General features: G+C 63.5%; 55 protein-coding genes (2 of these 55 only partly in view). 32 read left to right on the top strand and 23 right to left on the bottom strand.

Features of this window, described 5'->3' with window-relative positions; genetic code table 11:
• A protein-coding gene (locus FFS37_RS17485; protein ID WP_137932201.1) for an acetyl-CoA acetyltransferase crosses the window boundary here: on the top strand, positions 1–764 show its 3' portion. 403 nt of this gene lie to the left of the window's left edge; the window shows 764 of its 1,167 coding nt (coding positions 404–1,167); the start codon falls outside the window, past its left edge; the stop codon is at positions 762–764.
• Positions 765–791: 27 nt separating this feature from the next.
• Positions 792–1,796 (top strand): asparaginase, encoded by a 1,005-nt coding sequence (locus tag FFS37_RS17480; protein WP_137932200.1) that lies wholly within the window; start codon positions 792–794, stop codon positions 1,794–1,796.
• Positions 1,797–1,800: 4 nt separating this feature from the next.
• Here FFS37_RS17480 and FFS37_RS17475 read toward each other — a convergent pair whose 3' ends face one another.
• Genes FFS37_RS17475 through FFS37_RS17465 form a run of 3 tightly spaced genes read right to left on the bottom strand, consistent with a single transcriptional unit; the run spans position 1,801 to position 3,913 of the window.
• Positions 1,801–2,424 carry an HD domain-containing protein gene (locus FFS37_RS17475; protein ID WP_137932199.1) on the bottom strand — a complete coding sequence of 208 codons (624 nt, stop codon included), beginning with the start codon at positions 2,422–2,424 and terminating at the stop codon, positions 1,801–1,803.
• Positions 2,425–2,450: 26 nt separating this feature from the next.
• A complete protein-coding gene (locus tag FFS37_RS17470; protein ID WP_137932198.1) occupies positions 2,451–2,828 on the bottom strand; it encodes a Rieske (2Fe-2S) protein in 378 nt (125 codons plus the stop codon).
• Positions 2,828–3,913: an amidohydrolase family protein gene (locus FFS37_RS17465; RefSeq protein ID WP_137932197.1), complete on the bottom strand. Its 1,086-nt coding sequence runs from the start codon at positions 3,911–3,913 to the stop codon at positions 2,828–2,830. The genes FFS37_RS17470 and FFS37_RS17465 overlap by 1 nt, the downstream gene beginning before the upstream one ends.
• Before the next feature lie 171 nt (positions 3,914–4,084).
• Between FFS37_RS17465 and FFS37_RS17460 the strand changes: the two genes are divergently transcribed.
• Positions 4,085–4,930, top strand: a complete 846-nt coding sequence (locus tag FFS37_RS17460; RefSeq protein ID WP_137932196.1) for a LysR family transcriptional regulator — start codon at positions 4,085–4,087, stop codon at positions 4,928–4,930.
• 89 nt (positions 4,931–5,019) lie between these two features.
• Here FFS37_RS17460 and FFS37_RS17455 read toward each other — a convergent pair whose 3' ends face one another.
• Entirely contained in the window at positions 5,020–6,396 is a 1,377-nt protein-coding gene (locus tag FFS37_RS17455) for a TIGR03808 family TAT-translocated repetitive protein (protein ID WP_137932195.1), read from the bottom strand.
• Positions 6,397–6,494: 98 nt separating this feature from the next.
• On the opposite strand from FFS37_RS17455, the gene greA reads away from it, so the two are divergent.
• Complete coding sequence (gene greA / locus FFS37_RS17450) at positions 6,495–6,968, top strand: transcription elongation factor GreA (protein ID WP_137932194.1); 474 nt, start codon at positions 6,495–6,497, stop codon at positions 6,966–6,968.
• Here the strand turns inward: greA and FFS37_RS17445 are convergent.
• The 4 genes from FFS37_RS17445 to FFS37_RS17430 all read right to left on the bottom strand — a co-directional run bounded on the left by FFS37_RS17445 (position 6,965) and on the right by FFS37_RS17430 (position 11,203).
• Positions 6,965–7,354, bottom strand: coding sequence for a type II toxin-antitoxin system death-on-curing family toxin (locus FFS37_RS17445; protein ID WP_137932193.1), 390 nt, complete (start codon positions 7,352–7,354; stop codon positions 6,965–6,967). The genes greA and FFS37_RS17445 overlap by 4 nt on opposite strands.
• On the bottom strand, positions 7,351–7,572 hold the full coding sequence (locus tag FFS37_RS17440) for an AbrB/MazE/SpoVT family DNA-binding domain-containing protein (RefSeq protein WP_137932192.1): 222 nt from the start codon (positions 7,570–7,572) through the stop codon (positions 7,351–7,353). Before FFS37_RS17440 ends, FFS37_RS17445 begins: the two co-directional genes overlap by 4 nt.
• A 71-nt stretch (positions 7,573–7,643) precedes the next feature.
• Positions 7,644–9,764, bottom strand: coding sequence for a methylmalonyl-CoA mutase (scpA, locus tag FFS37_RS17435; RefSeq protein ID WP_137932191.1), 2,121 nt, complete (start codon positions 9,762–9,764; stop codon positions 7,644–7,646).
• Positions 9,761–11,203 carry a methylmalonyl-CoA mutase subunit beta gene (locus tag FFS37_RS17430; RefSeq protein WP_137932190.1) on the bottom strand — a complete coding sequence of 481 codons (1,443 nt, stop codon included), beginning with the start codon at positions 11,201–11,203 and terminating at the stop codon, positions 9,761–9,763. Before FFS37_RS17430 ends, scpA begins: the two co-directional genes overlap by 4 nt.
• A gap of 313 nt (positions 11,204–11,516) precedes the next feature.
• Here FFS37_RS17430 and FFS37_RS17425 point away from each other — a divergent pair, with 313 nt between their 5' ends.
• A complete protein-coding gene (locus tag FFS37_RS17425) occupies positions 11,517–13,055 on the top strand; it encodes a helicase HerA-like C-terminal domain-containing protein (protein ID WP_137932189.1) in 1,539 nt (512 codons plus the stop codon).
• A gap of 107 nt (positions 13,056–13,162) precedes the next feature.
• Here the strand turns inward: FFS37_RS17425 and FFS37_RS17420 are convergent, their stop codons facing one another.
• Positions 13,163–13,987, bottom strand: coding sequence for a L,D-transpeptidase (locus FFS37_RS17420; protein WP_137932188.1), 825 nt, complete (start codon positions 13,985–13,987; stop codon positions 13,163–13,165).
• Positions 13,988–14,161: 174 nt separating this feature from the next.
• On the bottom strand, positions 14,162–14,818 hold the full coding sequence (locus tag FFS37_RS17415; RefSeq protein WP_137932187.1) for a haloacid dehalogenase type II: 657 nt from the start codon (positions 14,816–14,818) through the stop codon (positions 14,162–14,164).
• A gap of 155 nt (positions 14,819–14,973) precedes the next feature.
• On the opposite strand from FFS37_RS17415, the gene FFS37_RS17410 reads away from it, so the two are divergent.
• From FFS37_RS17410 to FFS37_RS17395, 4 genes are all read left to right on the top strand, one after another.
• Positions 14,974–15,852 (top strand): branched-chain amino acid aminotransferase, encoded by an 879-nt coding sequence (locus tag FFS37_RS17410; protein ID WP_137932186.1) that lies wholly within the window; start codon positions 14,974–14,976, stop codon positions 15,850–15,852.
• Between the two features lie 176 nt (positions 15,853–16,028).
• Positions 16,029–16,631, top strand: a complete 603-nt coding sequence (locus FFS37_RS17405) for a superoxide dismutase (protein WP_137932185.1) — start codon at positions 16,029–16,031, stop codon at positions 16,629–16,631.
• Between the two features lie 164 nt (positions 16,632–16,795).
• On the top strand, positions 16,796–17,233 hold the full coding sequence (locus tag FFS37_RS17400) for a c-type cytochrome (RefSeq protein WP_137932184.1): 438 nt from the start codon (positions 16,796–16,798) through the stop codon (positions 17,231–17,233).
• A gap of 9 nt (positions 17,234–17,242) precedes the next feature.
• A complete protein-coding gene (locus FFS37_RS17395) occupies positions 17,243–18,190 on the top strand; it encodes a cytochrome c (protein ID WP_137932183.1) in 948 nt (315 codons plus the stop codon).
• An 8-nt stretch (positions 18,191–18,198) separates the two neighbouring features.
• Here FFS37_RS17395 and FFS37_RS17390 read toward each other — a convergent pair whose 3' ends face one another.
• The 4 genes from FFS37_RS17390 to FFS37_RS17375 all read right to left on the bottom strand — a co-directional run bounded on the left by FFS37_RS17390 (position 18,199) and on the right by FFS37_RS17375 (position 22,509).
• Positions 18,199–19,023 (bottom strand): LON peptidase substrate-binding domain-containing protein, encoded by an 825-nt coding sequence (locus FFS37_RS17390; RefSeq protein WP_137932182.1) that lies wholly within the window; start codon positions 19,021–19,023, stop codon positions 18,199–18,201.
• Positions 19,024–19,224: 201 nt separating this feature from the next.
• Entirely contained in the window at positions 19,225–19,614 is a 390-nt protein-coding gene (locus FFS37_RS17385) for an SET domain-containing protein (RefSeq protein ID WP_137932181.1), read from the bottom strand.
• Between the two features lie 151 nt (positions 19,615–19,765).
• Positions 19,766–20,392, bottom strand: a complete 627-nt coding sequence (locus FFS37_RS17380; protein ID WP_137932180.1) for a LysE family translocator — start codon at positions 20,390–20,392, stop codon at positions 19,766–19,768.
• The gene (locus tag FFS37_RS17375) at positions 20,389–22,509 is read right to left on the bottom strand and encodes a S9 family peptidase (protein WP_137932179.1); all 2,121 of its coding nucleotides are present in this window, start codon (positions 22,507–22,509) and stop codon (positions 20,389–20,391) included. The genes FFS37_RS17380 and FFS37_RS17375 overlap by 4 nt, the downstream gene beginning before the upstream one ends.
• A 483-nt stretch (positions 22,510–22,992) precedes the next feature.
• Between FFS37_RS17375 and FFS37_RS17370 the strand changes: the two genes are divergently transcribed.
• Entirely contained in the window at positions 22,993–23,418 is a 426-nt protein-coding gene (locus tag FFS37_RS17370; RefSeq protein ID WP_137932178.1) for a MucR family transcriptional regulator, read from the top strand.
• A 106-nt stretch (positions 23,419–23,524) separates the two neighbouring features.
• Here the strand turns inward: FFS37_RS17370 and FFS37_RS17365 are convergent, their stop codons facing one another.
• Together FFS37_RS17365 and FFS37_RS17360 are read right to left on the bottom strand one after the other, a co-directional pair.
• A complete protein-coding gene (locus FFS37_RS17365; RefSeq protein WP_137932177.1) occupies positions 23,525–23,953 on the bottom strand; it encodes a SufE family protein in 429 nt (142 codons plus the stop codon).
• A 100-nt stretch (positions 23,954–24,053) separates the two neighbouring features.
• Positions 24,054–24,404, bottom strand: coding sequence for a DUF5330 domain-containing protein (locus FFS37_RS17360; protein ID WP_137932176.1), 351 nt, complete (start codon positions 24,402–24,404; stop codon positions 24,054–24,056).
• Between the two features lie 532 nt (positions 24,405–24,936).
• Between FFS37_RS17360 and FFS37_RS17355 the strand changes: the two genes are divergently transcribed.
• From FFS37_RS17355 to FFS37_RS17345, 3 genes are all read left to right on the top strand, one after another.
• On the top strand, positions 24,937–26,670 hold the full coding sequence (locus tag FFS37_RS17355) for an ATP-binding protein (protein WP_137932175.1): 1,734 nt from the start codon (positions 24,937–24,939) through the stop codon (positions 26,668–26,670).
• The gene (locus FFS37_RS17350) at positions 26,645–27,460 is read left to right on the top strand and encodes a peptidoglycan-binding domain-containing protein (protein ID WP_137932174.1); all 816 of its coding nucleotides are present in this window, start codon (positions 26,645–26,647) and stop codon (positions 27,458–27,460) included. The genes FFS37_RS17355 and FFS37_RS17350 overlap by 26 nt, the downstream gene beginning before the upstream one ends.
• 64 nt (positions 27,461–27,524) lie before the next feature.
• The gene (locus FFS37_RS17345) at positions 27,525–27,872 is read left to right on the top strand and encodes a DUF1491 family protein (protein ID WP_137932173.1); all 348 of its coding nucleotides are present in this window, start codon (positions 27,525–27,527) and stop codon (positions 27,870–27,872) included.
• On the opposite strand, the gene FFS37_RS17340 is transcribed toward FFS37_RS17345, so the two are convergent.
• A complete protein-coding gene (locus tag FFS37_RS17340) occupies positions 27,850–28,884 on the bottom strand; it encodes a hypothetical protein (RefSeq protein WP_137932172.1) in 1,035 nt (344 codons plus the stop codon). The two genes, FFS37_RS17345 and FFS37_RS17340, sit on opposite strands and share 23 nt — an antisense overlap.
• Before the next feature lie 209 nt (positions 28,885–29,093).
• Between FFS37_RS17340 and FFS37_RS17335 the strand changes: the two genes are divergently transcribed.
• Entirely contained in the window at positions 29,094–29,273 is a 180-nt protein-coding gene (locus FFS37_RS17335) for a hypothetical protein (protein ID WP_137932171.1), read from the top strand.
• A gap of 26 nt (positions 29,274–29,299) precedes the next feature.
• Here FFS37_RS17335 and FFS37_RS17330 read toward each other — a convergent pair whose 3' ends face one another.
• The 5 genes from FFS37_RS17330 to FFS37_RS17310 form a co-directional block, all read right to left on the bottom strand.
• Positions 29,300–29,869 (bottom strand): DUF1254 domain-containing protein, encoded by a 570-nt coding sequence (locus FFS37_RS17330; RefSeq protein ID WP_137932170.1) that lies wholly within the window; start codon positions 29,867–29,869, stop codon positions 29,300–29,302.
• On the bottom strand, positions 29,862–30,446 hold the full coding sequence (locus tag FFS37_RS17325) for a DUF1214 domain-containing protein (RefSeq protein ID WP_137932169.1): 585 nt from the start codon (positions 30,444–30,446) through the stop codon (positions 29,862–29,864). The genes FFS37_RS17330 and FFS37_RS17325 overlap by 8 nt, the downstream gene beginning before the upstream one ends.
• 147 nt (positions 30,447–30,593) lie before the next feature.
• Positions 30,594–32,747 (bottom strand): transglycosylase domain-containing protein, encoded by a 2,154-nt coding sequence (locus FFS37_RS17320; RefSeq protein WP_137932168.1) that lies wholly within the window; start codon positions 32,745–32,747, stop codon positions 30,594–30,596.
• Positions 32,748–32,960: 213 nt separating this feature from the next.
• Complete coding sequence (locus FFS37_RS17315; RefSeq protein WP_137932167.1) at positions 32,961–33,893, bottom strand: dimethylarginine dimethylaminohydrolase family protein; 933 nt, start codon at positions 33,891–33,893, stop codon at positions 32,961–32,963.
• Between the two features lie 37 nt (positions 33,894–33,930).
• On the bottom strand, positions 33,931–35,526 hold the full coding sequence (locus FFS37_RS17310) for a zinc-binding metallopeptidase family protein (RefSeq protein ID WP_171026309.1): 1,596 nt from the start codon (positions 35,524–35,526) through the stop codon (positions 33,931–33,933).
• 75 nt (positions 35,527–35,601) lie between these two features.
• On the opposite strand from FFS37_RS17310, the gene FFS37_RS17305 reads away from it, so the two are divergent.
• From FFS37_RS17305 to FFS37_RS17285, 5 genes are all read left to right on the top strand, one after another.
• The gene (locus tag FFS37_RS17305) at positions 35,602–36,489 is read left to right on the top strand and encodes a LysR substrate-binding domain-containing protein (RefSeq protein WP_137932165.1); all 888 of its coding nucleotides are present in this window, start codon (positions 35,602–35,604) and stop codon (positions 36,487–36,489) included.
• Positions 36,490–36,911: 422 nt separating this feature from the next.
• Positions 36,912–38,006: an ABC transporter ATP-binding protein gene (locus FFS37_RS17300; protein ID WP_137932164.1), complete on the top strand. Its 1,095-nt coding sequence runs from the start codon at positions 36,912–36,914 to the stop codon at positions 38,004–38,006.
• 67 nt (positions 38,007–38,073) lie between these two features.
• The gene (locus FFS37_RS17295) at positions 38,074–39,186 is read left to right on the top strand and encodes an ABC transporter substrate-binding protein (RefSeq protein WP_137932163.1); all 1,113 of its coding nucleotides are present in this window, start codon (positions 38,074–38,076) and stop codon (positions 39,184–39,186) included.
• 21 nt (positions 39,187–39,207) lie between these two features.
• On the top strand, positions 39,208–40,041 hold the full coding sequence (locus FFS37_RS17290) for an ABC transporter permease (RefSeq protein ID WP_137932162.1): 834 nt from the start codon (positions 39,208–39,210) through the stop codon (positions 40,039–40,041).
• A gap of 4 nt (positions 40,042–40,045) precedes the next feature.
• Positions 40,046–40,852: an ABC transporter permease gene (locus FFS37_RS17285; protein WP_137932161.1), complete on the top strand. Its 807-nt coding sequence runs from the start codon at positions 40,046–40,048 to the stop codon at positions 40,850–40,852.
• Here FFS37_RS17285 and FFS37_RS17280 read toward each other — a convergent pair.
• Positions 40,849–41,637, bottom strand: a complete 789-nt coding sequence (locus tag FFS37_RS17280; RefSeq protein WP_137932160.1) for a 2-keto-4-pentenoate hydratase — start codon at positions 41,635–41,637, stop codon at positions 40,849–40,851. The two genes, FFS37_RS17285 and FFS37_RS17280, sit on opposite strands and share 4 nt — an antisense overlap.
• 193 nt (positions 41,638–41,830) lie before the next feature.
• Here FFS37_RS17280 and FFS37_RS17275 point away from each other — a divergent pair, with 193 nt between their 5' ends.
• The 13 genes from FFS37_RS17275 to FFS37_RS17215 all read left to right on the top strand — a co-directional run.
• Complete coding sequence (locus tag FFS37_RS17275) at positions 41,831–42,238, top strand: DUF3168 domain-containing protein (protein ID WP_137932159.1); 408 nt, start codon at positions 41,831–41,833, stop codon at positions 42,236–42,238.
• Between the two features lie 170 nt (positions 42,239–42,408).
• Positions 42,409–42,708, top strand: coding sequence for a hypothetical protein (locus FFS37_RS17270; RefSeq protein WP_137932158.1), 300 nt, complete (start codon positions 42,409–42,411; stop codon positions 42,706–42,708).
• A gap of 99 nt (positions 42,709–42,807) precedes the next feature.
• Positions 42,808–43,473 carry a response regulator transcription factor gene (locus FFS37_RS17265; RefSeq protein WP_137932157.1) on the top strand — a complete coding sequence of 222 codons (666 nt, stop codon included), beginning with the start codon at positions 42,808–42,810 and terminating at the stop codon, positions 43,471–43,473.
• Positions 43,457–44,884, top strand: coding sequence for an ATP-binding protein (locus tag FFS37_RS17260; RefSeq protein WP_137932156.1), 1,428 nt, complete (start codon positions 43,457–43,459; stop codon positions 44,882–44,884). The genes FFS37_RS17265 and FFS37_RS17260 overlap by 17 nt, the downstream gene beginning before the upstream one ends.
• A 181-nt stretch (positions 44,885–45,065) precedes the next feature.
• Positions 45,066–45,503, top strand: a complete 438-nt coding sequence (locus FFS37_RS17255) for a hypothetical protein (protein ID WP_137932155.1) — start codon at positions 45,066–45,068, stop codon at positions 45,501–45,503.
• Positions 45,504–45,600: 97 nt separating this feature from the next.
• Entirely contained in the window at positions 45,601–46,746 is a 1,146-nt protein-coding gene (ccmI, locus tag FFS37_RS17250; RefSeq protein WP_137932154.1) for a c-type cytochrome biogenesis protein CcmI, read from the top strand.
• A gap of 8 nt (positions 46,747–46,754) precedes the next feature.
• Positions 46,755–47,198 (top strand): cytochrome c maturation protein CcmE, encoded by a 444-nt coding sequence (ccmE, locus tag FFS37_RS17245; protein ID WP_137932153.1) that lies wholly within the window; start codon positions 46,755–46,757, stop codon positions 47,196–47,198.
• A 38-nt stretch (positions 47,199–47,236) separates the two neighbouring features.
• Positions 47,237–49,228, top strand: coding sequence for a heme lyase CcmF/NrfE family subunit (locus FFS37_RS17240; RefSeq protein WP_137932152.1), 1,992 nt, complete (start codon positions 47,237–47,239; stop codon positions 49,226–49,228).
• A complete protein-coding gene (locus tag FFS37_RS17235; RefSeq protein WP_137932151.1) occupies positions 49,225–49,692 on the top strand; it encodes a cytochrome c-type biogenesis protein in 468 nt (155 codons plus the stop codon). The genes FFS37_RS17240 and FFS37_RS17235 overlap by 4 nt, the downstream gene beginning before the upstream one ends.
• Before the next feature lie 132 nt (positions 49,693–49,824).
• Positions 49,825–51,375: a Do family serine endopeptidase gene (locus tag FFS37_RS17230; protein WP_137932150.1), complete on the top strand. Its 1,551-nt coding sequence runs from the start codon at positions 49,825–49,827 to the stop codon at positions 51,373–51,375.
• 349 nt (positions 51,376–51,724) lie between these two features.
• Complete coding sequence (locus FFS37_RS17225; protein WP_171026308.1) at positions 51,725–52,399, top strand: response regulator transcription factor; 675 nt, start codon at positions 51,725–51,727, stop codon at positions 52,397–52,399.
• A gap of 131 nt (positions 52,400–52,530) precedes the next feature.
• The gene (locus FFS37_RS17220; RefSeq protein WP_137932148.1) at positions 52,531–54,003 is read left to right on the top strand and encodes a sensor histidine kinase; all 1,473 of its coding nucleotides are present in this window, start codon (positions 52,531–52,533) and stop codon (positions 54,001–54,003) included.
• Positions 54,003–55,847, top strand: the 5' portion of a protein-coding gene (locus FFS37_RS17215) for a bifunctional [glutamine synthetase] adenylyltransferase/[glutamine synthetase]-adenylyl-L-tyrosine phosphorylase (RefSeq protein ID WP_137932147.1). It continues 1,122 nt past the right edge of the window; the window shows 1,845 of its 2,967 coding nt (coding positions 1–1,845); the start codon lies at positions 54,003–54,005; its stop codon lies beyond the right edge, outside the window. The genes FFS37_RS17220 and FFS37_RS17215 overlap by 1 nt, the downstream gene beginning before the upstream one ends.

Below are 55,847 nucleotides of genomic sequence, written 5' to 3'. Positions count from 1 at the left end.
ATGGCGAGACGCCGGCGGGTTTTGCCGGCGTCTTCGGCAAGATCGCGCAGGCTTATTTCCAGCGTTATGGCGACCAGTCGGATGCGCTCGCCATGATAGCCGCCAAGAACCACAAGAACGGCGTCGACAATCCCTACGCGCAGATGCGCAAGGATTTCGGCTATGAATTCTGCCGCCAGGAGAGCGAGAAGAACCCCTTCGTCGCCGGTCCGCTGAAGCGCACCGATTGCTCGCTGGTCTCCGATGGCGCAGCGGCGCTTGTCCTCACCGATACCGCCACCGCGCTCAGGATGCGCCGTGCCGTGACCTTCCGCGCCAACGAGCATGTCCAGGATTTCCTGCCGATGTCGAAGCGCGACATCCTCGCCTTCGAAGGCTGTGAGCAGGCCTGGACCCGCGCTTTGAAGAATGCCGGCGTGACGCTCGACGATCTCTCCTTCGTCGAGACGCATGACTGCTTCACCATCGCCGAACTGATCGAATATGAGGCGATGGGTCTGGCAAAGCCGGGCGAGGGCGCAAAGCTGGCGCTGGATGGCACGACGGCGAAGAATGGTCGGCTGCCGGTCAATCCGTCCGGTGGCTTGAAGGCAAAGGGGCACCCGATCGGAGCCACGGGTGTTTCGATGCATGTGTTGACGGCCATGCAGCTCGTCGGCGAGGCCGGCGGCATCCAGGTTCCGGGCGCGAAGCTGGGCGGCATCTTCAACATGGGCGGTGCGGCGGTCGCCAACTACGTTTCCATTCTCGACCGGATCAGGTAGAAGCGGCCCGCATTTGCGGGAGGCGACATGGCAAATCCGGTTCTGATGGAAGTCCTGCGCGGCGCGATCGTGGAGAGCGCGCATCGCGGTGCGGTCGCGGTCTTCGATGCCGACGGCAAGGCGGTGCTGGAGATAGGCGATACGTCGCGGCCGGTGTTTCCGCGTTCGGCGGTCAAGGCCATCCAGGCCTTGCCGCTCGTCGAAACGGGTGCCGCTGACGCCTATGGCTTCGGCAATCGCGAACTGGCACTCGCCTGTGCGTCCCATTCAGGCGAGCCGGCGCATGTCGAGCTGGCGCGATCGATGCTCGCCAGGGCCGGCCTGGATGGACCGGCGCTCGAATGCGGGACGCATTGGCCCTCGAACCATGATGCAGAGATTGCGCTCGCCCGCTCGGGCGGCTCGCCCTGCGCGTTGCACAACAACTGCTCCGGCAAGCATTCCGGTTTCCTCTGCACCTGCGTCCACTCCGGCATTGCGCACCACGGCTACGTCAAGGCGGGGCACGCCTTGCAGGAGATGGTGCGCGACGCCATGCAATCGGTGACCGGCGCTGTCCATGGCCCGGACGAGCGCGCGACCGACGGCTGCTCGATCCCGACCTATGCGGTGCCGCTCAGGAGTTTCGCGCTCGGTTTCGCCCGCATGGCCACGGCAAATGGCTTTGGCCCCGGGCGGGCGAAGGCCGCGAAGCGGCTGCTTTCCGCCTGCATGGCCGAACCTTTCTTTGTCGCCGGCACCGGCCGCGCTGACGTCGCACTGATGGAGGCAGCGCCTGGCCGGATCTTTGCGAAAGGCGGCGCCGAAGGCGTGCACTGCAGCGCGATATCTGAACTCGGCTTGGGTATAGCGATCAAATGCGATGATGGCGCCGGCCGCGCCGGCGATGCCATGGCTGCCGCCATCCTTGCCCGACTGTTGCGTGACGACGAGGCTGTGGCTGCGAAGCTGCTCGAACTGGCGAATGCGCCGATCGAAAGCCGGGTCGGCGCTAAGGTCGGGGCGCTGAGGCCCACCGCCGCCCTCGGCTGATAGCCTAGATCACCGAGCGTGCCGCAGCGAGCGCGGCGTTCGACATGGCTTCCCGTTGGCTGGCTCTGACTACAGCTGGATCATAGCTCCTGCGGGCGAAGACTTCCCGCACCATCGGCGCGAAGAATTCCAGCGGCCGGGTCGGATAGTCCGGATCGAAGCTCGACTGGTCCCATTTGTCACAGAACTCGGCGCAGTCGTCGAAATACGCGCTATCGCGGAAGGCATCGCGCTTGTGCGGGTTCGCGCCAACGTGCTCGCCATAATACAGCAGTTGGAAATCGCCATGTTTCTCGACGACCCAGGCGCATTGCTCGCGCACGAACGGCCGGATGATCGCGGCCGCATATTCGTCGTGATTGTAGGGCGCGTAGATGTCGCCGATATCGTGCAGCAGCGCCGAGACCACCCAGTCGATATCGGCGCCAGCATTCCAGGCGCGCGTGGCGGCCTGCAGCGAATGGCCAAGCCGCGTCACCTTGTAGCCTGACAGCGATTTGTCGAGTTCGACCATGGCCGCCAGCAAGCGGTCTGCCGTGCCTGCGGCATACTCGGTCTCATGCTCGGTCAGGAAGGCATAGTCGTCGCGGTCGCCATCCTTCATCTGGGTGAACTTCACGGTATCCATTGGCAAACTCCAGGTGCAGGTCGCGGCTAGCGGCCCATTTCGAGATAGATGTCGTCGCCGTCGACATGCACGGGGAAGGTGCGCGCCTTCAGCCTGTCGTCGACCAGGCACTTGCCGGACCGTATGTCGAACTCCCATCCGTGCCAGGCGCAGCGAATGAGTTCGCCGGCGCGCTCGTAGACGAATTCCGCTTTGTCCGTTTGGCGGGTGGTGCCTGATATCGGCCCTTCGCAAAGCTGTCCCGCCCGATGCGGGCAGATGTTCAGCAGGGCGGCATAGCCATCCTCAAGCTGGAATATGCCGACGCTGAGGCGGCCATAGGGAACGATCCTCGGCTTGCCCACCGCGACGTCCGCGGTCTTGCAGGCGAAGGTGAGCTTGGGAGCGGTGGCAGTGGCGCTCATCAGGCGACCCTCGCCGTGGCGGCCGGAGCCTCGATGCGCTTATAGACTTCCAGCGCATTCAGCCCCATCACCTTCTCGCGCCATGCCGGTGGGATGTGCAGATTGGTCGGCGCGTCGAAGTCCCAGTGCGGATAATCGGAGGCGAAAAGCAGCGTGTTCTGCCCGTCCATGTGTTCGAGCGTCTCCCAGAGATGCTTCACATTTTGCGGCTGCTCGAGCGGCTGGGTGCTGAAGCGGATGTTGCGCCGGCAATATTCGGACGGCAGCATCTTCAGCCACGGCGTCTCCTTGCGCAGGGCCTTGAAGTTGGCGTCGAGGCGCCACATCAGCGAGGGCACCCACGACACGCCGCACTCGATGACGACGAAATAGAGGTCGGGGTACTTCTCGAACACGCCGTTGGAGATCATGCTGACGACGTGGGTCATCGCCGGCTGGCTGAGCAGGGCGTGCGTTTCCCAATAGTAGGTGGTCGGCCCGCTGGCGACGGCATTGTGGTTGACGCCGCCCTGGCCGCCGAAATGGATGGCGAAGGGCAGCCCGACTTCGGCGCAGGCTTCGAAGATCGGATGGTAGAACGGGTCGCCGTAGGGACGCTGCGAACCATGGCTGGCCAGGACCTGGACGATATCCTTGTGGCCGCCGAGGCGCTGGATCTCGGCCGCCGCGCCATGCGGATCGGTCGGCGAAATGATGATCGATCCCTTGAAGCGCCTGTCCTTCGGCAACCACCAGTCGATCATGTAGTCGTTATAGGCCTTCACCAGCGCGTTCGCGTAATGGTGGTTGGCCAGCGTCGAGGCTTCCAGCGGCTCGTCGGCGGTGAGGATCGCCACATCGATGTCATAGAGATCGAGGTGCTTCTCCTTCATGATCGTATAGTTGTCCTGCTCCGTTTGCGGGCGGATGTCGTGACGCGAGAACCCCTCCGGATGCAGCCAGGGACGGTGGCCGTGCGGAAAACTTCCTGTCGGTCCGGGCTTTTCGCCACGCACCAGGAAATCCCGCCAGTAGGGTTCGAGATAGGGAAGCAGGACTTCCGCGCTGGACCAGTAGTTGTGGACGTCGGTGTCGACGATGAACATGGATGTGTTGCCTGCCATGGGGTGGGGGACGATGAAGCAACCGTGCGCTTCGGCGGCAGGTCCGGCAACGCAGCCACGAGCTGGATGTTAATCGAGGAATCCGATTACCCGTTGCCGGGCTGGCCTGAAAAGCGCTAGCCCTGCGGGAGTTTCTTGCGCTGGATGGCCGGGATGCAGATCGAACTGCTGGATACGTTCCTTGACCTGATCGAAACCCGCAACTTCAACAGGACAGCGGAGCGCCTTGGCATCACCCAGTCGACCGTTTCGAGCCGCATCCGCACGCTCGAGGCGCTGCTGGAAAAGCAACTCTTCATCCGCAACAAGAGCGGCACCGAGCCGACCGTCGCCGGCCTGCGGTTCGAGGAACATGCGCGCGCGGTCAAACTGCGATGGCTCGACGCCCGCCGCGAAATCCAGTCGGTCGGCAAGTTCGACCGCCTGATCCGCATCGGCATCCAGTTCGAACTTTACGAACGCGTCCTGGAAGGGTGGCTGGAATGGGTGCGCGCGACGATGCCCAAGCTCGCGATCTATGTCGAGATCGACTACTCCAACCAGATGATCCTCGATCTGACCACCGGCAGCCTCGATCTGGCGGTGCTCTATTCGCCGCAGCATCTTCCGGACATGCACTACGAGCAGATCGCCGAGGAGAATTTCGTCATGGTTTCGACGCGTGGCGTTGCCTTCGGCGAGGTCGTGCCGGCGAACTACATCCGCGCCAATTATTCGGCCTTCTTCAATCGCGCCCACAAGCAGATGCTGCCGGAACTGGAAAACAGCCCCGTATCGACGGGGAATGGCGGCGCGGTTGCCTATCTGCTGCGAAGCCGGGGCGGCACCGCCTTCGTCACCGAAACGGTGGCGATGAAACTGCGGCAGGAGGGCGTGGCTCAGCTCGTGGCCGATGCGCCGAAGATCTCACATCCCATCTATTCGGCCGTGCATGTCAGGCACCATCATTCCCACACCCATGTTCGCCTGCTCAAAGCGCTCAAATTGATGACCGCGTAGGATCAGAGGTCGGCCGCGACGTCTTCATTGCTGTGCGCGGCAGGCCAGGACGAAGCCACGCTGATCGCCAAAAGCGTTCAGGAATTGCTTTAGCTGACGCGGTTGCGCTCAACGGTCAGGTGGGCAAAGCCGCTGTTGCTCAACTGGGTGAGGTCTGCCGTCACCGGCTCGGCCCAACGCTGGCCGATGACGGCGCCGTTCAAGGCTCCGTCGATGACGTTGTCGGAGATGACGGCTGTGCCGGCACCCTCGACCACGCTGACGACGATGCCGGTGCCCGCCTTGCGGATGATGTTGCCGGTGGCCACGACATTGCGCAGGTATGGCCCCCAGCCGATCGACATGCCGTAGAGCGGCGCGTTCTCGATGACGTTGTTGGAGGCGATGGTGTCGGCCTCGACCGCGATGCCGACGCCGAACCCCGGTGGATCGGCGGTGTAGGGGCCGCTGGTCGACAGATTGCGCACGATGTTGCCGGAGCAGACGCCCATGCGGCCGCCTTCGTTGAAATTGACGATCGAGATGCCGTTGGCCGCGCCGTCGACGATGTTGTTGCTGATGACGGCGCCTTCGAACGAGAATTCCGAATAGACCGCCGTTTCGCCCGACCGCGAACAGGTGTTGCCCGATATCTGCAAGTTGCTGGAACTGTTGGCGCGGATCGCCGAGAAGGCGCAATCCGACACCACGTTGCCGGAGATGACGACATTGCCGGCGCGAAAGGCGTTGATGCCATTGCCGTTCTGGCCGGTGCCGCCGCTGCGCGCGCTGATGCGCTGGACGCGGTTGCCCGTGACCATGGTTCCGTCTTCCGCCGCCTGCCAGCGGTGCACGAGGATACCGCCATTGGCGCAGTCGGAGACCGTGTTGCCTGATATCGACAGCCCGGCCGCCTCGACCGAATAGATGCCGGCATCCGCCGCGCCCGATATGTCCGAGCGTTCGATACGGCCCGCCGCACGTTCGAGCGAAAGTCCGTTCTTGCCGCTGCCGGTGATCTGGCAATTGTCCACCACCAGATGTCCGACCCGGCGCAGGTCCAGCAGCCCTTGCGCATAGTCGCCGATCGAGCGGTTCGATCCGTCGAAGACCAGGCCGCTGAGCTCGATGTGGTCGGCCTGTTCGGCCATGAAAAGATGGCCGTCGCCGCCGTAGACGATACGGGTCGCGCCCGGCACGCCGGAAAGACGAACGCGGCCGGGCAGCGAGAGATTGGACACCACATAGGTGCCCGCCGGCAAAAACACCGCCATGTCGCGGCTGTTCGCATCCCTCAGAAGTTTGGCGAAGGCCTTGCTCTGGTCGTCTGATGTGCCGGGCTGCACGCCGAGTTCGGTCGCATTGATCGAGCCGCGCATCGAGGCTTTCTCGATGCCGGTGAGTCCGGCGGCGGCGGCCTTGCCGAGCGCGAGGCCCATGACGGCAAAGCCGGTGGTCCCGGTCAGCAGCGTTCGTCTGTTCAACATCGGCACAGGTCCTGGTGTCCGGCTCTGGCGTCGCAGGAATCGTGCCAGCCATCGGCCTATGGCTTGCCGAGCAGCCCACTGGTGCCTAAGTTCACAACATGAGCAGAGCTTTTACGCGTGAAGAAGACAGCGAAAACGCCATCGCCGGGGTCGGGGAGCGGCCGATCAGTCCGCACCGCAATCTGGTGACGGAGCGCGGCCTGGCGCAGATCGAGGACAATCTGGCCGATCTGCGCGACATACTGGCCAAAGCCGAGAGGAAGGCCGACCGCGAGCGCATCGCGGTCGTGTCGCGGGACTTGCGTTACTGGACAGCCCGGCGCGAAAACGCCGAGCTTTCCGTGCCGGAGCCCGGCAGCGACGTCGTGCGCTTCGGCATGGGCGTCACGCTGGAAGGCGACGACGGCAAGAAGGTGCACTGGAAGATCGTCGGCGAGGACGAAGCCGACCCGTCGAAGGGCAGCATTTCGCATGTTTCGCCGATGGCGGTCGCGTTGTTCGGCAAGAAGGTTGGCGATGTGGCCGCGGTCAACGGCAAGGAATGGGAAATCGTCAAGCTCTCGGAGAGTTAGCCTTCGAGCTTGACGATATGGTCACGGAAGAACGCGGCGGCACCCGCTTCGTCGATTTCGCCGGCAGCGACAGCCATGACGAACTCATAGAGCATGCCGTTGTCGGCTGTCAGGATATGGCCGTTTACGATCAGAAATGCACCGGCGGCCACGATGGCGGTCCGCTTGTTGCCGTCGACAAAGGCATGGTTCCTGGCAATGCCAAAGACATAGGCAGCTGCAAGATCCGCCACCGTAGGATCTTCATAGTTGGCCTTGTTCTCGGCACGAGCGAGCGCAGATTCGAGAGCGTTTTCATCTCTCAAGCCTTGCGCTCCGCCATGTCTGCGTAACTGCTCCGCATGCATCGCTTCAACCGCGCGCCGGGTCAGGAACTCCCAGCTCATTCGGCGAGCTTCTGAAGCGCGACCTTGTACTTGTCCATGACCATGCGGGCAGCTTCCATCTGCCGCTCGAAACTGTCGTCTATCGGCTCGAGAGCAATGCCCTTGTCCGTCTCGACGATCTGAAGTTGATCGCCTGCCTTCATGTTCAGGCGATCAAGAAGCTCTTTCGGCAGGATCACGCCTTCGGAATTGCCGATCTTGCGAATTATGGTGTTCATGACGGAATACCTTGTTGCAACGCCGATTATAACGAGGTGTTCAGTGTGTTGCAACGGATATTATAACTACCTCACCTCGCCAGCAGCCTATCCAGCAACCGGTCCGCCGCCTCCGGAATAACAGTGCCCGGCGGGAAGATTTCCGCGGCGCCGGCTTGCAGCACCGCGTCGTAATCCTGCGGAGGAATGACGCCGCCCGCCACGATCAACATGTCGCTGCGTCCCAGCTTCTTGAGCGCGTCGCGCAATTCGGGGATCAGCGTCAGGTGCCCAGCCGCGAGCGACGAGGCGCCGATGATGTGGACATCATGCTCGACGGCCAATTTCGCGATCTCTTCCGGCGTCTGGAACATCGCGCCGACGGTGACGTCGAAACCGAGATCGGCGAAGGCGGTGGCGATCACCTTCTGTCCACGGTCGTGGCCGTCCTGTCCCATCTTGGCAACGAGGATGCGCGGCTTGCCGCCGTTTTTCTTTTCGAAGGCGTCGAGCTTGTCCTGCAACCCGTCGACCACGGGATTGTCGCCAAGCGCCTTGCGATAGACGCCGGAAATGGTTTGCACTGTCGCGACGTGCCGGCCAAAGGCCCTTTCCAGGGCGAACGAGATTTCGCCGACCGTGGCATTGGCGCGCGCGGCGCGGATGGCGAATTCCAAGAGATTTTCATTGCCATGCGCGGCCCGGGTCAGCGCGTCGAGCGCGCTTTCGACGGCCGCGACATCGCGCGTGCCCTTCAGCCGCTGCAACTTCGACAGCTGCCGGGCCCTGACCTCGGCATTGTCGATCTTCAACACGTCGACTTCTATGTCGTTCTCGGGACGGTGGGCATTGACCCCGACCAGCATCTGCTCGCCGGAATCGATGCGCGCCTGCGTGCGCGCCGCCGCTTCCTCGATGCGCAGCTTCGGGATGCCTTGTTCGGTCGCGGCGGCCATGCCGCCGAGAGCCTCGACCTCTTCGATGTGGCCCAGCGCGCGCGCCGCAAGGTCATGGGTCAGCCGCTCGACATAAGCCGAGCCGCCCCACGGGTCGATCATGCGCGTGGTGCCGGACTCCGTCTGCAGGATGAGCTGGGTGTTGCGGGCGATCCGCGCCGAATGGTCGGTCGGCAGTGCCATCGCCTCGTCGAAGGAGTTGGTGTGCAGCGACTGGGTATGGCCTTGAGTCGCGGCCATCGCCTCGATCATGGTGCGGACGATGTTGTTGTACGGGTCCTGCGCCGTCAGCGACCAGCCCGATGTCTGGCAATGGGTGCGCAATGACAGCGAGCGTTCGTCCTTCGGTGCAAAATTCTTCTTCATCAGGCTTGCCCACAACAAGCGCGCGGCCCTGAGCTTGGCCACTTCCATGAAGAAGTTCATCCCGATCGCCCAGAAGAAGGACAGGCGCGGCGCGAAGCGGTCTATATCCAGCCCCGCCGCGACACCGGCGCGGGCATATTCGATGCCGTCGGCGATCGTATAGGCGAGTTCCAGGTCGGCTGTCGCGCCGGCTTCCTGCATATGGTAGCCGGAGATCGAGATCGAATTGAACTTCGGCATGTTCCTGGAGGTGTAGGAGAAGATGTCCGAAACGATCCGCATCGAGGGTTTTGGCGGATAGATGTAGGTGTTGCGGACCATGAACTCCTTCAGAATGTCGTTCTGAATGGTGCCGGCCAGATCCTTCTGCGCCACGCCCTGTTCTTCCGCCGCCACGATGTAGAGCGCCATGATCGGCAGCACCGCGCCGTTCATCGTCATCGACACCGTCATGTCGCCAAGCGGAATGCCGTCGAACAACTGTCGCATGTCGAGAATGGAATCGATGGCGACGCCCGCCATGCCGACATCGCCGGCAACACGCGGATGATCGCTGTCATAGCCGCGATGCGTGGCCAGATCGAACGCCACCGACAGACCCTTCTGGCCGGCGGCGAGATTGCGCCGATAGAAGGCGTTCGATTCCTCGGCTGTTGAAAAGCCGGCATATTGCCGGATCGTCCAGGGTTGCTGGACATACATGGTCGGGTAGGGGCCGCGCACGAAAGGCGCGAGGCCCGGATAGCTGTCGAGGTGCGGCAGCCCCTTTAGATCGCCCTGGCTGTACAGATGCTTGACGACAAGGCCTTCCGGCGTCGTCCGCTGCCCCTTGACCTCCACTGGCGCGCGGCGCGGCGGCACCCAACCGATCTGGCTGAAATCCGGAATCAAGAGGCGGCCCCGATGGCTTGGTCAATACGGGCGGGAACCAGCGGTTCGCACAGGACGACACCTTCGGCAAAGACAGGCCGCCGCTCCGCGTCCAGCGTCTCGACCGCACGCTCGTTCTTCAGCGGATAGAGCGTCGTGCCGATGATGGCCCGTTCCCCGGCCTTGAAGGCGGCGTCGCGCCGGGCCGCGGCGGTGCGAACGCGTTGCTGGATGTGCCCGTCGCGCAGGCTGGACAGCACGCCCCCCTCGGCCTCGATCGTCTGCAACTCTTTCCAGGCCGCCTCGCAAAGGTCCGACGTCAGTGCCTCGACCGCACCGGAGCCGTAAGCGGGATCGGCGACATGATCGATGTGGCTTTCATTTGCCATGATCAGCTGCGCGTTGCGGGCAACCCGGCGCGCGAAAGCCGCGGGCAGGCCGTGCACCATCGTATGCGGCAGGACGGAGATTGAATCGGCTCCACCCGCCGCGGCGCCGAAACAGGCAATGGCCGTACGCAGGATGTTGGTCTCCGGATCCAGCGCCGTCATCATGCGGAAAGATGTCTCGGCATGGATGTTGGCCGTGGAATTGGGGATCGAGCAGGCCTCCTGCGCCCGCGCCCACAGCCTGCGCAAGGCGCGAACCTTGGCCATCGACAGGAACTGGTCCTGGTCGACGCTGAGGGCGAAGCCGATATGCGGTGCCGCGTAGACAAGCGGCTGCCGGGCTTTTTCGAACATTCTCAGATAGGAGACCGCCGAAGCCAGCATGATGCCGAGTTCCTGCGCCTCCGTGGCGCCGGCATTGTGGAAGACCCGGCCATCCGCCTCTAGCAGCACGCCGGGAACACCCATCGAGAAGAAATGCGCCAGCGATTGCGGCATCGATTCCTGCAGTGCCTCGATCGACATGCGCAGCCGGCCGGTGCCGGCCAGGATTGCCGCGGGATCAATGCCGAAGGACAGGTTGAGCTTTGCCGGATCGGAGCGGCGCTTGCTCAGGAACGCCACCAGCCAGTCGGCCATCGGCCGGCTCCACGGATGGGTGTCGATACGGATCTGGATCCGATTGAGCGGGACGCCGTCCAGGACTGTTTCCAGCGCCTGCGCCGTCCTGGGCAGACCATAGCCGAAAGCGTTCGGAGCGCCTTCGAAGACCAGCGAGAGTCCCGTCGCGCCTTGCGCGATATCGTCCACGACCTGAGCCCTGGCGCGACTGATGTCAGGGTCGTCGACGCGCTGGCTGACGATCCAGGGCGATCGCGGATTCGTGCGCACGATCGGCTCGGCTCCCGTCGCGCGGTCGTAGAGCGGCTCGATGCGGATGTTGTCGTCGGTATGCGAAACCAGCTTGTCCTCGAAGGATGCGCCGGCCAACGCCTTTTCCGCGAGCGCCAGCCATCGCTGGCGCTCGGCGTCCGCTCGTTCAACATCCCTGGTCAAGGCTCCGGCGCCCATCCATCTTCCTCGTTTTCACGCGGCCGCATCAGCCGGGAGCATCAGTCTACGGTCCCCGGTTCATTACCGCAATGCAATGTACTGGCGTGAACCAGGCCCGATCCCTCCGACACGGGTCGGTTCATGGAGGACGGGCCGTGAACGATTGCCAAACACCGGCAAAATCCGCAAGTTCCAAAAGCCGATTTCGGCGATAGTCCAAGCGCCCCGATAAGCCTCGCTTCGACGATTGGCATTGTCGCTTCCCGACAGCGTCACTATACCTTTGGGCAAAGGCTGGCTTTAGACACATCAGTTTGCGGAGACCGTATATATGGCTGACGACACCAGTATTTTCATCGGCGCCAGCCGCAAACCCGACGACAGCTATCAGCGGCCCGAGCAGTTGTTGTTGCAATACGGGAATCGCCATGGCTTGGTGACCGGCGCCACCGGCACCGGCAAGACCGTCACCTTGCAGATTTTGGCTGAAGGATTTTCGAATGCCGGCGTGCCGGTCTTCTGCGCCGACATCAAGGGCGATCTCTCCGGCATCGCCATGATGGGCACGGCGCAGGATTTCCTGGTCAAGCGCGCCGAGCAGGTCAAGCTCGACCCCTACGACTTCCAGGAATTTCCGGTCATCTTCTGGGACCTGTTCGGCGAGCAGGGACATCCCATCCGCGCCACGATTTCGGAAATGGGTCCGTTGCTGCTGTCGCGGCTGATGAACCTGACGGACGCGCAGGAAGGCATCATGAACATCGCCTTCCGTATCGCCGACGAGGAGGGCCTTCTGCTGCTCGACCTCAAGGACCTGCAGGCGCTGCTTGCCAACATCGCCGAACGCGCCGACGAGATCAGCGCGCGCTACGGCAATGTCACGAAGCCTTCGGTCGGGGCCATTCAGAGAACGCTGCTCGTGCTGGAACAGCAGGGAGCCAGGAACTTCTTCGGCGAACCGGCCCTGCGCATCGCCGACATCATGCGCACGACCCGAGACGGGCGCGGCGCCATCAGCGTGCTGGCCGCCGACAAGCTGATGATGAATCCGCGTCTCTACGCGACCTTCCTGCTTTGGCTGATGTCGGAACTGTTCGAGGAACTGCCTGAGGTCGGCGACCCCGACAAGCCTAAGCTGGTCTTCTTCTTTGACGAGGCGCACCTGCTTTTCGACGAGGCGCCGAAGGTGCTCATCGACCGCGTCGAACAGGTGGTGAGGCTGATCCGCTCGAAAGGGGTCGGCGTCTATTTCGTCACGCAGAACCCACTCGATATTCCCGAAAAGGTGCTGGCGCAGCTCGGCAATCGCGTTCAGCACGCGCTGCGCGCCTATACGCCGCGCGAGCAGCAGGCGGTGAGGACGGCGGCCGAAACCTTCCGGCCCAATCCGGATTTCGACTGCGCCACCGCCATCACCCAGCTCGCCACCGGCGAGGCGCTGGTGTCGACGCTGGAGGCCAAGGGCATTCCGTCCATGGTTCAACGCACCCTGATCCGCCCGCCCTCGTCGCGGCTTGGACCGATAACGCCCGCCGAGCGGCAGAAGCTGATCCAGGAAAGTCCGGTCGCCGGCCAGTACGATGAGACCATCGACCGCGAATCGGCCTTCGAGATCCTGCAGAAGAAGGCGAAGGAGGCGCAGGATGCCGAGCAGCAGGCCGGCAGCGGCGGCTCGCGCTGGACCATTCCAGGGTTCGGCAATGACGAGCCGGCCCCCCAGTCCGGCGGCCGCCGCGCGCCGGCGCCGCGCCCTTCCAACCGCCAGACCGTGGCGGAAGCCGCGATCAAGTCGGTCGTGCGCTCGGTCGGCTCGTCTGTGGGACGCGCGATCGTGCGCGGAATTCTCGGCAGCCTGTCCAAAGGACGCTAAATTCCCACGGAGAAGTCGAAGGGCGCCGGTGGCGCCCTTCGACTTCAGTCTTTCGTGGCTTTCGAATGACGGGCGGCTTCCTTCGCCACCGGCCATGGATGTCCGGATCAGAAGATCGCGTTCGTTACCGCCTTGACCGGCCCGAGCAGCACCGATCCCGCCGGCACGCCGGCGTCGATCGGAATGGCCTGGTGGTTCGCCGTCGCCACCATCGACTGGCGGGGATCGCTGGTCACGATGACCGGGGTCTTGGAGGGCACGCGGTCGTAGAGATCGATGATGTCCTGGTTCATCAGGCGCACGCAGCCCGACGACACTGACTTGCCGATCGAGCGCCATTCCGGCGAGCCGTGCAGGCGGTAGAGCGTGTCGACATTGCCCTGGAAGAGATAGAGCGCGCGTGCGCCGAGCGGGTTCTTCAGCCCGCCGGGCATGCCGCCATTGTCGGCGCTGTACTGCTTCAATTCCGGCTGCCGCGCGATCATTTCATCCGGCGGCGTCCATTTCGGCCATTTCTGCTTCCACTGCACGACGGCATCGCCCGACCATTCGAAGCCGGCGCGGCCGAGGCCGACTCCATAGCGGATGGCCTGGCCGCCAGGACGGACCAGATAGAGGAAGTGGCCTGTCGTATCGACGACGATGGTTCCGGGTTTCTGTCCGGTCGGATCAGGCACGACCTGGCGCAGGAATTGCGGGTCGATCCGGTCGACCGGGATCGCCGGAAGGTCGAAGCCGCCATCGTTGACGGCAGCATACATCGAGGCATAGTCGGCCAGGGGCGGTTCGACAGAGGTTGGCGGCGGCGGCTGGGTTGGACCAGGTCCCGTTGTCGTGCAGGCCGAAACCGCGATCGAGGCAGCGCCTAGTGCTGCGGCATTTAGGAAGCCGCGACGGCTCAGGCGAAAGGATTCGATTTCGGGTATGGACATGGTTGCCTTCTTTAGAACTCAAACCGCAACAAAGCGTGAATACGCTTGTCGCTACGCGGGTGCCTGACAACACCTGAGGCGATAGGCGGTTCCGATTCTGGCCCGAACGTGGACAAACAAAGGCGAAGCTGTGACTGCGTTGCCACTGTGGCGCCAGGGTCACAGTCGCATGGATCAGGTGACCAAGGCCTCTAGCGACGGCAGGATCAGCGCCGGCGGACAGTCGCGGTATTCCTCGGGCTGATTGGAACGGTTGATCCACACCGTGCGGAAACCGAATTTGGTGGCGCCCGCTATGTCCCAGCGGTTGGACGACTGGAACGAAACCGCGCCGGGATAGAGGCGCCAGCCGGTGGCGACCATGTCGTAGACGGCCGGGTCGGTCTTGAAACGCCGCACCGCATCGACGGAATAGATATCGTCGAGAACCTGGTCGAGAGCGGCGGATTTGACCGCTGCTTCCAGCATTTCGGGCGAGCCGTTGGAGAGGATCGCCAGCCGGGCTCCGGAAGCCTTGAGCGCCTTCAGGACGGCCGGCACTTCCGGGTAGCAGTCCAGCCGCCAGTAAGCCTCCAGAAGCTTGGCCTTCAGGCTGGGATCGGCGGAGGGAACCTTGCGCAAGGCGAAATCGAGTGACTGTTCGGTCAATTGCCAGAAGTCGGCATAGGCGCCCATCAGCGTGCGCACCCAGGAATATTCGAGCTGCTTGGCGCGCCAGATCTCGGACAGAAGCTGGCCGTCCGGCCCGATCTGGTCGGCATGGCGGCGCACGGCTGCATGCACGTCGAACAACGTGCCATAGGCGTCGAAAACATAGGCGGCGTATTGCATGACAACAGTTTTGAGGCGAGGCGCCGCAAGGTGCAAGCCTTGATTGCATGACGCCGCCGCTGGCCTCAACAAAACTCCCCGATGCTGGTTGACGGCGCCGCCCAAAGCATCTTCCAATGGCCGTCACACGAGATTGATCGGAACAGGACAACGCAATGACACTGGCGGCGGCGGCGCAATCCGCGACATGGACTTTCGTCGATGGCGACTGGTACGAGGGCAATGTCGCCATTCTGGGACCGCGCAGCCACGCCATGTGGCTCGGAACCAGCGTATTCGATGGAGCCCGCTGGTTCGAGGGTGTGGCGCCCGATCTCGATCTTCACGCCAGGCGGGTAAACGCCTCGGCCATCGCGCTTGGCCTGAAGCCCAACATGACGCCCGAAAAGATCGTCGGGCTGACCTGGGACGGGCTGAAGAAGTTCGACGGCAAGACGGCGGTCTATATCCGGCCGATGTATTGGGCCGAGCATGGCGGCTACATGGGCGTGCCTGCGGATCCGGCCTCGACGCGGTTCTGCCTGTGCCTCTATGAATCGCCGATGATCTCGCCGACCGGTTTTTCGGTGACGGTGTCGCCGTTCCGGCGACCCACGATCGAAACCATGCCGACCAACGCCAAGGCCGGATGCCTCTACCCCAACAACGGCCGCGCCATCCTCGAAGCCAAGATGCGCGGCTTCGACAATGCGCTGGTGCTCGACATGCTGGGCAATGTCGCCGAAACGGGAAGCTCCAACATTTTCCTGGTCAAGGACGGCCACGTGCTGACGCCGGCGCCGAACGGCACCTTCCTGTCCGGCATCACCCGCTCGCGCACCATGACGCTGCTGGGCGAATATGGGTTCAGGACGACGGAAAAGACGCTGTCGGTGCGCGATTTTCTCGAGGCGGATGAGATTTTCTCGACCGGTAACCATTCCAAGGTGGTGCCGATCACGCGCATCGAGGACCGCGATCTGCAACCCGGGCCGGTGGCCAAGAAAGCGCGCGAACTTTACTGGGACTGGGCGCATTCGACATCCGCCGGCTGACGGACGGTCCGGCTTTTTTGTCGCTGTCGGCCTTGCCGCGGGAAAACCGTGTGACAGTTGTCGGGAACCCGCTTAGAAAGGGAACCGACACTTCACGTCCGGAGTTGTTCCAGCTCAATCCAGACCTATCTTAATCCGGTATCCGAACCGGATTTTTCCACGAGGGAGTACTACCCATGGCTTTTGAATTGCCCGCTCTGCCCTACGACTATGAGGCGCTGCAGCCCTATATGTCGAAAGAGACGCTGGAGTATCACCACGACAAGCACCACAAGGCTTATGTCGACAACGGCAACAAGCTCGCCGCGGAAGCCGGCATGGGCGACCTTTCGGTCGAAGAGGTGGTCAAGCAGTCGTTCGGCAAGAATGCCGGCCTCTTCAACAACGCCGCGCAGCACTACAACCACATCCATTTCTGGAAGTGGATGAAGAAGGGCGGCGGCGGCAACAAGCTGCCTGGCGCACTGCAGAAGGCGGTCGACGCCGATCTCGGCGGTTACGACAAGTTCAAGGCCGACTTCATCGCCGCCGGCACGACGCAGTTCGGCTCGGGCTGGGCCTGGGTTTCGGTGAAGGACGGCAAGCTGGCGATCTCCAAGACCCCGAACGGCGAGAACCCGCTCGTTCACGGCGCCTCGCCGATCCTCGGCGTCGACGTCTGGGAACATTCCTATTACATCGACTACCGCAACGCCCGCCCGAAATATCTCGAGGCTTTCGTCGACAGCCTGATCAACTGGGATCACGTGCTCGAGCTCTACGAAAAGGCGAAAGGCTGATCGAAGCTTTCAGAAAAGCCCCGGCACACCGGGGCTTTTCTTTTTCAAATGCCTGATCCAACTTTTGCCGGTTGGGTAAAAATCGTTCGAACAGAAGGGAATATTCCTCCCCCCGCGTCCGTTAACGTTTTGTCCTGAAATGCCTTCATCATGGAGCCAAACGAATGAGAAAGCTTGTTATCGCCATCTCAATGCTCGCCGTCACGGTATCGGCCGCCTTTGCCGATCCGATCCTCGACCGGCAGGCTCTGATGAAGGAACGCGGAAAGCTTGTCGGCGGCCTGTCCAAAGTGGTCAAGGGCGAGGAGCCCTTCGATGCCGCCGCCGTGCTGACGCAACTGCAGGCGTTGCAGGCCAATGCCGAGAAATTCGGTGTCGAGGCCTTGTTCCCGAAGGGCAGCGATACGGGTGACACCACCGCGGCGCCGAAAATCTGGGAAGACATGGCCGGCTTCAAGGCTGCGGAAGACAAATATCTCGCCGACGTCAAGGCCGCGGTCGCGGCGGCCCCCGCCGATGTCGACGCGCTCAAGGCGCAGATCGGCGTGCTTGGTTCCGACTGCGGCACCTGCCACCAGGGCTACAGGGTCAAGAAAGGCTGATCGCCTGCCATGGCCTGGCTGAGGAAACTCGTCGGCACCGTCCTCGTTCTGGGCGTTGCCGGCGCGGCTGCCGGCTGGTTGCTATCCGCCCCGGTCAAGCTTGATGCCGACACACTGGCCCAGCTTGGACCGGGCGACGCCGCCAGGGGCAAGCGCATTTTCTATGCCGGCGGCTGCACCTCGTGCCACGCAAAGCCGGGCTCCCAGGGCGACGCCCGGCTTCAACTGGTTGGTGGCCTCGAACTCAAGACGCCGTTCGGCACCTTTGTTCCGCCCAACATTTCGCAAGATGCCAAGGACGGCATCGGTGCATGGACGGTCGGGGATCTCGCAAATGCCATGCTGAAGGGCGTATCGCCCTCGGGTGAGCATTTCTATCCGGCGTTTCCCTACGCCTCCTACGCCCGCATGAAGCCGTCCGACATCGCCGATCTCTATGCCTTCCTGAAGACGCTGCCTGCGGTCGCCGGCAAGGCGCCGGACAATTCGCTGGCGTTCCCGTTCAACATCAGGCGCGGCATCGGCCTGTGGAAACGGCTCTATCTCAGCGATCAGCCTGTCATTGCGTTGCCCGACGTCACGCCGGAACCGGTGCTGGCCGGCCGCTATCTCGTCGAGGGGCCGGGGCATTGCGGTGAATGCCACACGCCAAGGGATTTCGCGGGCGGGACGAAGAAGAGCCAGTGGTTGGCGGGCGCAGTGGCCGCCGAAGGCTCGGGCGTCGTGCCGAACATTACGTCGGGCGAGGGGGGTATCGGCGGCTGGTCCGCGTCCGATATCGCCAACTATCTCGAAACCGGGTTCACGCCGGAGTTCGATTCCGTTGGCGGGGCCATGGTCGATGTGCAGCGTAACATGGCCGAACTGACGCCGGACGACCGCGCCGCGATAGCCGCCTATCTCAAGGCGATACCGCCGCATCCGAACGGCTATCCGGCACGTAAGTCCGCCAATTGAGCCCCCGCCTATTGCTCGGGTCGCGCCGTGCTTAGCAAGGCGAGCACCTTTTCGAGCCGCGCCACGACATCACTGGCTTCCAGGAGCTGCTGCTTCTCATCGATGCCAGTCGGCAGCATCTGCGCGACAGTGTCGGCCAAGAGACCGGGATTTTCCGCGGAAGGAAGGCCGAAGCGGACCCGCTGGCGCGCCGGAAGCGAGGAAAGGTCGACATTGGCGTAGGTTCGGTACGCGTCCAGCACCATACGCGAAAGCGAGGCCGCTTCTGGAGACTGACCGCGCTGCTCTTCAATCGCGGTTATCTCGGCCGCCAGGAATTCGCCATCGATCAGCCGTGTGATGGCCATGCGCTGAAGGCCGGATACGGTGACTTTGAGAATTCCGTCCATCTGTGTCTGGCTGTTTATCACGCTCGCCGTGACACCCACCGGGTAGAAAGATTGAAGCGTGCTGGGATCGTTGTCGGCGCCATGCCTTTGGGCGACCACCAAAACCCGACGATCGCCTGCCATGGCACGTTCGACGGCGCGCCGGGTTTTGTCGCGCGCCACGAAGACAGGCGTAGTCGTCTGTGGAAACAGAACGAGATCGCGCATGGGAAAAATGGGGACGTCTGTCTGTGCGGAGCTGGGAGCGGCCGCAACGGGCGACGTTTCAGACGACGCTGCCTGCCGGTTTGCCTGAATCCTCGCGGCCAATACGTTCCAGTCCCGCAAGCCAAGAATCCTGGCGACCAACTCAAGGCTTTCGGCGTGGGAAAGAGAAACAGATTTGGCGGCCAGCGCTTCGCTTAACGTTTGCGCCATAGCTTTGGCGTCGCGGAAATCGCGCATGAGATCATCCTTTGCAGAAACGAACGGAAAGCGTCAGGAGCTTGCGTTGCTGACCCGTTCGTCCGGGCAAAGGGAGCCTGAATTGGCTCGATACATTCACCGTACCCAAGGGGTGCAAGCAGCAGGTTGTATCCACCTGCCGGGAAGGTGCGCCGAAGGCCTTGGGTTTGTCAATCTTGACCTGGAATTTCGCCAGCCTTTCTATAAATGCCGGTCGCCCAGGAAATCGAAACCTTCCTCGAAGAAGTGGTGGTAGCTGCAGGTCAGTTCCTCGCCGGGCGCGATGTCTCGCAGCGCATAGGTCTCCTCGGGTACGGAGACGTCGCAGTTCGGATCGTCATCGTGGTTCATGTAACGCGCGTCGTCTGCCTCGAAGACGATGAAACCGGGATCCCGCCGGTCCGGATAGGAATAGCGGTCGAGATAGGACTTCACCGGACCGGTCTGGCTTTCATAGGTGTCGACGGGAATGCGCCGGTCGAACCTTGAATCGAGCTTCCAGATCAGCGTGCCCTGGGGAATGTGGTTCTTGGCGAAGACGCCGATGCCTTGGATGGCGGATTTGTCGAGATACGTGTCGACGAGCAGCATGATGGACCTTGCACGATTGTGGCCTGTCGTGGCCCGGAAAAACCGCGCTTTGGGTAGCGCGTGAGCGCTTCAATTGCGAGCACAAATGAGCGCTGTGAATTCAAAAAGTCATGAGCGGCCGACGCGTCCGCAAGGGCGCGCCGCTGAAGCCTCAGCGCTGCTGCAGCGCCAGACGGACGCCGAGCGCACAGTAGATGCCACCGACAATCTTGCCCTGCCATTTCAGCACCGTTGGGTTGCGGCGCAGAAATCTGCCGAGCCCGCTCGCGCTCAGCGCGAACACTACCGTGCTGAAAAGACCGAGCACCACGAAGATGATCCCCAGCGTGAACAGCTGAAGCATGACCGATCCATTTTCGGGCCGTACGAATTGCGGCAGGAAGGCGAGGAAGAACAACGCCGTCTTGGGATTGAGGATTTCGGTCAGGACGGCTTGCCGGAATGCCTTGCCGGCGGAGATCGCAAGCGTGCCGGCGACAGGATGGGCCGGCGTCTTTTCGATCATGGCGCGAATGCCGAGATAGACGAGATAAGCCGCGCCGGCATATTTGATGATGCTGAACAGCACGGCCGAAGCGGCGATGATCGCCGAAATGCCGACCATGGCCATGACGGTGTGAAACACGTCGCCCGCAGCGACCCCGGCGCCCGTCGCTATGCCGGCTCTGATCCCGGAACTCGTCGCCCGCGCAACCGTGAGCAGCGTGGCGGGGCCCGGGATGAACACGAAGCCGAGCACGACAGCGAGATAGGTGATCAGTGTCGAGTGGTCGATCATTTCCGCTCTCCGGCAAGGTCTGCCTTGCCCACGACTTTCAAGGTGAAGGAATAGGTGTAGGCAATTTCTTCCAGGCGTGAGAAGCGGCCCGATGCGCCTGCATGGCCGGAGTCCATGTTTATCTTGAACAACACCGGATTGTCACCGCTCTTGCGGTCGCGCAGTCGCGCCACCCATTTTGCAGGCTCCCAATAGGTGACGCGCGGATCGGTCAGGCCGGCGAGCGCCAGGATCGGTGGATAGTCGAGATCAGCGACGTTGTCGTAAGGGGAGTAGGCGGCGATCGTGCGATAGTCGTCGGCCGATGCGATGGGGTTGCCCCATTCGGGCCATTCGGGCGGGGTCAGCGGCAGTGTCGCGTCGAGCATGGTGGTGAGAACGTCGACGAAGGGAACCTCGGCGACGATGCCGCCGAAACACTCCGGCGCCATGTTGGCGATGGCGCCCATCAGCATGCCGCCGGCCGAGCCGCCCTGAGCGACGATGCGGTCGTGCGCCGTGTAGCGTTCGGCGACCAGATGGCGTGCGCAGGCGATGAAGTCCGTGAAGGTGTTCATCTTCTGCGCCCGCTTGCCGTCATCGTACCAGCCATAGCCCTTGTCCTTGCCGCCGCGGACATGGGCGATGGCAAAGACCAGGCCGCGATCGACCAGCGAGAACCAGTTGGTGTTGAAAGCGGCCGGCACGGTAATGCCATAGGAGCCGTAGCCGTAGAGCAGGCAAGGCGCCGAACCGTCGAGCGACGTGTCGCGATGGTGCAGAAGCGAGATCGGCACCAGTTCGCCATCCGCGGCAGGGGCCATCAGCCGCCTCGTGATATAGAGGTCCGGATCGTGGCCGGATGGCACTTCCTGCGTCTTGAGCAGCATCCGCTCGCGGGTTCGCATGTTGTAGTCGAAGACCTGCGAGGGCGTGGTCATCGACGAATAGGAAAAGCGCATGATCTCGGTATCGTATTCCAGGGAGCCGGACAGGCCGAGCGAGAAAGCCTCCTCGTCGAAAGAGATGAGATGCTCTGCGCCGCTGGCCCGATCGCGCACGACGATACGCGGCAGTCCTTCCTTGCGCTCCAGCCGCACCATGTGGTCCTTGAAGCCGATCACCGACAGGATCAGCCGGCCAGGCTCATGCGGCACCAGTTCCCGCCAGTTGGCGCGGACCGGATCGTTGGCCGGCGCCGTCATGATCTTGAAGTCCTTGGCGCCGTCGGCGTTGGTGAGGATGAAGAAAATGTCGCCGCCTTCTTCCAATTCATATTGCAGGCCGGTTTCGCGCGCCGAAACAAGCGTGGGCTCGGCAAAGGGGTTGCTGGCGCTCAACAGGCGGTATTCGGAGGTTTCGTGATCGTTGATGCCGATCATGATCCATTCGTTGTTGCGGGTGCCGTCGACATTCATGAAGAAACCGGGATCGGTCTCCTCGTAGATCAGCCTGTCGTTTTCAGAAGCTTGGCCGAGGGCGTGGAACAGCACTTTCGACGGCCGGTGGTTGGGATCGAGGCGCGTATAGAAAAACCCGTCATTGCCCGCGTCCCAAACGCCTGAGCCGCCGGTCGCCGGTATCTGGTCCGCGAGGTCGTTGCCGTCGGCAAGGTCGCGCACGCGCAGCGTGTAGAATTCGGAGCCCTTGTCGTCGAACGCCCACAAGAGCTTGCCGTGATCGGTTGAATGATCGACACCTCCGAGCCGGAAATAGGCTTTCCCTTCGGCCTCGGCATCGCCGTCGAGCAGGATCTGCTCGGGACCGCCATCGCGCGGCATGCGGAAATAGCGCGGCTGCTCGCCGCCGAGCTTGAAGGACGAGCCATAGGCATAGGGTCCATCCTTCATCGGGACGGAAGAATCGTCTTCCTTGATGCGCCCCTTCATCTCCTTGAAAAGCTGCTTCTGCAGGTCCGACGTATCGGCCATCAGCGCCGACTGATAGGCATTCTCCGCATCGAGTTCGGCGCGGATTGCCGCATCGAGCAGGGTGGGGTCCCGAAACATCTCCTGCCAGTTATCGGCCCGCAGCCATGCGTATTCGTCGGTTCGCGTGATGCCGTGATGTGTGTCCGAGATCGGCCGTTTCTCAGGCGACGGCGGGCTGACGATCGGAAATCGGGAGGTCGTGGTCATTGCATCTCGCTCTGGAAATATCTGGAACGACGAATGGCACGGCAACGAGCCGAGGTTCAAGGGGCACGGTTGGGGCGCGCGTTGGCCTGCCGTGCTGCCGCATTGCGTGGCAACCTATGGTTTTGTGGACAGGTGTGAACAACCAAGACTGTTGACCTGCTCGGCAAGCAAAGCCGAGCATCGAGGACTGCTTTGTGAGTTATCGCGAATGTAACGCCGAGCTGACGCATCGTCAGCTGCGTTCGGTTTGGCCTGCGGAATATCGAAAAATTACATGATGCACGAAAGATTGAAGCTAATTCGGGAATAGTTGATCAACATCCGCAAATATAATGCATAGAGCGAATTGACTTACTTGGTATATGGTCCCATTGATACCGCGCGACACGAATCGCAGAAGCTCTACCTGCACAAAATTCGTGCAATGCCCTGCCTGTAAAAAAGGGCACAGACCGATCTAACTCTTGTTGGGGCCTGAAGACCATGGATATTGTCGAAACACCTTCCAGAAACAATGATGCGCTGATCGAGTTGACCGCCGATGTGGTGGCTGCCTACGTCAGCAACAATCCCGTGCCGGTCGGCGAGCTGCCGAACCTGATATCCGATGTCCATGCCGCCCTCGGGCGCGTGGGCGGAACCGTCGAACAGCCGCCTGCCGACAAGCAGAAGCCGGCTGTGAATCCGAAACGCTCGGTTCATGACGACTACATCGTCTGCCTTGAAGACGGCAAGAAGTTCAAGTCGCTCAAGCGTCACCTGATGACCCACTATGACCTGACGCCCGACCAGTATCGCGAAAAGTGGAACCTTGATCCGAGCTATCCGATGGTCGCTCCCAACTATGCGGCGGCCCGTTCGCAGCTCGCCAAGAAGATGGGGCTCGGCCGCAAGCGCAAGGGTCGCTGATCGCTGTCCAGCGGACCAGTTCCTTATCGACGGCGCCCGCGGGCGCCGTTTGATTTTCAAGCGTGCCGCTGTTGGTCCGTGACCTCAGCCGAGCGGCCAGAGATGGTCACGCTGTTTGCGCGAGCGCCATCTCGGCATCGCGCTTGATGCGCTTGACCATGGAGCGCAGTCCGTTGGCGCGTTGGGGTGAAAGGTGCTCATCCAGGCCGAGTGCCTTCAGCGTTGCCTCAGCGTCGGTTTTCTGGATTTCGCTGGCGGTCCTTCCGGAAAATAGCGCCAGAATGATCGCAACCAGTCCGCGCACGATGTGGGCGTCCGAGTCGCCCCTGAAGGTAATGACCGGATCGCTGCCCATGCCCTGTTCGGTGGTCAGCCAGACCTGGCTGACGCAACCTGGCACCTTGTTGGCCGGGTTGCGCTCTTCATCGGGAAAAGGCGGCAGCGCTTCGCCGAGCTCGATGACGTAGCGATAGCGGTCCTCCCATTCATCCAGGAAGGAGAAGTCGTCGCGGATCGTCTGGATCGTGGTCGTCATCAGGCGGATATAGTGGCGCGGCGGCGCCGCGTCACGGAAAAAACAAGAACACCGCGGGCGTCGAGAGGGCAGACGGCCCGCGGTGTGCCGTCGGGACGGCTTAATTCCTTATCGGCAGGTTTACCGTTTCGGGCAGGACGATCTCTGCTGGCACACTGCCGGTGGTCGTCGAAGTATCGGGACCGGCGGATTTGTCATCCAGCATTGCTGCCGCGATCTTGGCTGTTTCCTTGGCGCGAGCCGTAATGGTGTGCATCGCCGACTTGCCGGTCTCACAGACATCGGGCTTGCGTTCGCAAATGCCGGCGAGGTCTCCCACCGCATCGCGCGCCGCGAAGAACGCCTGGATCGGCCCGACGCTGTCCTGGCCCGGCTCGTCGGAACCGACGCTCAGAGGCAGTGCCAGCAGCACCAGCGAAAACCAGAACGCCATTCTGATCAGGAAGAACATGCTCGCCTCTCGTCGTGACCGGATCATGCATCACATGGCATGACCTCTTTTATGGGCAGGATGTTGGCACACAGGCGCAAAGGACGGCTTGCGAGTTATACGAAAATTTTCCTCAAATTTTAGGCAAGTTCGAAACGAAGCGTTTTGCCGCGCATTTGTGTCATATCGGGACGATTTTCGTTACCTCTTGATAACCATATATCCTGCTGATTTCATTGTACCTTTCTCGAATCCGAGGAGTTCCGTTCCCGCCACTGGCCCGCCGCCGACGGGGGTTCCCGGATAACCCTCCGTTTACTATGGCGGCATTTGCCCGGGTTTTCGGTCGCCGCCGTCCCGATATTTGCCACGGGCCGGGCTTTGGTCTGCCCCTGCCTTATCCATTCCTTAAACGCTGGATGCGACTTTCAGAGCAACCAAGACAATCTGCAAAAGCAGAGCTGTTCACGACGAGTGCGAGTGCGTTGAGTTGATGCCTATCGAGGCCAGATACGCTGAATTGCCCGGCGCGATTGCCGCCGGTTGCGAACGTATGGTCCATCCCTCCATCGTCGAGCAAGGCGAGCGCGATCGCCAGCGCCGTTTCATCGGCGTCATGCTGACCGCTCCGCTCTTTGCCGCCGGTGCCGCCGTCACCCTGGTCACGTCAGGCATGGGGGCAGCGGTCACCATGGCCGCCATCTTCGCCGCCTTCGGGCTATGCTGGTTCATCGCCCTGCTGGCTGCCGCGACGGGCAAGATGGTCACCGCTGCGCCGATCGCGCTGACGCTGGCCGCTGCTGCCCTGGGCGGCCTTATCGCCGCCGCCGGCGGGTTGAGCTCGCCTGTGGCCATGCTCGTCGTGGCGCTGCCATTCGAAGCCTGGTGGATCGGCGCCTCGCGGCGCGCGGCACTGTGGGGGGCTGTTTCGGCCATTGTCGCCGTCGCTCTCCAGCCCCTGATCCCAGCCTTCCTGCCGATCGCGGGCGCGCAGATCGCCGCCTGGCACTGGCTGGTGCCGCTGGCCTGGGCACTGACGCTTATCCCGCGCATATCGGCGTTTCGCGACACCGACACGGCGGCCGATACGATGGATGCCGCCGATCGGCTGGAGGATGTAATCGACGCGGTGGTCTTGCGCATTGCCCGCCACGGCGAGGTCCTCGATGCGTCCGCCAAGGCACGCACGCTGTTGAAATTGCCGCCTGAACTGCTTTCGGGAACCGGCCTCTTCGATCGTGTCCACCTGTCCGACCGGGTCTCCTATCTCAGCGCCCTGGCGGATATGCGTGACGGCGCCGTGTCGCGCCATCTCGAACTGCGCATCAGGCTGCCCCAGAGCGGTAATGGTCTTGTGGCCGACAATTATCGCCCGTTCGCGCTCGAACTGGCGCGCGGGGAAAAGCAGAGCGACATCTTCACGCTTGTCCTGCGCGAAAACGACGAGACCGCCGGGCTGCGCGATGACCTTGCGCAAGCCAATGAGGCGGCCGCCGCCGCCGAAGTGGCCAAGGGACGGTTCCTGGCCGTGGTCAGCCACGAACTGCGCACGCCGTTGAACGCCATTATAGGCTTCTCCGACATGCTGCTGCACGAGATGTTCGGCGCCTTCAGGGATCCGCGGCAGAAGGAATATGTGGAACTGGTGCGGGATTCGGGCCAGCATCTGCTGGCCGTCGTCACCTCCATACTCGATGTCTCGAGGATCGAATCGGGCGCCTACACGGCCGAGCCCGAGCCGTTCCGCTTCATGGACGCCGTCGAGATGTGCCAGTCGATGATGCGCCTGCAGGCGCAGGCCAAGAACATCAACCTTGAGACGCAGATTGCGCCCGACGCCGGTGACATCAATGCCGATCGCCGCGCGGTGCAGCAGATACTCATCAACCTGGTCTCCAATGCCATCAAGTTCACGCCCGACGGCGGCGACGTGGTCGTCGGCGCCAAGCGGATCGGCTCGCGCCTGCACTTCTGGGTCCGCGATACCGGCATCGGCATCGCCGAGGAGGATTTCGCCAATCTCGGCAAGCCCTTCATGCAGATCCAGAACGACTATACGCGCCGTTTCGAGGGAACCGGCCTCGGTTTGTCGCTGGTGAAGGGGCTCGTCGCGCTGCACGAAGGCACCATGTCGATCGAAAGCATGCCGGGCGAGGGCACAACGGTGACCATCGGCCTCCCGGTCGGCGGGCCGAAGGGACGTCCCGCCAACCAGGCCGGAGTGCTGACGATGCCGGCGACGAGGGCGAAAGGGGACAGAAATGGCTCGCTCCGCAAAACAGCCTAAGGCGCCCGTCAAGCGTCGAAGCACCGTGCTCCAGGACGGCGCCGTCGCGGTCGGCGGCATGATCTCGCGCAACCCCGTGCTGGTGGGCGGGTCGACAGCGTTCCTCGTCACCCTGTTCTACGTCTCGGCGAATGCGCTGTGGTACCAGCCTTTCCCGCATACCGGGGCGTTCTTCGCCACCCGCCACTTCCAGGGCTTGCCGCAAGCTGCCGGCGAAGAGCCGGAGACGACGATCAACATCGTGCGGCCGAATGCGGCGCCTGCCCCCATCAAGGGCGATCCGGTGGTCGAGCAGGTGCAAGGTATCCTGAAGGACCTCGACTTCTACTCCGGCACGGTCGATGGCATTTCCGGCCCCAACACGCGCAAGGCCATACAGGCCTACCAGCAGAAGGTCGGCCTCAACGCTTCGGGCGAGATCGACGCGCTGCTGCTGGACCAGTTGGGCGCGACGCCCAAGACCGGTGCGGTGCCGAAACCGCAGCCGCGCCCCGATACGCCGGCCGCTGTTCCTGTGTCTTTGCAGACGGGTTCGGGGCAGGCGGGCTCAGGACAGGCAGTTTCGGGGCAGGCGAATGCCGCACCGGCCCAGGGCCCGGACCCCCGCATCGTCAAGATTCAGGCCGGGCTCAAGGCTTTCGGCAATGACGACATGCGGCTCGACGGTGTCGTCGGCGCCCGCACCAAGGCGGCGATAAAGGAATTCCAGTCGCTGTTCGGCCTGCCGCAGACCGGCGAGCCCGACGAAATCGTCTACGTCAAGATGCGAGAGATCGGCCTGACCAACTGACCGGGAAATGACGGCTCGCGGAGCAGCGGAAATATCGCTAGATAGCCGCGTTCGGAGCTGTCTCATGCGCGTCACATCGGATCTGTGGGTCTCTGCCCTGGTACGCAGGGTTTTCAGCGCCGGCGGATTTGCCGCCGTGGTCAACCGTGGCGCGACCGAGGCCGGTGCTGTTTTCGTGCTGGCGCGGGGCAGGCTGGGTGACGTCGCCCTCTACGGACCGGCGCCGCAGACAAGCTACGATTCAGCCAAGCCCGACGACCGTTTCTTCAGCCTGCTTGCCGCCGGCGACGATGCCGGCGTGCTGGATGCCAGGCTGGAGCGCGAGAAGAAATTCGACCCTGATATCTGGGTGGTGGAGATCGAGGCCGGGAATGTCCCCCTCGAGGAGCTTATTTCCGTAAAGACGCCTTGAGGTTCGGCGCTGCCGCCTCGTCGCTGTTCGAGGCCATGCGGCGGTCGCTGTTTGCCGGCGAGGTTTCCCGGATCGCCCTGGACACGGCCTCGGCTTTCCATTCCCGCACCCTGTCCAGAGCAACGTCGCGATGCAGCAGGCGGTAGCGGTCGAGATAGGCACGGATCGCCTGCGGGTGCGGGAACAGGCTGGGATAGACGGCAACCGTGATCAGGAAGGCGCGGTCTTCGCTGAAGTCGAGTGAGCGCAGGGCAGCGAGCAGCGGCGCATAGTTCTGGTTGGCGGTCAGCGATCGGGCCGTCGAGAAATCAATGTCGAGGGCGTCCGCGAGCGCTGTCTGGAAGAACGCGGCGTTTCCCGTCAGCGCCGTCTCGCGCAGCTTGACATAGCTATCGGAGCCGGGAAACGCGTCGACCTTTGCCGCCAGGGCCTCGTCGCCGGTGCGCATCATCGAGCGCAGCCTGCGCCGCGCATTCTCGGCGGCGGCGCCGGGCGTCTGCGGCGTTGCCGCGCTGTCCTTGGCCGGCTCGGCATCCACGACCGTGACGGCTTGTGCCGCCGGGGGTTGCGCCTGCGGATCGCGCACGCGCACCAGCGTCGGCTTTTCCAGCACCCTGATCAGGTCGGCGATGGTCGGGTTGAGGTCCTTGCGGCGCGCGATGGCGCGCGCATGCGGCAACCCGTGCCGGCCGATGAGCGCGATCAGATCGATGTCACTGACGGCGCGCGAGCGGATCAGCAGCGGCGCGGCGATGTCGACCGGTTCCTCACACAGGCGGCGCACCAGTGCCGCTGGGGCATACTCGCATTCCGACAGGGCGGCGGCCACATAGCGCCGGGATTCGACCGACACCTCGTCGAACAGAGGCAGCGTCAGGTCTTCGAGCTGGCCGATCTCGCGGCGTGACGGACGTGTCAGCGAGCAGAACGCCGAGACAGCGGCGCGGAACAGCCTTTCGGCTTTGCCCGATTCACTTCGTATCGCGATTTGCCTGAAGTCCGAAGATGACACGAAGGATACGCCCGATGACAGACACACGCTTGACCACGCTCGACCGGATCGCGCCGGCCCGGCGACCGCCTCGAGCAGAACACCCAGAGCCCGAGACAAAGATCAAGTTAGCGACGATCCGTTAGCGCTCCGTTAACCCTCTGCCGGCCTTAATGACATTTGGAGGCGTTGCGTTGTGCTCCGGGGAAACCGAGAGGAATGCGCGAACCATGGGCATGGTACTGTCTTTCGTGCCGCGTACGGCACCGACCAATCGAGTAAAGCAAACCGCCGAAATACCGGCGGCGGTGATCATCTTTCCCGGCATCCGCTATGAGCGGTCCGGTTCGGTGGAAGCGCGGCCCGCCGGGCCCGACAAGCCGCCGCGGACGCCGGTGCCGCATCACTAGCTGACCTTGATCCGTCGGGAATTGCTCTAGAAATCCTGCAACTCGCAGGAACTCTGGTCGAGGAAGCGTGACACGATAGGTTTCCAGCTGTCGTCCGGCACGAAGCTGCGGATGACGAAGATGCCCTCGTCGATCGGTGCTTCGACGAACACCGCTCCTTGCAGGTCTTCAGGCAAGTCCTTGCGCACATCGATCATCTGCGCCGGCGTCAGCACGACCGCATCCAGCTTGCCGCCGGTTGCCGTATGGTCGTTGAAGGAATAGACATTGTGGCCGTTGCGGTCATAGACCGACGCAGACCAGAAGGGGACATTTCCCGGCGCCTTGATCCGGACCATGCCCTCCTGAAGATCGAAGCGGCACGCGGTGGCATAAAACAACGGATCGACCGATTTCACCACCGGTGCGCCGCCGGCTTCGGCATCGAGCCGGTTCATCCGGTATAGATCCGAGGCCATGGAAAGGCGCGACCAGGCATCGCGTTCCGAAAACTCGGGCACCATAAGCAGCACCACGATATGCACGATGCCGGCTCCGACAAGGCCGAGCAGGACGGCATGGAAAAGCCTGCGAAGCCCTGCCAGGACGTTACGCATTGCAGGCCGCCTTCACGATCCTGGGCAGCGAAACATCCGAAAGGCCGGTGCTGCTGGCAATGGGCGTGTCGTAGAAGGTCAGGACGAAATACATCCGGCCCGAACCGTCGGTCAGCAGCCAGTTGCCTTGCATGGGATGATGGCCGACCGAAATGACAACCGAATTGTCGGGCTGGCGCAGCACCTCGTAGGACTGCAACGCGGCGAGCCGGGCCTTGCCGGTGTCGACGACACCAAGCGATTGATCCGCGGCGTAGAGCGTCCAGAATCGGGCGGTCGGAAATCCGCCCTCGATCCTGTAGGTGCATTCCCGTTTGAGCTGGTCGCCGGCGGAGTCATTCTCGGCGACGAAGGACAGGCCTTCGGCCCGGCCGAGCGCGAGCACGCCTTCGCGCGCCACACGCGCCTTGGAGTAGGGGTCGGCGGCCGGCGTGCCGATGTCGGGAAAGGCTGTCCACTGGCCGATCCTGATCGCGCCGACGCCGTCCTGGATCCTCAGCGCATACCAGACGCTGGCGCCGCCGCCGCCAATGGCTATGGCAAGCGAAAGCAGCATCAGGAAGGCATTCTTGAGCATGAAGGGCCGGGTGGATGAGGATTACCGCTCGGGGATATCGCGGCGCGGGGTCATGTGGCAAGCGGGGGTGATGGATTTGGGGGGTAAGCGCTGTGGTTCGGCGCTACTTTCCCTTCTTTGACGGGGGAGAAGGGAAACCTGCTGAAGTCACAGCGCGGAAAGTGTTTCGGGCGCGGCAGGCGTATTGAGCTTTGGCGCCGCCTGGAACGCCTGGGTCATGTCCCTCAGCGTCTGCGTGGTCCGGCTGGACAGCACCGGCGGACGTTGCGCGGCAGCGTCGGCCGCCGCCTGCTCGTCGCTCTTTTTCTGCGCTTCCGCGGCTTTGGCGGCGATCTGGTCGTCGACGAACGGCTTGTCGATGCCGGGGATCGGCTTCAGGTCAATGTTCTGGTGCGCATAGACCATCAGGCGCTGCCAGACCATCGCCGGCAGCGAACCGCCGGTCATGTTCTTGGTCGGGGTGAAATCGTCATTGCCAAGCCAAACGGCGGCCGTGTAGTTGCCGGTGAAGCCGACGAACCAGGCATCACGGTAGGATTGCGTCGTGCCGGTCTTGCCAGCGACGACGATGTTGGGGATCTGCGCCCGCCGCGCCGTGCCCATCACCGGCACCGCCGTCAGCATGGTGTTCATCGACTTCAGCGCCTGCTCGGAAAGAACGCGGTGCGGCGGCGTCGCATCCTTGTTCCAGTCATAGACCACGTCGCCGGTGCGGGTGACGAGCTGGGTGATGCCGTGGCGGGAGCCGACGAAGCCGTTCTGGGCAAAGACGCTGTATCCGGTCGCCTGGTCCATCACGGTCATGCCCGAGGTGCCGAGCACCATCGTCTTGTGCGCCTCGAGAGGGGACTCCACCCCAAACGCCACCGCCGTTGCCTTGATTGGGTCGATGCCGAGATAGTCCTTGGCCAGCCGCACCGGCACGGTGTTGATCGACTTGGCCATCGCCATCAAGAGCGTGATGTTGCCCGCCGACTCGCCGCCGTAATTGTGCGGCGACCAGTTGCCCCAGCTGATCGGGCCGCCCGAAATGATCGAGTTCGGCGTGAAACCATGCTCCATCGCCGTGGCGTAGACATATGGCTTGAACGACGAGCCGGTCTGGCGCAGCGCCTTGGTGGCGCGATTGAACTGGCTGGCGCCGTAGTCGCGGCCGCCAACGATCGCCCGCACCGCGCCGTTGGTCTCGATGACGACCACCGCACCTTCGGTGACGTTGTATTCCTTGCCGAACTGGCGAAGGTGGAATTCGACGGATTCTTCGGCGGCCTTCTGGATGTTGGCGTCGAAGGTGGTGTGGGCGACCAGCGAATGCTGCCCGGGCTTGGCGATCTTCTTGACCTCGTCGAATGCCCAGTCGAGGAAATAGTCAGGGCTTTTCTGCTCGCCGCGGTCGACGACGTCGGCGGGATGGAGCCGCGCCTGCAGCACCTGGCCTTCGGTCATGAAGCCGGAATCGACGAGGTTGGACAGCACCACGTTGGCGCGTGCGCGCGCCGCCGGCAGGTTGATGTGCGGCGCGTATTTGGTCGGCGCCTTGAACAGGCCGGCCAGCATCGCCGCTTCTGCCAGGTTCAGGTCCTTGACGCTCTTGCCGAAATAGAAATCGGCGGCCGCCTCGATGCCGAACGTGCCGCCGCCCATATAGGCGCGGTCGAGATAGAGCTGCAGGATTTCCTTCTTCGACAGATTGGCTTCGAGCCACAGCGACAGGAAGGCTTCCTTGATCTTGCGCTCGAATGTCCGCTCATTGGTCAGGAACAGGTTCTTGGCCAATTGCTGGGTGATGCTGGAACCGCCCTGGACCACCGAGTTTGCCCGCACGTTCTCGAAGATCGCGCGGGACAGGCCGAGCACATCGATGCCGTAATGGTCGAAGAAGCGCCGGTCCTCGGTGGCAAGCACCGCCTTGATGACATGGTCCGGCATTTCGTCGACCGGAACGGAATCGCGCTGGATGATGCCGCGCTGGCCGATCTCGTTGCCGTAGCGGTCGAGGAAGGTGACGGCGAAGTCGCCCTGGGCGCGCCAGTCGCCCGCCGTGTCCTGGAAGGCGGGTATGGCCAGCGCCAGCATCACAACCATGCCGCCGGCGCCCAGGGTAAAACCCTCGCTGAGAACTTCGATGATGCCACGCCGCCAGCCCTTGAGGCGGAAGCGCCTCGAGAAGATCGTCGCGGCTTCCCAGAATTGGCGCGCCTTGAAGCCAATCTCGTAGAGCGAGGAATCGATCCAGGCGTCCAGCGCCAGAAGGCGTGACGCGATCGGACCTCTTCTCTTGCGCGGTTCAGGGCTGACCATTCAAAAACCCGGCTCGGCTGTGGCGCGACCTGAAAACCGCAAGCGGGCAATTTCAGGGCGGCGCCCTGTCGCGACTATTCGTCCATTTCGCGCACGCCCACAAGGGCGGCGAGGACACAGCAGCAAGGTTTGTCCATGGAAAGCGGGCGAACCGGCAAGCGTTCACCCGCCGGAGGCTCGATCCGGCGGGTGAGGGGTTGCCGCTCCGTGCCTTCAGGCAGCTACGCGCTTCAGGGCCTGCGCCATGCAATGGATGCCGCCGCCGGTCTTGGAAATCTCGCTCATGTCGACGGCCGCGACCTCGAAACCGCGCGCCCTGAGCTTTTCGATCAGCGTCTTGGAGGAGGTCGGCGCGATCACCCTATCCTTGCCGAGCGACATGAAGTTGCAGCCGAGCGCCATCGTGTCCTGGAAGGGGACGTCGATGATCTCGTGGCCCTTGCCCTTCAGCCAGTCGACAATGCCGGGTTCGGTGCAGGCAAGGCAGACGGCGGTGAGCTTTTCGGCGATCGGCACCACCATCAGGTCGATATGGACGTAATACTCGTCGATGAAGGCCAGCCGCGTCTCCCAGCCCTCTTTCTCGAACCAGGACTGGACCTGGCGGGCGCCTTCCTCCTGCGTCCGGGCGCCGCCGCAGCCGATCAGCACCACGCCTTCCTCGATGACATTGAAGTCGCCGCCCTCGAAAGTGCCCGCTGTAACCATGTCGTAGATCGGGATGCCAAGCTTCTCATAGGTGCGGATGGCGGCGTAGTTCTCGCCGCGCCGCCACCAGTTGGCCATGGCGGTGATGAAGGCGCCGTAAGGCGTCATCACGCTGGAATCGCGGGAATAGACCTGCATCGGCAGTTCGGGCGTCGGCTCGTGCCAGTGGATGTTGACGCCGAAATGCTCGTAGGCCGCAACCAGGTCCTTGTGCTGGGCCTGCGCGATCTGGACGTTGCACGGCGCTTCGCGCAGGTGCTTTCGCGACAGCGAGCTGGTCGAGAGATGGCGCAGAAAGTTCGGCGAGCCGAGCAGCACATCGGTCAGGACATCGGTCTCGTTGGCGAAACCCCATGATGTCAGCGGTTTGGTGCCGCCGGCCGGATTGCGGCGCTGCAACGAGAAAGGCTCGGCGACGATGCGGTCATGAACGGTCATGCTGTTCTCCTCGTGGACGTGTTGTTCATCGATCGGTTCATTGGGTGCCGGCGGACGGGATCCACCAGTCGCGGCCGCGCGCGGTGGTGACATATTCGGGCCAGCGGAAGTTGATGGGAGGCTCGTAGTCGCAAAGCGGCGCAATCCAGTTCGAGCCGCCGATCCCGCCGCCGGTGCGGGTCACGAACTCATGCATCGCCGCATCCCGGGCGGTGTCGTCCTCGAGCAGGCGCAGCGCCGCCAACGCGACCGTCTTTGCCGCGCAGGTGACCATCGGATCGATCGTGGCCGCAATGCCGCCGAGCGCATTCATCGCCCAGGCCGGGTAGGGATGGCCATTGGCCGAGCGCAGGGCGGGGCGGGCAACGTAGAAACGGGCGGTGGGCGTGTGCCAGCTCATGTCCGTGTAGTCGTCGGAGGTCGAATTCACCTGCGAGGGCGGCAGGTCGCGGCGAAGAATGGCCTCTGCTTCCTCAGGCGCAATCAACCGCTCCATCTCGTCGATGAAGGGATTGTCCGTGGCGACACCGCCGGCATTGACCTGAACTTCTCGTGCAACCGCCCTGGCGGCCTCGTCCCAGCGTGGCGGCCCGACGGTCGACAGGGCCGCGTAGGCGATTTCCGCCATGGCATGATTGGGGAGGCCCGGCCGCGACTTCGACACCCAATGCCGCTCGTGGCGGCAGCCGCTGATCGCGGCGGCGGCCGCGGCATTGCGATCGAGAACTGAAGTAACCTGTTCGGCCATGCCGATTGTCGGCACGCGGATCATGTACTGGATTTCGGCGAGCCCGGCCGGCAGATTGTCGGCGGTGGCCTGGCCGGCGGTCAGGATCGCCTCGCTGATCGACCAGCCGCCCTGATGCGGCAGCATGGAATCGCGCAGCGCCTTGGAGGCGACGTACATCGTCATCAGCGCATCGTTGGCGCCCGGCGCGCGGACCGCCGAATGCGCCTGCGGGATCGGCGCGCCGTCACCCGCCGCGCGCGCCCAGTTCTGCGGCTCGTCGCAGACGAAGCGGTAGATCATCGAATAGGCGGCGCCGCAATGCGTGTCCCAGCGCGCCGTGTTGCACAGCGGCAGCATGTAGAAGGGGTGGAAGGAGATCATGCCGGCGAGGCCGTCATAGTAGCCCTTGGCGGCATGGATGGGCTTTGATCCGCGCACCTTTTCGGCCGGCTCGCCGGTGAAACGCAGCGTGCCTTGAATGCCGTGGCGCTGCATCGCGGCCTTGACGGCGAGCAGGCCGCCAAGGCTTGCCATGCCGAGGCCTGAATGGGGGTCGGTGTGGCCGCCGGCTTCCACGCCAAGGCCGGGCCGCGGCCGTTTCACCGTCGCCGCGTCCTGGCAATTGCCGGGCACCGCATCATACTCCGCATACATGCCGATGGTCGGTCCCGGACCGTTCGTCCAGTGGGCGCAGAATGCGGTCGGCATGCCTGCCGACCCTTCCTCGACGGAAAAGCCCTCATGCTTCAGCCGCGCCACATACCATGCCGACGACTGGTATTCGCGCCAGGCGGTCTCGCCGAAATCGAAGATCGTGCGGGTCCATTGCGACAGCGAGGGCTGGATGCCATCGAGGCAGGCAAGGGCGGTCGCTTGCGCGGAGGTCGTCACCGGTTTGTCCATGCTTCAAAGAAAGCAGTGAAGCGGCTCGCCAAAAAGTGATATGTTTTCCCGGTTCATGCAAATTCGGTTCACCTCTTGAGAATTCCTTCGACACAGGCGCTCCGCGCCCTCGACAGTTTCGCCAGGCATGGCAGCGTCTGGCGCGCCGCCGACGAACTGCACCTCACCCGCAGCGCGGTGAGCCATCAGTTGCGCCTGCTGGAGCGGGATCTCGGCTTCGATCTGTTGCAGCGCATCGGCAAGGGAGTGGCGCTGACGCCGCGCGGCCAGCGTTACGCGGCCGATGTCAGGAAGGCGCTGACCGTGCTCGGCGACGCGGTGGCGCAAAACAATGGCGCCGGCGTTGGCGGTTCCTTTGCCGTCTCCTGCCCGCCGGGCTTCGCCTCGATGTTCCTGTGCACCCATATCGGCGAATTCCAGCAGATGTATCCGGACGTGGCGATCTCGATCCTGACGCCTCGCCGTCTTGACGACGTCAGCAACCCGGAAGCCGACGCGTTCATCGCCTTCGGCGTCGGCAATTGGCCGAACCGCGCGGTGGAACTGCTCTGCGAGGTCTCGTTCACGCCGCTTTGCAGTCCGACGCTGCTCAACAGGGTCGGTGGCTTTTCCAAACCCGCCGACGTGCTGCGGGCCAATCTGCTCCATCTCGGCGACACCGAGGACTGGGCTCGCTGGCTGGCGCTATCCAAGGTGGAGAATCCCGATACGGAAGGCGGCATCTTCTTTTCAGACATGAATCTCGTCTTCTCGGCCGCGGTCGCGGGGCAGGGAATTGCGATGGGCGACGAATTGACGGGCCGCCGGGCGCTGAGCGAGGGCCGGCTGGTCAAGCCGTTCGAGGCCTCGGTGCCTTCGCCCCGGTCCTATTTCCTGGTTTTCGAGCATGCCAAGGCCGGCCACCCCGTGCTCAACGCTTTCAGCGACTGGCTGAGGGCCAAGCTGCTGGAGAACAGGCTTTAGGCCTGTCGAGATTGGCTAATCTCCCCACTTGGGGAGATGTCCGGCAGGACAGGGGACGCGCTGTCCAACAACGTCTCCGGTCGTCATCCTCGGGCTTGACCCGAGGATCCATGCCGCGACGTTCGCGAAGGTGCGGGCTGACGGAATTCCGCACTGTTGCTGCGCCCAAAAGTAACGGCATGGATTCTAGGGTCTGCGCGCGTCGCTTTGCTCCTTGCTCCGCCCTAGAATGACGACGGCATGGCTGCTTTCGCCAATCTCGAACGTCGATGATTGTGCCAAACATCACCGCAAGCAGACGCTCCGGGCATCCACGGCACTGCTCATCCGTGAATCAAATTTGCCGATCAGGCGAAAACTATTCGGTTGCGGTGAGCCGTCGGCGTGCCTACGATTTCACAGTGGACTGAGGAAGAGGCAGGATGCAGCAACCCGGCCGGGCCGCAGAGATCAAGGCAATCGGGATCGGTAAGAGCTTCGGCTCGTTCCGTGCGCTGGATAACCTGACGCTTGACATCGGCCGCGGCGAATTCCTGACGCTGCTCGGCCCCTCTGGTTCGGGCAAGACCACCTTTCTGATGATCCTCGCCGGCTTCGTGCAGCCGACCGAGGGCAAGCTTTTCAGCGACGGCACCGACATTACGGACCGCCCGGCCGAACAGCGCGCTGCGGGCATGGTGTTCCAGGGCTATGCGCTGTTTCCGCATATGAGCGTCGAACAGAACGTCGCTTTCCCGCTCAAGGTCCGCAAGAAATCGGCGGCGGACATCAAGCGCCGTGTTGGCGAAATGATCGAGCGCGTCGGTTTGGTCGGCCACGAGAAGAAACTGCCCTCGCAGCTTTCCGGCGGACAGCAGCAGCGCGTGGCGCTCGCCCGCGCACTGGTGTTCGAGCCGGGCGTGCTCCTGCTCGATGAGCCTTTCTCGGCGCTGGACAAGAGCCTGCGCGGCCAGATGCAGGCCGAGATGAAGCGGCTGCACCAGGAAACCGGCACAACTTTCGTGTTCGTCACCCACGACCAGAGCGAGGCGCTGGCGTTGTCGTCGCGTGTCGCCATCTTCAACCATGGCAAACTGCTGCAGGTCGGCGCGCCGGACGAGGTGTACGACCGGCCGGACAACCGCTTCGTCGCCGAGTTCCTGGGCGAGATCAACATGCTGCCGTTGAAGGGGGTCCAGCCTGCCGGCAATGGCGCGACCGGCCTCTGCGAGGACCGCGCGGTCAACATGCACTGCAAGGCCGAGAAAGTCCGTGGTGACGCCATACTGGCGATCCGGCCCGAACACATGTCGATCGCGCGTGAGGCGGCTGTGGGCGAGAACGGCATCGCCGCGACGGCGATCGCCTCAACCTACCTGGGTGCTGCGACCAAGCTCGACCTGACGACGCGCCAGGGCGCCAAGGTAACCGTCTCGGTGCCGAACGAGGTTGCCGCAGCGGCGCTGAGCAAAGGCAATTCCGTCTGGCTGACCTGGCCGGCCGAAAAAGGCTTCCTCCTGCCGGACGGAGGACAATGAACGCTGGCGCGGCCTGATCCGCCGCACCGGATTCCGGATTCAATCAACGAAAACAAGGGGAACTGACATGAACGACACCAAGAAACAGGCCATTGAAACGCTGTCCGCGAGGACAAGGCGCGGCGAGATTTCGCGTCGCCAATTCACGCAGCTTGCCGCCTTCGTGCTCGCCGGCACGCCGATGTTGTTGCGCTCGACCAAGTCCTTCGCCGAAGCAAAGGAACTTGTGTTGGTCAACTGGGGCGGCGACGCCATCACGGCCTACGATGCCGCCTATGGCCAGGCCTTCACCAAGGACACCGGCATTACCGTCAAGATGGATGGCTCCGGCCCGACCGAAGGCGCGATCGCGGCCCAGTTCAAGAGCGGTGCGCCGACCTGGGACCTGGTCGACGTCGATCCGTTCTCGGCCATCACGCTCGGCGCGCAGGGCATGCTCGAGCCGATTGACTACAATATCGTCGACAAGAAGAAGATGCGGCCGGGCTTCGGCTGGGACTATGCCGCCTCGACCTATTTCTTCTCCTATGTCATCGCCTACGATTCCGAGAAATACGGCAGCAATGCCCCGACCGGCATGGCGGATTTCTTCGACGTCAAGAAATTCCCCGGCAAGCGCTCGCTCTACAAATGGGGCGTGTCGAGCTGGGAAGCGGCGCTTTTGGCCGACGGCATCGCGCCGGCTTCGCTCTATCCGCTCGACCTCAAGCGCGCGCATGACAAGATCGCAGCCTTCAAGGAGAACGTCGTCGCCTACTGGGGCGGCGGCGCCGAAAGCCAGAGCGTGCTGCTCAACGGCGAAGCCTCGATGGCTATCGTCTGGTCGACCCGCGCGTCGCTCATCGAGCAGGATTCCGGCGGCAAGATCAAGTTCATCTGGGATCAGGGCCTGATCTCGCCCGGCGCGCTCGCCGTGCTCAAGAACAATCCCGGCGGCAAGGACGCGGCGATGAAGTTCATCGCCAGCGCACAGGATCCGGAAAAGCAGCTCGTCATGTTCGACAAGCTCGGCCAAGGCCCGGCCAATCCGGCTGCCGATGCGCTCATCCCCGCCGACAAGAAGCGCATCAACCCCGTCGATCCGGCCAACATGTCGAAGCAGATTCCGCTCGACATGGACTGGTACGCCAAGAACTACGGGGCGGCGCTGGACGAATACACCAAGATCATCTCCGCCTGACCGCGGCGGTGTTGAGCTGACATGAGAGGTGTTCTCTCCGACAGGATGGGCGCGGCGCTGTTGATGGCGCCGCTGCTCCTGTTTCTCGTTTTGGCCTATGCCTGGCCGTTTCTCGGCGTGGTGAAGTGGAGCTTTACCCTGCCCACGCCGGGGCTCGGCCAGTACGAGGCATTGCTGACCGACGACCTGGTCCAGTCGGTGTTCATCCGCACGCTGCGCATTGCCGCGATCGTCACCGTCGTTTCCGTCGCCGCCGCCTATGCCATCACCGTGGTCTGGGTTCGCGGCACTCCGGCGCAGCGCCTCATCGCCGAGTTCTGCATCCTTGTTCCGTTCTGGATTTCGGTGCTGACGCGGGCGTTCGGCTGGGTGGCGCTTCTGTCGAACCGCGGCCTGATCAACACCTGGCTGCAGTCGATCGGATTTATTTCCGAGCCGCTGACGCTGGTGCGCAACGAGCTTGGCGTCGTTATCGGCATGACGCATTTCCTGATCCCTTTCGCGGTCTTTCCGCTGGCGTCGGCCATGCGCAGCCTGGACGAGCGCGTGCTGCTCGCGGCGCGCGGTCTCGGCTCCAGCCGCATGCGCACGTTCTGGACGGTGTTCGTGCCGATGACGCGCTCCGGCATCATCGGCTCGGCGCTGATCGTCTTCGTCTTTTCGCTCGGTTTCTTCGTCACGCCGGCGATCCTCGGCGGCGGCCGCTCCGTGATGATCGCCGAACTGATCTACCTCAGGATCTTCCAGAGCCCGGACTGGGGGCTGGGAGCCGCGATCAGCGTCGTACTGGTGTTGTTCGTCGGCGCGCTGATGGCGCTGCTTTTCCGCTACGTCAAACCCAAGCAACTGGTGTAGCGCGATGCCGACCTATCGCCCCGGACCCGTTTCGCTCATTCTCGCCGTGCTGGTGGCGCTGTTCCTGCTTATGCCGCTGCTCGCGGTCATCCCGGTATCGCTGACGCCGAGCCGCATGCTGGCGATGCCGACGGGCGAACTGTCCCTGCGTCACTACCGGTCGCTGGTCGAGGATCCGCGCTGGCTGCAGTCGATCCTGCTTTCGATCCGGATCGGCATCGTCTCCAGCGCGATTTCGACCATGCTGGCGCTCTGCTTCAGCCTCGGTGTGTGGATGTTCCAGCCCCGTTTCACCGCCATGCTCGTGGGTTTCGTGCTGCTGCCGATGGTGGTGCCACCCGTGGTTTCGGCGGTGACGCTCTATTTCCTGCTCACCTCGCTCTCCGGCGTCAGCTCCTTCTTCGGCTATGACACCTGGCTCGGCGTCGCCATGGCGCATTCGGTCATGACGGTGCCCTTTGCGACCGTGCTGATCCTGGTCTCGCTCAGCCAGCTCGACCGGCGCATCGACCTTGCCGCGCGGGGCCTCGGCGCCAGCGTGTGGGAGCGTGCAACGCGTGTCATCATGCCGAACATCAAGTTCGGCATCGTCACCGCGGCGCTGCTCTCCTTTGTATTGTCCTGGGAGGAGATCGGCGTCACGCTGTTCATCACTTCGGTCAACGCCATCACGCTGCCGCGCCTGATGTGGATGGGGCTGCGCGACAATATCGACCCGGCGATCGCGGCCCTCTCGGTCATCCTGATCATCATCACCGTGCTGGTTCTGGCGGTGCGCAGCGCCGTGGTCAGGCTGCGCGCGGGAGGTTAGACAAACCGCACCGAGACACGGCCAAACCTGCCCAAATCACCGACGACTTCGTCGCCGGCCTTGACCGCTATCGGCGTCACGCAGGTGCCGGTTATCACCACCTGGCCCGGCTCGGCCGCTATGCCGAGGCCGGACAGTTCATTGATGATCCATGTCAGCGCTATACGAGGGTCGCCCAGCACGGCCGCGCCCGTGCCGTTGTGCCGCGACTTTCCCGAAACGACACCGGTCACCGGATGCTCCGCCAGGTTCACGTCGCGCCATTCGTCTTCCACGGCCTCGCCGATGACGAAGAGATTGGCGCAGGCATTGTCGGCGATGAGCTGCGCTGCCCCGACAGCGCAGAAATCGTCGTAGCGGGAGTCCGGTACCTCGATTGCCGGGTGCAAGCTTGCCACGGCGGCCATCACCTCGGCGATTTCATAGGGCGCAGGGCGCGGCGGGAGCTGGCGGCCGAAACGGAACGCGAATTCGATCTCGGCGACGCGCATCTTGCTGGTCGCCAGCGAAACGCTGCCGCCGACCTCGACCGCCTTCTCGGCCAGCAGGCGCCCGGCCATCGGACCGTCGACGTTGATATGTCTTTGTCCGGCCAGGCTGGTCGCGGCGATCTTCCAGCCGAAAAGCGGAGCCCGCGAACGATCCATGACATGCGACTGGATGGCATAGCCTTCGGCGCGCGTTTTTGGCCGCAAATCCTGCGGTATGGCGCTGAGATGCGTGCCCTTGTCCCAATGCTCCACCAGCAGACGAGATGCGGTCCGGGTCTTTTCTGGATCGAGCATGCTCAGCTCCGGAAATCTGGGAACACACCTTGCTGACAGCCTCGCCGGCAAGGTCGTATTTTCGAGATGGTCGGCATTCATGATCGCCGAGACAAATCGTCATCGTGTCCAGGCGACAAATGGCTATATATGGCGTCTAGAGCGCGCCCGAGCTTATGACAAGTGATGGTCGGTGGCGCAACGGGGAGAAACGATGACCGCGGCCGGTGATTTGCAGCAGGCTCTGTTCCTCAGGCTGAAAAGCGATGCATCGCTGTCGGCGTTGCTGGGTGGCGCCGGCTTGCTTGAGCGCGCGACCGACAATGCCGCATTCCCTTACGTGACTTGCGGCCAGACCAGCGGCTTCGACTGGGATTCCGGCGCCGAGGACAATGACGACCAGCTGATCACCTTCCACATCTGGTCGAAGGCGAATGGCGAAGCCGAAACGCGGGCCATCATGGACGCCATCGACGCGCGCCTTGCCGGCGCGGTGCTGGTGATAGGCCCACGCGGCCAGACCCGGCTGTCGCTCGAATTCTCCGAGGCCCGTTATGACGAGGAACTTCTCGTGCATCATGGGCTGCTGCGCTTTCGCGCGTTGACGCGGGAAAACGCCTGAAGCGCTTTCAATGTGACCGCAACGGAGTCTAGACTGGTCCCGACAGGTTTCGCCGATTGGGGTGGCGAAATCACGATCTGCCGTCTCGGGTTCCAGGGGTTAGCGGACATGGTTTTCGCATCGATCACCGTTCATTTCACGTTCAGCACCGACGCGTTACAACACCGACCATGAAAACGCTTCGCTCCCACTTCCGAACCGCGACCCTGGCGCTCTGTGTCGCCGGGCTGGTTGCGTCGCAGGCCATGGCGATGCCGGTCATCGCGCCCGACCAGGACAGTCCGATCGTGCTGGCGGCGTCCGACTGCTACGCGATCGGCCAACAGGTGGCTGAACAGAATGGTGGAACGCTGGCCAAGGCCTCGCAGTCGACGCGTGGTGGCCAGGCGGTCTGCGTGATCGTCGTCCTGGTTCCGGGCAAGGACGGACAGCGTCCGCGCCGTTCCGAAATCGTCGTTCCGCAGAACTGATCCCTCCCATCCCGGAGGGTCCGTTTCCCAGGGCGCCGGAATCGTCCTATATCTCGCCCGGCCGTCCGGAAAGTTTCTTCAACAGGTATCGATCTCCACATGCGTGTACTGGTCGTCGAGGATGACAAGGATCTCAATCGCCAGATCGGCGACGCCCTGGTTGACGCCGGCTATGTCGTCGACCGCGCCTTTGACGGTGAGGAGGGGCATTTCCTCGGCGACACCGAGCCGTACGACGCGGTCGTGCTCGACATCGGCCTGCCGCAGATGGACGGCATCAGCGTGGTCGAGCGCTGGCGGCGCGGCGGCCGCAAGATGCCGGTGCTGATCCTGACGGCGCGTGACCGCTGGAGCGACAAGGTTTCAGGCATAGACGCCGGCGCCGACGACTATGTCACCAAACCATTCCACATCGAGGAGGTCCTGGCGCGGGTGAGGGCCCTGATCCGCCGCGCTGCCGGTCACGCCTCGTCGGAACTGACCTGCGGACCCCTGCGCCTCGACACCAAGGCCTCGAAGGCCGACGTTGACGGCGTTCCGCTGAAGCTGACCTCGCACGAGTTCCGCCTGCTTGCCTATCTGATGCATCATATGGGCGAGGTGGTTTCGCGCACCGAGCTGGTCGAGCATCTCTACGATCAGGATTTCGATCGTGACTCCAACACGATCGAGGTGTTTGTCGGGCGGTTGCGTAAGAAGATGGGCATCGACATGATCGAAACCGTGCGCGGCATGGGCTACCGCATGCGTGAGCCGGAGGCGTAACTCGGAACCGCTCAAACCAATCGCAAGGCGGCCGTTTCTACTGCGTTTGTGGCCGCGTTCGCTGACCTTTCGCGTCATCGCCTTTTCGACTGTCTGGGCGATCCTGACCCTGGTCGTCATTTTCACGCTGATCAACACGCTCTACCGCCAGGCCAGCGAGCGAGGCTTCGACAGTCTGCTGTCGGCGCATCTGTTCAATCTGATCGGATCCGTCGGCATCTCCGATACGGGGGCGCTCACCGGTTCTCCGGATCTGGGTGATCTGCGGTTTTCCGAACCGAATTCAGGCTGGTACTGGTCGGTCGAACCTGCTTCGGAAGGCGTGCACGGCGAGCTTCATTCATCGTCCATGACCACGTCCATCCTGTCGCCGAGCGTTGCGGAAGTGCCGTTCAATGCCAATTTTCAGCGCAGTTACGCCACCAAGGGCATTGTCGGCGAGCAGCTGGTGGTCTTCGAAAGCGAATTCGTCCTCGATGCCAAGAACCGCGCCGCGCGCTTCCGCGTCATGGGCAACAAGACCGAGCTGGAGCAGGAAATCAGCACCTTCCAGCACCGTTTGCTGACATATCTCGGCCTGTTCGGCATCGGCATGATCGCCATCAACGCCGTCGCCATCCTGCTTGGGTTGCAGCCGCTGCGCCGGGTGAGGAACGCGCTGGCCATGGTGCGCGAGGGCACCGCGCAAAGGCTGGACGGCCGGTTTCCGGCCGAGATCGAGCCGCTGGCCAACGAAACCAACGCGCTGATCGAAAACAACAAGCGCATCGTCGAACGGTCCCGAACACAGGTCGGCAATCTCGCCCATTCGCTGAAGACGCCGCTTGCGGTGTTGCTCAATGAGGGCCGGGCGCTGGGCGGCGCCAAGGGTCAGCTGATCGTCGAGCAGGCTGCTTCCATGCAGAAACAGGTCGAGCACTATCTCCAGCGCGCCCGCGTCGCGGCGCAGCGCGACAGCGTCGTCTACCGCACGCCGGTGTCGCCGCTTGTGCAACGCATGGTGCGGGTCTTGCAGAAGCTCAACCCTCAAGCCAGCCTGTCGCTCTCCTTGCCAGCCACCGAGATCGTCTTTGCCGGCGAACGCGAGGATCTCGAGGAACTGCTCGGCAATCTTCTGGAAAATGCGATGAAATGGGCCAAAAGCGCGGTCTCGGTCTCGGTGGCGCCCGTGACCGGACAGGATGACAGCCATTTCGAGATCAGCATCGAGGACGACGGCCCGGGCATTCCCGAGGACAAGGCACGAGAGGCGTTGAAGCGTGGCAGGCGCCTGGATGAGACGAAACCGGGAACCGGCCTGGGGCTCGCCATTGTCGCCGATCTCGTCAATGAATATGGCGGCGCCCTGGCGCTTGAACGATCCGGCTTGGGTGGCTTGAAGGCGGTGGTGCGCTTGCGGAGCCTGCAGTGAGGCTATCCCCGGCCAATCGACAGCGACGGACAGCGCGTGCTATGGCGGCGTATCGATTGGTTCGGGAGTGGCTGGCGGCGGCCAAATTTCCGACAAATATCAACGCTATGGCCACATCTTCGATGACGCGGCCCCCGGCGCATCCATGGCAGGCTCCAACTCAAGAAAACCGGTTGTTGGCATGAAGATTCGCGTCGCGCTCGTTTCCGCACTGCTGGCCGTCTCGGGCTGTAGCACTCTGGGTGGCAAGGGTCCCACCCTCACACCCACGCCTGTTTCGACGCCTCCTTCGGGCGGCAAGGTCACCAAGTCCATCATTTCCGCGATGGGCGGCGGCCTTATCGGCGGGTCGATCGGCAACGGCCTCAGCGACACGGAAAAGCGCAGCGCGCTCGAGGCCGAATACAAGGCGCTCGAATACAACACCAGCGGCCAGAAGGTGACGTGGAAGGGCGATCAGGCTTCGCGATACGGCGAAGTGGTTCCGGCCCAGCCCTACCGCGTCGGCTCGCAGGATTGCCGCCAGTACACGCAGACGGTGTTCAATGGCGGCGCCAGCGTGACGGCGCGCGGGACCGCTTGCCGCAATACCGACGGCAGCTGGACGCCGCTGACCTGAGGTTCGGGCAGGCTGGCCGGTATCGGCCCGCTGGCCGTCAAAGCGTCGCAGGACGCCAGTGTTGGCAGGGCAGGGCTCTGCCGTTATTGGAAGAACCATGCTGTTCTGGGTCATAGCCGCGATGTTGACGCTGGGTGCGAGCCTGGCGGTGTTGCTGCCATTGGCTGGCGGCTCGAGGAGCGCGTCGCCAAGCGGCGATCATGATCTCGAAGTCTACCGTGACCAATTGTCCGAACTCGACCGCGACGCCGCACGCGGCTTGATCAAGCCCGCGGAAGCCACCGAGGCGCGCGCCGAGATCGCCCGCCGCATCCTGCGTCTCGACACGGCTGCCAGTTCATCGGGCCTGACGTTATCGACCCGGCCGGCATCGGCCATGGCACGACTTGTCGCCACGGCCGCCGTGCTGGCCGTGCCTTTGGTCAGCTGGGGGCTCTACAGTCAGATCGGCTCGCCCGACTTGCCGTCACAACCGCTCGCCGAGAGGTTGGCCAAGAACCCGGCCGACAGTTCTGTCGACGAGCTGGTCGCGCGCGCGGAAGCGCATCTTGCGGCCAACCCCTCCGACGGCCGGGGTTGGGACGTGCTGGCGCCGGTCTATCTGCGCATGCAGCGCTTTACCGACGCAGCCGCAGCCTATCGCAACGCCATCCGCCTGGACGGTGACAACGCCGCCCGCCAGGCCGGCCTCGGGGAAGCGATCGCCGGCGCGGCGGGCGGCATTGTCTCGGCCGATGCCCAGGATGCCTTCGAAGCTGCGCTCAAACTCGATCCAGCCAATGCCAAGGCGCGCTTCTATCTCGCCATGGCGCTGGCGCAGGAGGGCCGCACCAAGGAAGCGGCGGCGGCATGGCAGGCTATGCTCGCCACGCTGCCATCCGACTCTGCCTGGCGTGGCGCCGTCGAGCAGGCGTTGGCCAAGTCCAACGCTCCCGAAGTTGCATCAGCCGCGGACGCGAAAGGTCCTGACGCCGCCGATGTCGATGCCGCGTCGTCCCTGTCGCCGCAGGATCGCGAAGCCATGATCAACACCATGGTCGCCGGCCTCGATGATAAACTTCGTCAAAATCCGCGCGACCCGGAAGGATGGATGCGGCTCGTTCGTTCCTATGTCGTGCTGGGCAAGACCGACCAGGCGCGCGATGCGCTGGGGCGGGCCATTGCCGTTTTCGGGGCCGACAGTGAAGAGGCGAAGAAATTCACCGCCTTTGCCGCCTCGCTGGGCCTGACGGCGACGGAGTAGAGCTGGATATGACGCGCAAGCAGAAACGATTGTCGGTCATTTTGGGCGGATTGGTTTTCCTGGGCGCCGCCACCGGGCTGACCTTCTACGCGCTCGGCCAGAAGGCGTCGTATTTCTACATGCCTGGCGATCTCGCCACGGCCACGGTCCAGCCCGGCCAGCGGATCCGGCTGGGCGGTCTGGTCGAAAAGGGCACGATCCAGCGCGGGCAGGGCGCGACGGTCGCCTTTTCGGTCACTGACACCCACAAGTCGGTCAAGGTCACCTATACCGGCATCCTGCCCGACCTGTTCCGCGAAGAGCAGGGCGTCATCACCGAAGGCACTTTTGGCGCGGACGGCGTCTTTGTCGCCGATAGCGTGTTGGCCAAGCACGATGAGCGCTACATGCCCAAGGAAGTGGCCGACGGCCTGAAGGCCAAGGGTGTCTGGCAGGAGAGCAAGAGTGAATAGCTCCAAGCCGAGAAAAAGCGCGCCTTGCGGGGACAGCCATGGTTGAAACCGGACATTTCGCCCTGGTCCTGGCGTTCGCGCTTTCGCTGGTGCAGACGATCGTGCCGCTGGTTGGCGCGCGCCTCGACAATCAGCGTCTGATGGCTGTCGGCGGTCCCGTCGCGGTGACCGGCTTTGCCCTGACCGCGCTTTCCTTCGCAGCACTTGCGAGCGCCTATGCGACCTCCGATTTTTCCCTGGCCAATGTCTGGGAGAACTCGCATTCCCTGCAGCCGATGATCTACAAGATCACCGGAACCTGGGGCAATCACGAAGGTTCCATGCTGCTCTGGGTGCTGATCCTGACCTTTTTCGGCGCTCTTGTCGCAGCCTTCGGCTCCAATCTTCCGGCAAGCCTGCGGGCCAACGTGCTGGCCGTCCAGGGTGCCATCGGCGCCGCTTTCTTCCTGTTCATCCTGGCGACGTCCAATCCCTTCATCCGCCTCAATCCGGCGCCGATCGAGGGGCGCGATCTCAACCCGATCCTGCAGGACCTCGGGCTCGCCATCCACCCGCCGTTGCTCTATCTCGGCTATGTCGGTTTCTCCATCTGCTTCTCCTTCTCGGTCGCCGCCCTTATCGAGGGCCGCATCGATGCTTCCTGGGCGCGCTGGGTGCGGCCGTGGACCCTGGTCGCCTGGATGTTCCTGACCGGCGGCATCGCGATGGGTTCATACTGGGCCTATTACGAGCTCGGCTGGGGCGGATTCTGGTTCTGGGATCCGGTCGAGAACGCCTCGTTCATGCCCTGGCTCGCCGGCACCGCGCTGCTGCATTCGGCCATCGTCATGGAAAAGCGCTCGGCGCTGAAGATCTGGACGCTGCTGCTCGCCATCCTCACCTTCTCGCTGTCGCTGCTCGGCACCTTCCTGGTGCGTTCCGGCGTCCTGACTTCCGTGCACGCCTTCGCCACGGATCCGACGCGCGGCGTCTTCATCCTGTGCATCCTGACGCTGTTCATCGGCGGATCGCTGGCGCTGTTTGCGCTGCGCGCGTCCCGGCTGACGGCCGGCGGCCTCTTCCACCCGATTTCCCGGGAAGGCGCGCTGGTTCTCAACAATCTGTTCCTGACCACGGCTACCGCCACGGTCCTGGTTGGCACGCTCTATCCGCTGGTGGTCGAGGCCTTCTCGGCCGACAAGATTTCCGTCGGCGCGCCGTTCTTCAACCTGACCTTCGCTCCCTTGATGGTGCCGCTGCTGGTGATGGTTCCCTTCGGGCCGTTGCTGGCCTGGAAACGCGGCGACATCCTTGCCGTCGCGCAGCGCCTGATGGCGGCGTTTGCGGCGAGCTTGCTGGCCATGCTGGTCACGGCGCTGTTCATCAGCGGAGCCACCGTGCTCGCGGCCCTCGGCGTCGGCCTTGCCGTGTGGCTGGTACTCGGCGCGCTCACCGATCTTGCCGTCAAGGCGGGGTTCGGCAATGTCTCGGTGGGCATCATGGCCAGGCGCCTGGCTGGCCTGCCGCGTTCGGTCTTCGGCACCGCGCTCGCGCATATGGGCCTGGGCCTGACCGTGCTGGGCATTGTCGGCACGCTCTGCTTCGGCACCGAAAAGATACTGTCGATGCATCCGGGCGAGACTGTCGAACTGTCCGGCCACACGCTGCGCTTCGCCGGAATCTACCCCGCACAGGGGCCGAATTACAGCGAGGATCGCGGCCGTTTCGAGCTGATTGGCCCTGCCGGCAATCCGGTCGGTGAAATCAGCTCCGCCAAGCGGTTCTATCCGGTGCGGCAGATGACGACGACCGAATCCGGCATCAAGACCCTTGGCCTTTCGCAACTCTATATTTCGCTGGGCGACGAGGGGAAGGACGGCTCGGTCGTGGTGCGGCTGTGGTGGAAGCCGCTGGTGACGCTGATCTGGGGCGGCGGCCTGATGATGATGGCCGGCGCGGCGATGTCGCTCATGGACCGTCGCCTGCGGGTTGGCGCTCCCTCGCGGCGCCGCAAGCGGATAGAAGTCCCTGCCTCCGCGGGCATGCCATGACCGCGAGGCTTTCCATCGGCTCGCTCGTCCTGCTGCTGTCGCTGGTCTTCGCCGGCGCCGCGCTTGCAGTGAAGCCCGATGAAATGCTGGCCGACCCCGCGCTGGAGGCGAGGGCGCGGGCGCTGTCGGAGGGCCTTCGCTGCATGGTCTGCCAGAACCAGTCGATCGACGAGTCCGACGCCGATCTCGCGCGCGACCTGCGTATCCTGGTGCGCCAGCGCCTCGTCGCCGGTGACAGCGACCGGCAGGTCATGGATTATGTGGTTTCGCGTTACGGCGAATTCGTTCTGTTGAAGCCGCGCTTCGACCTGCGCAACGCGCTGCTGTGGGGCACGCCGGTGATCCTGCTTCTGGCGGGCGGGCTTTTCATCGCGCTCAACGCCCGCTCGCGCCGCACGCTGGCGACGAAATCCCTTTCCGCCGACGAGCAGGCGGCCCTGGATGCAATCTTGCGCCGCGACTGAGGTCCGGGCTGTCGGCAACATTACCAAAGTTTCATGCATCGGAAATGGCGCTGTAATGTGCGCCTCTCTAATTCTTCTTTCCCAAGGATGCCGATCGAGGCGCGTCCCCTTCGAAATGAGGATAGAGACCCCATGAATATTGCCCCCAATTCATATTCCCGCACCCATAAGCGTCTTCTGGCCGCCGTTGCGTCCGTTGCCGTTGCCGGCGCTCTCGGCGTCGGCGCGCTGACCACCGGAACCAGCCCTGTCCTGGCCGACGCGGTGCGCGTCGAGGCTCCGCAGATGCCGAGCTTCGCCGACGTCGTGGAACGCGTTTCCCCGGCCGTGGTCAGCGTCAAGGTCAAGGCCAAGATCCAGCCGACGGCCGATGACGGCTCCGACGACCAGGACGGTTTGGACAATCTCCCCAACAATCCGCAGCTTCGCCGCTTCTTCAAGGAATTCCGCGGCTTTGGCGATCAGGGCGGTCAGAACGACGATGGCCATCGCCGCTTCGGCCACCGCGACCGCAACAACGATCAGCCGCGGCCCGTGGCCCAGGGGTCCGGCTTCTTCATCTCCGAGGACGGCTATCTCGTCACCAACAACCACGTCGTCGAGGAAGGCACCGCCTTCACCGTCGTGACCAATGACGGCAAGGAACTCGACGCCAAGCTGGTCGGCACCGATCCGCGCACCGATCTGGCCGTGCTCAAGGTCGAGGGCGGCGGCAAGTTCACCTATGTCGATTTCGCCGACGACTCCAAGGTTCGCGTCGGTGATTGGGTGGTGGCCGTCGGCAATCCGTTCGGTCTCGGCGGCACCGTCACCGCGGGCATCGTCTCGGCGCGCGGCCGCGACATCGGCGCCGGCCCGTATGACGACTTCCTGCAGATCGACGCCTCGGTCAATCGCGGCAATTCGGGCGGCCCGACCTTCAACCTCAACGGCCAGGTGGTCGGCATCAACACCGCCATCTTCTCGCCTTCGGGCGGCAGCGTCGGCATCGCCTTCGACATCCCGGCCTCGACCGCCAAGCAGGTCGTCGGCGACTTGATGAAGAACGGCGCCGTGCAGCGCGGCTGGCTCGGTGTCGAGATCCAGCCGGTCACGTCAGACATCGCCGAATCGCTCGGCCTGAAGTCCAACAACGGCGCGCTGGTGTCCAGCGCCCAGGACGATGGCCCCGGCAAGAAGGCCGGCATCACGGCCGGCGATGTCATCACTCAGGTCGACGGCAAGGATGTCGCATCGCCGAAGGAACTCGCCCGCCTGATCGGCGCCTATTCGCCGGGCAAGTCGGTCGACGTCACCGTCTGGCGCGACGGCAAGAGCCAGACGATCAAGGTCGATCTCGGCAAGTTGCCGGCCAGCGACAAGCAGGCCTCGAATGACCAGGATCAGCAACCGGCCACTCCGGCAAAGCCCGACTCGCTCGCCGATCTCGGCTTGACGGTCACCAAGGCCGAAAAAGGCAAGGGCCTGGTGGTCACCGATGTCGATCCCGACAGCGATGCGGCCGATCGCGGCATCCAGCCCGGAGACGTCATCACGGCGGTCAACTCGACCGAGGTCAACGGCGCCGAGGATGTCACAAAGGCGATGGCCGATGCCGTCAAGTCGGGCCGCAAGGCCGTGCTGATGCAGATCACCCGCGACGACAACAACCGTTTCGTCGCACTGCCGGTCGCCAAGGGCTGAAACGACTTTTCCAATGCGGCGGTTTCAAACACCCCCGAGTCGCCGCATGGGAAAGCATGGAGCCGGGTACGTTAGTCAGTCATCGTGCTCTCTCCAGCGGCAGCGGGCTTCCCATCGCCCGCTGCCGCACATCCCGGATGGCTGCTGCTGTCGTGACCGAAGCCGGTCCGCCTGGTGATTTCAGGGTAACGGCATACGCCGGACCTGGCGTGCCTGGCGTAATGACGCGATTGAACAAAGATATTATCGCGCACACTCGGGATCATCTTGGTCGCGATGCGCTTTGGCAAAGGCTAAAATGCAGATGCCGGCTACTCAAACTTCCAGTGAAATCGCGTATAACGGCTCTATGAAGATTCTCGTCATAGAAGATGACCGCGAGGCGGCGGATTATCTGCAGAAAGCCTTCACCGAAGCCGGCCACACCGCGCATGTGGCCGGTGATGGCGAGACCGGCTTCGCGCTCGCCGATGCCGGCGACTATGATGTGATGGTCATCGACCGGATGATGCCGCGCCGCGATGGCCTGTCCGTCATTGCCGGGCTGCGCTCGCGAGGCAACACCACGCCGGTGCTGATCCTGTCGGCGCTGGGCGAGGTCGATGACCGGGTCACCGGTCTGCGCGCCGGCGGCGACGATTATCTGACCAAGCCCTATGCCTTTTCCGAGCTTCTGGCTCGTGTCGAGGTGCTGAACCGCCGCGCCAGCGCCAAGGAGGCCGAAACCGTCTACCGGGTCGGCGACCTCGAACTCGACAGGCTGTCGCATTCGGTCCGGCGGGCCTCGCGCGAGATCACGCTGCAGCCGCGCGAATTCCGCCTGCTGGAATATCTGATGCGCCACGCCGGCCAGGTGGTGACGCGCACCATGCTGCTCGAAAATGTCTGGGACTATCATTTCGACCCGCAGACCAATGTCATCGACGTCCACGTCTCGCGCCTGCGTGGCAAGATCGAAAAAGGCTTCGACAAGCCCATCCTGCATACGGTTCGCGGCGCGGGCTACATGCTGAAGGGCGGGTAGGGGCATGATGCCGGAAGGTCCCAACCGGTTTTCCCGGGCAAACAGTTTCGTCTGTCGAGAAGTCATGCTCCAGCAAAGAGATGGATCAGGATGACGTTTCGACCAGACGTCGTCCTGATCTAGGCCGCATCATGGCGCTTTCCGTGCCCGCCATCATGAAGACGACGGCCGCGCGGCTGTCGGCGCTCTATCTGCTGCTCTTCGCGCTCTGCGCCGTGCTGCTGGTCTTCTACATGACCTCGCTGTCCGCGCGCATGCTGACCGCGCAGACCCAGGATACCATCAACGACGAGGTGCTCGGCCTCGCGCGCGCCTACAAGAAGGGCGGCCTGCCCTTGCTGGTGCGCGTGGTCGAAAACCGCTCCCGTCAGCCCGGCGCCAACCTCTATCTCATCGCCGATGCCAATGGCCAGATCCTGACCGGCAATGTGCAGGCCCTGGAACCGGGTGTGATCGATACCGAGGGCTGGACGACCGAGCCGTTCTCCTACAAGCGCTTCGGCGAAGGTGAGCTTGATCGCTTGCGCAGCGGAGCGTCCGACACGACGCCATCCCCTTCGGACGACGCGGCTCAGACAGAGGGCGAGAAAGGTCACAACGCCATTGCGCTGGTGCTGCGGCTGCCCAACCAGATGATCCTGCTGGTCGGACGCGATCTCGGCGAACCGGAGCGCTTCCGCGCCGTCATCAAACGTTCGCTGATGCTGGCTCTGGGCATGATGGGGCTGGGCGGCCTTCTGATCTGGTTCTTCGTCGGGCACGCAGCGTTGAAACGCATCGACAGCGTTTCGGATGCCAGCCGCCGCATCATGGGCGGCGATCTTTCCGGCCGGCTGCCGGTGACCGGCGCCGGCGACGAGTTCGACCGGCTTTCGGAGAACCTCAATTCCATGCTGGCCAGGATCGCCACGCTCAATGAAGGTCTGAAGCAGGTCTCCGACAATATCGCCCACGATCTGAAGACGCCGCTGACCCGGCTGCGCAACCGCGCCGAAGCCACTTTGTCGGGAAAGCACAAGACGTCGGACTATCGCCAGGCGCTGGAAGGCACCATCACCGAATCCGACCAGCTGATCAAAACCTTCAATGCCATCCTGATGATCTCGCGGCTGGAGGCCGGCTATTCTACCGAGCATACCAACAAGGTCGATCTCGCGGCCGCCGTGCATGATGTCGTCGAACTCTACGAACCCGTGGCGGAAGAAGCCGGCGTTCTGCTGGAGGCGGAGGTGAATGGCGCTTTCCTCGTCGACGGCAACCGCGAGCTGATCGGCCAGGCGCTCTCCAACATCGTCGACAATGCGATCAAATATTCGGCCGGCTCCGCCGCCGAGCCGGCGGTTCGCGTGACGCTCGGCAGGGTGTCCGGCGAGATCAGGCTTACCGTTGCCGACAATGGCCAGGGCATCCCCGACGACGCCGATCGCGCCAGGGCGACCGAACGTTTCGTGCGGCTGGAAAAGAGCCGCTCACAGCCGGGCTCGGGCCTGGGCCTCAGTCTCGCCAAGGCCGTCATGACATTCCATTATGGACGGCTTGATCTCTTGCCTGGCAATCCCGGACTATCCGTGGTCATGAGTTTCCCGACACGGGAGGATCACTGATGGCCGCGGCGGCGAAACGCAAAGTCTCGGACTGGCTGCTCAAGCCGGTGGTTGCGCTGGCTCCGCTCGACGAAGTCCAGGCGCGGCGGGAGCTGGCCGAAATCGCCGGCGTCGCGCGCGAGGAAGGGCTGACGCGGCTGGCCGGTTTTCTGGCTGGGAAGGGAGATGCTCAGCATTTCCTGGCCGCCGTCTTCGATCTCTCGCCCTTCCTGCGCGATGTAGCGCGCCGGCGGCCGCAAATCCTGGACGGATTGTTCGACCAGCCGGTCGAAGCGCGCCTGAAAGCGATCAGCACGGCGATCGAACAGGCGCCCCTGGCGGAGGCGGTTTCAGAATCCAGCCTGATGATGGAACTGCGCCAGTGCAAGACCGAGGCGCACTTCCTGATCGCGCTCGCCGATCTCGCCGGCGAGGCGCAGACGTCGCAGACGGTAAGGCGGCTGAGCGACCTTGCCGACGCCTGCACGCGCGCGGCCGTCGATTTCCTGCTGCGAGACGCGCATGGACAGGGCAAGCTCAGACTTTCCGATCTCGACGATCCGTCGCTGCGGTCCGGTTGGATCGTGCTCGGCATGGGCAAGCTCGGCGCGCATGAGCTCAACTTCTCGTCCGACATCGACCTCGTCGTGTTCTTCGATCCCGAGGCATCCGCCGTGATCGACCCTCTCGACGCCACAGAGCTGTTTTCGCGGTTGACGCGCCGCCTGGTGCGCATCCTGCAGGACCGCACCGAGCATGGCTATGTCTTCCGCACCGATTTGAGGTTGCGCCCCGATCCCGGTTCGACGCCGTTGGCGATCCCGGTCGAGGCGGCGCTGCGCTACTACGAAGCGCGTGGCCAGAACTGGGAGCGGGCCGCGATGATCAAGGCGCGCCCGGTTGCCGGTGATATCGCCGCCGGCGACGGCTTCCTGAAGGAATTGCAGCCCTACATCTGGCGCAAATACATGGACTACGCCGCGATCGCCGACGTCCATTCGATCAAGCGTCAGATCCACGCCCACAAGGGGCATGGCGAGATCGCGGTGAAAGGCCACAACGTCAAGCTTGGCCGTGGCGGCATCCGCGAGATCGAGTTCTTCGTCCAGACCCAGCAGCTCATCGCCGGCGGCCGGTTTCCCGAGTTGCGCGGCCGCGAAACCGTGCCGATGCTCGGTCAGCTCGCGGCCCGAGGCTGGATCACGTCGGACGCGCGTGACGCGCTGGCCCGCCAGTACTGGTTCCTGCGCCGGGTCGAACACGCGATCCAGATGGTGGCGGACGAGCAGACGCACACGCTGCCCGAAGACGATGAGGGGCTGGAACGCATCGCCCGCATGCTGGGTTTTGCCGATGCGGCAGCCTTCTCCCTGGCCTTCCGTGCCTCGCTTCAGCAGGTCGAGCGCCATTACGCCGCGCTGTTCGAAACCGCGCCCGAGCTCTCGGCCGGCATCGGTAATCTGGTCTTCACCGGCGACGTCGACGATCCCGACACGTTGCAGACCCTGCACGGGCTGGCCTTCCAGCGGCCGAGCGACATCTGCCGCGTCATCCGTGGCTGGCATTTCGGCCGCTATCGGGTCACTCAGTCGGCGGAAGCGCGCGAGCGGTTGACGGAGCTGACACCGGCCCTGCTCAAGGCATTCGGCCAGACCCGGCGGGCGGATGAGGCGCTCGTCCGCTTCGATGAGTTTCTTGCCGGCCTGCCGGCCGGCATCCAGCTGTTCTCCTTGCTGCAGTCGAATCCCGCCCTGCTCAAGCTGATGGCGACGATCATGGGTGCAGCACCCCGGCTTGCGGCCATCATCACGCGCCGGCCGCATGTCTTCGACGGCCTGCTCGATCCCGCGCTTCTCACCGAACTG

This window comes from Mesorhizobium comanense (genome assembly GCF_005503535.1).
GTDB classification, from domain to species: domain Bacteria; phylum Pseudomonadota; class Alphaproteobacteria; order Rhizobiales; family Rhizobiaceae; genus Mesorhizobium; species Mesorhizobium comanense.
The sequence above is the reverse complement of the archived record's forward strand: the minus strand, read 5'-3'. Positions and strand labels throughout refer to the sequence as shown.

Bases quoted from the DNA above. Each gene is read 5' to 3' on its own strand.
- FFS37_RS17480 (WP_137932200.1), top strand. From the start codon at position 792: ATGGCAAATCCGGTTCTGATGGAAGTCCTGCGCGGCGCGATCGTGGAG.
- FFS37_RS17475 (WP_137932199.1), bottom strand. From the start codon at position 2,424: ATGGATACCGTGAAGTTCACCCAGATGAAGGATGGCGACCGCGACGAC.
- FFS37_RS17470 (WP_137932198.1), bottom strand. From the start codon at position 2,828: ATGAGCGCCACTGCCACCGCTCCCAAGCTCACCTTCGCCTGCAAGACC.
- FFS37_RS17465 (WP_137932197.1), bottom strand. From the start codon at position 3,913: ATGTTCATCGTCGACACCGACGTCCACAACTACTGGTCCAGCGCGGAA.
- FFS37_RS17460 (WP_137932196.1), top strand. From the start codon at position 4,085: ATGCAGATCGAACTGCTGGATACGTTCCTTGACCTGATCGAAACCCGC.
- FFS37_RS17455 (WP_137932195.1), bottom strand. From the start codon at position 6,396: ATGTTGAACAGACGAACGCTGCTGACCGGGACCACCGGCTTTGCCGTC.
- greA (WP_137932194.1), top strand. From the start codon at position 6,495: ATGAGCAGAGCTTTTACGCGTGAAGAAGACAGCGAAAACGCCATCGCC.
- FFS37_RS17445 (WP_137932193.1), bottom strand. From the start codon at position 7,354: ATGAGCTGGGAGTTCCTGACCCGGCGCGCGGTTGAAGCGATGCATGCG.
- FFS37_RS17440 (WP_137932192.1), bottom strand. From the start codon at position 7,572: ATGAACACCATAATTCGCAAGATCGGCAATTCCGAAGGCGTGATCCTG.
- FFS37_RS17430 (WP_137932190.1), bottom strand. From the start codon at position 11,203: ATGGGCGCCGGAGCCTTGACCAGGGATGTTGAACGAGCGGACGCCGAG.
- FFS37_RS17425 (WP_137932189.1), top strand. From the start codon at position 11,517: ATGGCTGACGACACCAGTATTTTCATCGGCGCCAGCCGCAAACCCGAC.
- FFS37_RS17420 (WP_137932188.1), bottom strand. From the start codon at position 13,987: ATGTCCATACCCGAAATCGAATCCTTTCGCCTGAGCCGTCGCGGCTTC.
- FFS37_RS17415 (WP_137932187.1), bottom strand. From the start codon at position 14,818: ATGCAATACGCCGCCTATGTTTTCGACGCCTATGGCACGTTGTTCGAC.
- FFS37_RS17410 (WP_137932186.1), top strand. From the start codon at position 14,974: ATGACACTGGCGGCGGCGGCGCAATCCGCGACATGGACTTTCGTCGAT.
- FFS37_RS17405 (WP_137932185.1), top strand. From the start codon at position 16,029: ATGGCTTTTGAATTGCCCGCTCTGCCCTACGACTATGAGGCGCTGCAG.
- FFS37_RS17400 (WP_137932184.1), top strand. From the start codon at position 16,796: ATGAGAAAGCTTGTTATCGCCATCTCAATGCTCGCCGTCACGGTATCG.
- FFS37_RS17395 (WP_137932183.1), top strand. From the start codon at position 17,243: ATGGCCTGGCTGAGGAAACTCGTCGGCACCGTCCTCGTTCTGGGCGTT.
- FFS37_RS17390 (WP_137932182.1), bottom strand. From the start codon at position 19,023: ATGCGCGATTTCCGCGACGCCAAAGCTATGGCGCAAACGTTAAGCGAA.
- FFS37_RS17385 (WP_137932181.1), bottom strand. From the start codon at position 19,614: ATGCTGCTCGTCGACACGTATCTCGACAAATCCGCCATCCAAGGCATC.
- FFS37_RS17380 (WP_137932180.1), bottom strand. From the start codon at position 20,392: ATGATCGACCACTCGACACTGATCACCTATCTCGCTGTCGTGCTCGGC.
- FFS37_RS17375 (WP_137932179.1), bottom strand. From the start codon at position 22,509: ATGACCACGACCTCCCGATTTCCGATCGTCAGCCCGCCGTCGCCTGAG.
- FFS37_RS17370 (WP_137932178.1), top strand. From the start codon at position 22,993: ATGGATATTGTCGAAACACCTTCCAGAAACAATGATGCGCTGATCGAG.
- FFS37_RS17365 (WP_137932177.1), bottom strand. From the start codon at position 23,953: ATGACGACCACGATCCAGACGATCCGCGACGACTTCTCCTTCCTGGAT.
- FFS37_RS17360 (WP_137932176.1), bottom strand. From the start codon at position 24,404: ATGTTCTTCCTGATCAGAATGGCGTTCTGGTTTTCGCTGGTGCTGCTG.
- FFS37_RS17355 (WP_137932175.1), top strand. From the start codon at position 24,937: ATGGTCCATCCCTCCATCGTCGAGCAAGGCGAGCGCGATCGCCAGCGC.
- FFS37_RS17350 (WP_137932174.1), top strand. From the start codon at position 26,645: ATGGCTCGCTCCGCAAAACAGCCTAAGGCGCCCGTCAAGCGTCGAAGC.
- FFS37_RS17345 (WP_137932173.1), top strand. From the start codon at position 27,525: ATGCGCGTCACATCGGATCTGTGGGTCTCTGCCCTGGTACGCAGGGTT.
- FFS37_RS17335 (WP_137932171.1), top strand. From the start codon at position 29,094: ATGGGCATGGTACTGTCTTTCGTGCCGCGTACGGCACCGACCAATCGA.
- FFS37_RS17330 (WP_137932170.1), bottom strand. From the start codon at position 29,869: ATGCGTAACGTCCTGGCAGGGCTTCGCAGGCTTTTCCATGCCGTCCTG.
- FFS37_RS17325 (WP_137932169.1), bottom strand. From the start codon at position 30,446: ATGCTCAAGAATGCCTTCCTGATGCTGCTTTCGCTTGCCATAGCCATT.
- FFS37_RS17320 (WP_137932168.1), bottom strand. From the start codon at position 32,747: ATGGTCAGCCCTGAACCGCGCAAGAGAAGAGGTCCGATCGCGTCACGC.
- FFS37_RS17315 (WP_137932167.1), bottom strand. From the start codon at position 33,893: ATGACCGTTCATGACCGCATCGTCGCCGAGCCTTTCTCGTTGCAGCGC.
- FFS37_RS17310 (WP_171026309.1), bottom strand. From the start codon at position 35,526: ATGGACAAACCGGTGACGACCTCCGCGCAAGCGACCGCCCTTGCCTGC.
- FFS37_RS17300 (WP_137932164.1), top strand. From the start codon at position 36,912: ATGCAGCAACCCGGCCGGGCCGCAGAGATCAAGGCAATCGGGATCGGT.
- FFS37_RS17295 (WP_137932163.1), top strand. From the start codon at position 38,074: ATGAACGACACCAAGAAACAGGCCATTGAAACGCTGTCCGCGAGGACA.
- FFS37_RS17290 (WP_137932162.1), top strand. From the start codon at position 39,208: ATGAGAGGTGTTCTCTCCGACAGGATGGGCGCGGCGCTGTTGATGGCG.
- FFS37_RS17285 (WP_137932161.1), top strand. From the start codon at position 40,046: ATGCCGACCTATCGCCCCGGACCCGTTTCGCTCATTCTCGCCGTGCTG.
- FFS37_RS17280 (WP_137932160.1), bottom strand. From the start codon at position 41,637: ATGCTCGATCCAGAAAAGACCCGGACCGCATCTCGTCTGCTGGTGGAG.
- FFS37_RS17275 (WP_137932159.1), top strand. From the start codon at position 41,831: ATGACCGCGGCCGGTGATTTGCAGCAGGCTCTGTTCCTCAGGCTGAAA.
- FFS37_RS17270 (WP_137932158.1), top strand. From the start codon at position 42,409: ATGAAAACGCTTCGCTCCCACTTCCGAACCGCGACCCTGGCGCTCTGT.
- FFS37_RS17265 (WP_137932157.1), top strand. From the start codon at position 42,808: ATGCGTGTACTGGTCGTCGAGGATGACAAGGATCTCAATCGCCAGATC.
- FFS37_RS17255 (WP_137932155.1), top strand. From the start codon at position 45,066: ATGAAGATTCGCGTCGCGCTCGTTTCCGCACTGCTGGCCGTCTCGGGC.
- ccmI (WP_137932154.1), top strand. From the start codon at position 45,601: ATGCTGTTCTGGGTCATAGCCGCGATGTTGACGCTGGGTGCGAGCCTG.
- ccmE (WP_137932153.1), top strand. From the start codon at position 46,755: ATGACGCGCAAGCAGAAACGATTGTCGGTCATTTTGGGCGGATTGGTT.
- FFS37_RS17240 (WP_137932152.1), top strand. From the start codon at position 47,237: ATGGTTGAAACCGGACATTTCGCCCTGGTCCTGGCGTTCGCGCTTTCG.
- FFS37_RS17235 (WP_137932151.1), top strand. From the start codon at position 49,225: ATGACCGCGAGGCTTTCCATCGGCTCGCTCGTCCTGCTGCTGTCGCTG.
- FFS37_RS17230 (WP_137932150.1), top strand. From the start codon at position 49,825: ATGAATATTGCCCCCAATTCATATTCCCGCACCCATAAGCGTCTTCTG.
- FFS37_RS17225 (WP_171026308.1), top strand. From the start codon at position 51,725: ATGAAGATTCTCGTCATAGAAGATGACCGCGAGGCGGCGGATTATCTG.
- FFS37_RS17220 (WP_137932148.1), top strand. From the start codon at position 52,531: ATGGCGCTTTCCGTGCCCGCCATCATGAAGACGACGGCCGCGCGGCTG.